The 57,406-nt window shown below is 59.6% G+C and carries 47 protein-coding genes, 1 tRNA gene, 1 pseudogene and 1 riboswitch (2 of these 50 cut by a window edge); of the genes and pseudogenes, 30 read left to right on the top strand and 19 right to left on the bottom strand.

Annotated features, from left to right (window positions below; genetic code table 11):
* From AB5Y71_RS13890 to AB5Y71_RS13870, 5 genes and pseudogenes are all read left to right on the top strand, one after another.
* Nucleotides 1-162: the 3' end of a transcriptional regulator gene (locus AB5Y71_RS13890; RefSeq protein WP_005334376.1), read on the top strand. 492 nt of this gene lie to the left of the window's left edge; 162 of the gene's 654 nt are visible here — the last part of the coding sequence; its start codon lies beyond the left edge, outside the window; it ends in the stop codon at nt 160-162.
* 154 nt (nt 163-316) lie between these two features.
* Nucleotides 317-893: pseudogene (locus AB5Y71_RS13885) on the top strand (histidine phosphatase family protein).
* Nucleotides 894-1,216: 323 nt separating this feature from the next.
* Nucleotides 1,217-2,842 carry a methyl-accepting chemotaxis protein gene (locus tag AB5Y71_RS13880; protein ID WP_368171820.1) on the top strand — a complete coding sequence of 542 codons (1,626 nt, stop codon included), beginning with the start codon at nt 1,217-1,219 and terminating at the stop codon, nt 2,840-2,842.
* 287 nt (nt 2,843-3,129) lie between these two features.
* On the top strand, nt 3,130-4,323 hold the full coding sequence (gene fabV, locus AB5Y71_RS13875; RefSeq protein ID WP_368171819.1) for an enoyl-ACP reductase FabV: 1,194 nt from the start codon (nt 3,130-3,132) through the stop codon (nt 4,321-4,323).
* Nucleotides 4,324-4,485: 162 nt separating this feature from the next.
* Nucleotides 4,486-5,961: a YfcC family protein gene (locus tag AB5Y71_RS13870; protein WP_005334369.1), complete on the top strand. Its 1,476-nt coding sequence runs from the start codon at nt 4,486-4,488 to the stop codon at nt 5,959-5,961.
* A 63-nt stretch (nt 5,962-6,024) separates the two neighbouring features.
* Here AB5Y71_RS13870 and AB5Y71_RS13865 read toward each other — a convergent pair whose 3' ends face one another.
* On the bottom strand, nt 6,025-7,239 hold the full coding sequence (locus AB5Y71_RS13865) for a pyridoxal phosphate-dependent aminotransferase (RefSeq protein ID WP_005334367.1): 1,215 nt from the start codon (nt 7,237-7,239) through the stop codon (nt 6,025-6,027).
* Between the two features lie 381 nt (nt 7,240-7,620).
* On the opposite strand from AB5Y71_RS13865, the gene AB5Y71_RS13860 reads away from it, so the two are divergent.
* A complete protein-coding gene (locus AB5Y71_RS13860) occupies nt 7,621-7,833 on the top strand; it encodes a DUF1653 domain-containing protein (RefSeq protein WP_005334366.1) in 213 nt (70 codons plus the stop codon).
* 270 nt (nt 7,834-8,103) lie between these two features.
* On the top strand, nt 8,104-8,793 hold the full coding sequence (gene aqpZ, locus AB5Y71_RS13855; protein ID WP_005361747.1) for an aquaporin Z: 690 nt from the start codon (nt 8,104-8,106) through the stop codon (nt 8,791-8,793).
* A gap of 92 nt (nt 8,794-8,885) precedes the next feature.
* Here aqpZ and AB5Y71_RS13850 read toward each other — a convergent pair whose 3' ends face one another.
* Nucleotides 8,886-9,623 (bottom strand): lytic transglycosylase domain-containing protein, encoded by a 738-nt coding sequence (locus AB5Y71_RS13850; RefSeq protein WP_058055841.1) that lies wholly within the window; start codon nt 9,621-9,623, stop codon nt 8,886-8,888.
* Nucleotides 9,624-9,963: 340 nt separating this feature from the next.
* On the opposite strand from AB5Y71_RS13850, the gene AB5Y71_RS13845 reads away from it, so the two are divergent.
* Nucleotides 9,964-10,404, top strand: coding sequence for a GNAT family N-acetyltransferase (locus tag AB5Y71_RS13845; RefSeq protein WP_041980377.1), 441 nt, complete (start codon nt 9,964-9,966; stop codon nt 10,402-10,404).
* Between the two features lie 5 nt (nt 10,405-10,409).
* Here the strand turns inward: AB5Y71_RS13845 and AB5Y71_RS13840 are convergent, their stop codons facing one another.
* Entirely contained in the window at nt 10,410-10,952 is a 543-nt protein-coding gene (locus AB5Y71_RS13840; protein WP_181363571.1) for a DUF1439 domain-containing protein, read from the bottom strand.
* A 97-nt stretch (nt 10,953-11,049) separates the two neighbouring features.
* Between AB5Y71_RS13840 and cls the strand changes: the two genes are divergently transcribed.
* Both cls and AB5Y71_RS13830 read left to right on the top strand, forming a co-directional pair.
* Nucleotides 11,050-12,531 (top strand): cardiolipin synthase, encoded by a 1,482-nt coding sequence (cls, locus tag AB5Y71_RS13835; protein ID WP_236316189.1) that lies wholly within the window; start codon nt 11,050-11,052, stop codon nt 12,529-12,531.
* Between the two features lie 107 nt (nt 12,532-12,638).
* The gene (locus AB5Y71_RS13830; RefSeq protein WP_368171818.1) at nt 12,639-13,901 is read left to right on the top strand and encodes a DUF945 family protein; all 1,263 of its coding nucleotides are present in this window, start codon (nt 12,639-12,641) and stop codon (nt 13,899-13,901) included.
* Between the two features lie 79 nt (nt 13,902-13,980).
* On the opposite strand, the gene purU is transcribed toward AB5Y71_RS13830, so the two are convergent.
* Nucleotides 13,981-14,817: a formyltetrahydrofolate deformylase gene (purU, locus tag AB5Y71_RS13825; protein WP_368171817.1), complete on the bottom strand. Its 837-nt coding sequence runs from the start codon at nt 14,815-14,817 to the stop codon at nt 13,981-13,983.
* 259 nt (nt 14,818-15,076) lie between these two features.
* Nucleotides 15,077-15,233: riboswitch (FMN riboswitch) on the top strand.
* A 104-nt stretch (nt 15,234-15,337) separates the two neighbouring features.
* On the opposite strand from purU, the gene ribB reads away from it, so the two are divergent.
* Both ribB and AB5Y71_RS13815 read left to right on the top strand, forming a co-directional pair.
* Nucleotides 15,338-15,991: a 3,4-dihydroxy-2-butanone-4-phosphate synthase gene (ribB, locus tag AB5Y71_RS13820; protein WP_064339774.1), complete on the top strand. Its 654-nt coding sequence runs from the start codon at nt 15,338-15,340 to the stop codon at nt 15,989-15,991.
* Between the two features lie 225 nt (nt 15,992-16,216).
* Nucleotides 16,217-16,459 carry an Lpp/OprI family alanine-zipper lipoprotein gene (locus tag AB5Y71_RS13815; protein WP_005334342.1) on the top strand — a complete coding sequence of 81 codons (243 nt, stop codon included), beginning with the start codon at nt 16,217-16,219 and terminating at the stop codon, nt 16,457-16,459.
* A gap of 172 nt (nt 16,460-16,631) precedes the next feature.
* On the opposite strand, the gene AB5Y71_RS13810 is transcribed toward AB5Y71_RS13815, so the two are convergent.
* On the bottom strand, nt 16,632-17,480 hold the full coding sequence (locus tag AB5Y71_RS13810; protein ID WP_368171816.1) for a tetratricopeptide repeat protein: 849 nt from the start codon (nt 17,478-17,480) through the stop codon (nt 16,632-16,634).
* A complete protein-coding gene (locus tag AB5Y71_RS13805; protein WP_368171815.1) occupies nt 17,477-18,199 on the bottom strand; it encodes a 4'-phosphopantetheinyl transferase superfamily protein in 723 nt (240 codons plus the stop codon). Before AB5Y71_RS13805 ends, AB5Y71_RS13810 begins: the two co-directional genes overlap by 4 nt.
* Before the next feature lie 275 nt (nt 18,200-18,474).
* On the opposite strand from AB5Y71_RS13805, the gene AB5Y71_RS13800 reads away from it, so the two are divergent.
* The 4 genes from AB5Y71_RS13800 (at nt 18,475) to AB5Y71_RS13785 (ending at nt 22,715) form a co-directional block, all read left to right on the top strand.
* On the top strand, nt 18,475-18,963 hold the full coding sequence (locus AB5Y71_RS13800; protein WP_005334331.1) for a C40 family peptidase: 489 nt from the start codon (nt 18,475-18,477) through the stop codon (nt 18,961-18,963).
* Nucleotides 18,964-19,111: 148 nt separating this feature from the next.
* Nucleotides 19,112-20,083 carry a 23S rRNA (adenine(1618)-N(6))-methyltransferase RlmF gene (rlmF, locus tag AB5Y71_RS13795; RefSeq protein ID WP_257696107.1) on the top strand — a complete coding sequence of 324 codons (972 nt, stop codon included), beginning with the start codon at nt 19,112-19,114 and terminating at the stop codon, nt 20,081-20,083.
* 245 nt (nt 20,084-20,328) lie between these two features.
* A complete protein-coding gene (locus AB5Y71_RS13790; RefSeq protein WP_076495094.1) occupies nt 20,329-21,054 on the top strand; it encodes a MaoC family dehydratase in 726 nt (241 codons plus the stop codon).
* A gap of 245 nt (nt 21,055-21,299) precedes the next feature.
* Nucleotides 21,300-22,715: a DASS family sodium-coupled anion symporter gene (locus AB5Y71_RS13785; protein ID WP_005334328.1), complete on the top strand. Its 1,416-nt coding sequence runs from the start codon at nt 21,300-21,302 to the stop codon at nt 22,713-22,715.
* A 115-nt stretch (nt 22,716-22,830) separates the two neighbouring features.
* On the opposite strand, the gene AB5Y71_RS13780 is transcribed toward AB5Y71_RS13785, so the two are convergent.
* Nucleotides 22,831-23,817 carry a DUF481 domain-containing protein gene (locus tag AB5Y71_RS13780; protein ID WP_368171814.1) on the bottom strand — a complete coding sequence of 329 codons (987 nt, stop codon included), beginning with the start codon at nt 23,815-23,817 and terminating at the stop codon, nt 22,831-22,833.
* 39 nt (nt 23,818-23,856) lie between these two features.
* Nucleotides 23,857-24,765, bottom strand: a complete 909-nt coding sequence (locus tag AB5Y71_RS13775; RefSeq protein ID WP_216949325.1) for a L,D-transpeptidase family protein — start codon at nt 24,763-24,765, stop codon at nt 23,857-23,859.
* Between the two features lie 439 nt (nt 24,766-25,204).
* Between AB5Y71_RS13775 and AB5Y71_RS13770 the strand changes: the two genes are divergently transcribed.
* Nucleotides 25,205-25,294 (top strand) — tRNA-Ser (locus AB5Y71_RS13770).
* A gap of 86 nt (nt 25,295-25,380) precedes the next feature.
* On the opposite strand, the gene AB5Y71_RS13765 is transcribed toward AB5Y71_RS13770, so the two are convergent.
* Together AB5Y71_RS13765 and AB5Y71_RS13760 are read right to left on the bottom strand one after the other, a co-directional pair.
* Nucleotides 25,381-28,515, bottom strand: coding sequence for a multidrug efflux RND transporter permease subunit (locus AB5Y71_RS13765; protein WP_368171813.1), 3,135 nt, complete (start codon nt 28,513-28,515; stop codon nt 25,381-25,383).
* Nucleotides 28,516-28,530: 15 nt separating this feature from the next.
* Nucleotides 28,531-29,688 carry an efflux RND transporter periplasmic adaptor subunit gene (locus tag AB5Y71_RS13760; protein WP_368171812.1) on the bottom strand — a complete coding sequence of 386 codons (1,158 nt, stop codon included), beginning with the start codon at nt 29,686-29,688 and terminating at the stop codon, nt 28,531-28,533.
* Between the two features lie 157 nt (nt 29,689-29,845).
* Here AB5Y71_RS13760 and AB5Y71_RS13755 point away from each other — a divergent pair, with 157 nt between their 5' ends.
* The 3 genes from AB5Y71_RS13755 to AB5Y71_RS13745 all read left to right on the top strand — a co-directional run bounded on the left by AB5Y71_RS13755 (nt 29,846) and on the right by AB5Y71_RS13745 (nt 35,955).
* Nucleotides 29,846-30,574 carry a response regulator gene (locus AB5Y71_RS13755; protein WP_106842632.1) on the top strand — a complete coding sequence of 243 codons (729 nt, stop codon included), beginning with the start codon at nt 29,846-29,848 and terminating at the stop codon, nt 30,572-30,574.
* Nucleotides 30,571-31,656, top strand: coding sequence for an ATP-binding protein (locus tag AB5Y71_RS13750; protein WP_368171811.1), 1,086 nt, complete (start codon nt 30,571-30,573; stop codon nt 31,654-31,656). Before AB5Y71_RS13755 ends, AB5Y71_RS13750 begins: the two co-directional genes overlap by 4 nt.
* 423 nt (nt 31,657-32,079) lie before the next feature.
* Nucleotides 32,080-35,955, top strand: coding sequence for an SNF2-related protein (locus tag AB5Y71_RS13745; protein WP_368171810.1), 3,876 nt, complete (start codon nt 32,080-32,082; stop codon nt 35,953-35,955).
* A gap of 141 nt (nt 35,956-36,096) precedes the next feature.
* Here AB5Y71_RS13745 and AB5Y71_RS13740 read toward each other — a convergent pair whose 3' ends face one another.
* On the bottom strand, nt 36,097-36,990 hold the full coding sequence (locus tag AB5Y71_RS13740) for a DNA replication terminus site-binding protein (protein WP_368171809.1): 894 nt from the start codon (nt 36,988-36,990) through the stop codon (nt 36,097-36,099).
* 522 nt (nt 36,991-37,512) lie between these two features.
* Between AB5Y71_RS13740 and AB5Y71_RS13735 the strand changes: the two genes are divergently transcribed.
* Nucleotides 37,513-37,722, top strand: coding sequence for a DUF1127 domain-containing protein (locus AB5Y71_RS13735; RefSeq protein WP_042083987.1), 210 nt, complete (start codon nt 37,513-37,515; stop codon nt 37,720-37,722).
* A gap of 293 nt (nt 37,723-38,015) precedes the next feature.
* Nucleotides 38,016-39,041 carry a succinylglutamate desuccinylase gene (astE, locus tag AB5Y71_RS13730; RefSeq protein WP_069556542.1) on the top strand — a complete coding sequence of 342 codons (1,026 nt, stop codon included), beginning with the start codon at nt 38,016-38,018 and terminating at the stop codon, nt 39,039-39,041.
* 160 nt (nt 39,042-39,201) lie between these two features.
* Here the strand turns inward: astE and AB5Y71_RS13725 are convergent, their stop codons facing one another.
* Both AB5Y71_RS13725 and gloB read right to left on the bottom strand, forming a co-directional pair.
* Nucleotides 39,202-40,755, bottom strand: a complete 1,554-nt coding sequence (locus AB5Y71_RS13725; RefSeq protein WP_368171808.1) for a LysM peptidoglycan-binding domain-containing protein — start codon at nt 40,753-40,755, stop codon at nt 39,202-39,204.
* 70 nt (nt 40,756-40,825) lie between these two features.
* A complete protein-coding gene (gene gloB, locus AB5Y71_RS13720) occupies nt 40,826-41,590 on the bottom strand; it encodes a hydroxyacylglutathione hydrolase (protein ID WP_167558144.1) in 765 nt (254 codons plus the stop codon).
* A gap of 72 nt (nt 41,591-41,662) precedes the next feature.
* Between gloB and AB5Y71_RS13715 the strand changes: the two genes are divergently transcribed.
* Nucleotides 41,663-42,385, top strand: coding sequence for a methyltransferase domain-containing protein (locus AB5Y71_RS13715; RefSeq protein WP_005361718.1), 723 nt, complete (start codon nt 41,663-41,665; stop codon nt 42,383-42,385).
* Here AB5Y71_RS13715 and rnhA read toward each other — a convergent pair.
* Complete coding sequence (gene rnhA / locus AB5Y71_RS13710) at nt 42,373-42,837, bottom strand: ribonuclease HI (RefSeq protein ID WP_368171807.1); 465 nt, start codon at nt 42,835-42,837, stop codon at nt 42,373-42,375. The genes AB5Y71_RS13715 and rnhA overlap by 13 nt on opposite strands.
* A 79-nt stretch (nt 42,838-42,916) precedes the next feature.
* On the opposite strand from rnhA, the gene dnaQ reads away from it, so the two are divergent.
* Together dnaQ and AB5Y71_RS13700 are read left to right on the top strand one after the other, a co-directional pair.
* Nucleotides 42,917-43,651: a DNA polymerase III subunit epsilon gene (gene dnaQ / locus AB5Y71_RS13705; protein ID WP_047439188.1), complete on the top strand. Its 735-nt coding sequence runs from the start codon at nt 42,917-42,919 to the stop codon at nt 43,649-43,651.
* Entirely contained in the window at nt 43,648-44,919 is a 1,272-nt protein-coding gene (locus AB5Y71_RS13700) for a TIGR03503 family protein (protein WP_368171843.1), read from the top strand. The genes dnaQ and AB5Y71_RS13700 overlap by 4 nt, the downstream gene beginning before the upstream one ends.
* Before the next feature lie 92 nt (nt 44,920-45,011).
* On the opposite strand, the gene AB5Y71_RS13695 is transcribed toward AB5Y71_RS13700, so the two are convergent.
* Nucleotides 45,012-46,529 (bottom strand): HD domain-containing phosphohydrolase, encoded by a 1,518-nt coding sequence (locus AB5Y71_RS13695; RefSeq protein ID WP_040067946.1) that lies wholly within the window; start codon nt 46,527-46,529, stop codon nt 45,012-45,014.
* Between the two features lie 324 nt (nt 46,530-46,853).
* Here AB5Y71_RS13695 and AB5Y71_RS13690 point away from each other — a divergent pair, with 324 nt between their 5' ends.
* The 5 genes from AB5Y71_RS13690 (at nt 46,854) to AB5Y71_RS13670 (ending at nt 51,699) form a co-directional block, all read left to right on the top strand.
* Entirely contained in the window at nt 46,854-47,657 is an 804-nt protein-coding gene (locus AB5Y71_RS13690; RefSeq protein ID WP_201912288.1) for a siderophore-interacting protein, read from the top strand.
* 176 nt (nt 47,658-47,833) lie between these two features.
* A complete protein-coding gene (locus AB5Y71_RS13685; protein WP_368171806.1) occupies nt 47,834-48,850 on the top strand; it encodes a FecCD family ABC transporter permease in 1,017 nt (338 codons plus the stop codon).
* A 7-nt stretch (nt 48,851-48,857) separates the two neighbouring features.
* Nucleotides 48,858-49,895: a FecCD family ABC transporter permease gene (locus AB5Y71_RS13680; protein WP_368171805.1), complete on the top strand. Its 1,038-nt coding sequence runs from the start codon at nt 48,858-48,860 to the stop codon at nt 49,893-49,895.
* Nucleotides 49,895-50,698: an ABC transporter ATP-binding protein gene (locus AB5Y71_RS13675; protein ID WP_368171804.1), complete on the top strand. Its 804-nt coding sequence runs from the start codon at nt 49,895-49,897 to the stop codon at nt 50,696-50,698. Before AB5Y71_RS13680 ends, AB5Y71_RS13675 begins: the two co-directional genes overlap by 1 nt.
* Nucleotides 50,699-50,781: 83 nt before the next feature.
* On the top strand, nt 50,782-51,699 hold the full coding sequence (locus AB5Y71_RS13670; protein ID WP_201991973.1) for an iron-siderophore ABC transporter substrate-binding protein: 918 nt from the start codon (nt 50,782-50,784) through the stop codon (nt 51,697-51,699).
* Nucleotides 51,700-51,816: 117 nt separating this feature from the next.
* Here the strand turns inward: AB5Y71_RS13670 and AB5Y71_RS13665 are convergent, their stop codons facing one another.
* The 4 genes from AB5Y71_RS13665 to AB5Y71_RS13650 form a co-directional block, all read right to left on the bottom strand.
* Nucleotides 51,817-52,170, bottom strand: coding sequence for a copper-binding protein (locus AB5Y71_RS13665; protein ID WP_139460317.1), 354 nt, complete (start codon nt 52,168-52,170; stop codon nt 51,817-51,819).
* A gap of 44 nt (nt 52,171-52,214) precedes the next feature.
* A complete protein-coding gene (locus AB5Y71_RS13660) occupies nt 52,215-55,343 on the bottom strand; it encodes an efflux RND transporter permease subunit (RefSeq protein ID WP_368171803.1) in 3,129 nt (1,042 codons plus the stop codon).
* A 73-nt stretch (nt 55,344-55,416) separates the two neighbouring features.
* Nucleotides 55,417-56,949: an efflux RND transporter periplasmic adaptor subunit gene (locus tag AB5Y71_RS13655; RefSeq protein ID WP_368171802.1), complete on the bottom strand. Its 1,533-nt coding sequence runs from the start codon at nt 56,947-56,949 to the stop codon at nt 55,417-55,419.
* Nucleotides 56,950-57,245: 296 nt separating this feature from the next.
* Nucleotides 57,246-57,406: the final stretch of a hypothetical protein gene (locus tag AB5Y71_RS13650; RefSeq protein ID WP_368171801.1), read on the bottom strand. 340 nt of this gene lie beyond the right edge of the window; only the last 161 of its 501 coding nucleotides appear in the window; the start codon falls outside the window, past its right edge — the gene reads right to left on this strand; the stop codon is at nt 57,246-57,248.

The raw sequence follows: 57,406 nt of genomic DNA, 5'->3' as shown, positions 1-57,406 counted from the left end.
AACGAGGCTGTGCCCCCGTCCCAGAAGACACGGGTCATCGTCAACCAGCTGCACGATATGGGGATCTTCGAGTTAAAAGACAGTGCCCAGATTGCGGCGCGCCAGCTCGGCATCTCGGTCCACTCCATCTACCGTTATCTGCGGGAGATCAAGAAGGGCTGAGCCGATACACTCTGGCCAAATTGGCAGCAAACGGGTCAGCCTTGACCCGTTTTTTACGCCCGCTTTAGCCTCTCTGTTTGGGCCATCCTTCGGGCTCATCTGCTATCATCTTCCCCCTCTATTTTTCTATCTCTCTGAACGTACTGGAGAAATCATGTCTCGACTCATCTATCTGCTGCGCCATGGCCAGACCCGCTTCAATGCCGAGCAGCGTCTGCAGGGGCGTTGCAACTCCGATCTGACCGACAAGGGTGAGGCGCAAGCCATCGCCATGGGGCGGCGCCTTGCCGGATCCCGCCCGCTGGACCGTCTATGCTAGCCCGCTCGGTCGCGCCCGTCAGACTGCACTGCTGGTGTGCGAGCAGTTGGGGCTGTCAGCTGATCGCATCATCTGGGACGACCGGTTAATGGAGCTCGGCATGGGGGAGTGGGAGAGTTGCCAGATACCGGTGCTGCTGCTCGCTCATCCCGAGCTCGATACCGGCAAGGGGGACTGGTATCTGCAGGCACCGGGGGCCGAGAGCTTCGAGAGCATTCAGCGCCGGGCACACCAGTGGTTGCAGGATCCCGCCATCGCCGAGCGGGCCATCGTCATCTCCCACGGTCTGCTCGGCGCCATGCTGCGTGGCGTCTATGCCGATCTCGACTATAAGGCGACCTGGTCACAGGAGTTGCCGCAAGATGCCTTCTATAAGCTGCAGGATGGCCACATCACTCGCATTGCTTGCTAGTTTCGTGGACGTTGCCGCCATCAGTGCATGGACGATGCAGGCTGCAACACGCTACGGATTTTGCTTTGCGAAGATTAGACATCAACGAAATGATGAATAGACTCAAAAAGCGCATTATCAATAAGGGCATTAGCCCTTCTTCTGCGGTGATGTGTTTAAGGTCTGGTTTTGCGAACAGGTTGCAACTTGCATTGCACTATGGTGCACAGACCGCGCTTTTTAATGAGGTAAGCGGGAGATTGTATTGAAATGAGTGGTCGCGTGATGCTTGGTGTATCAATTGCATATTAAACGACCAGTGGCCTGAGTATGAGGACGACACCATGAAAGGGATCTCGGTTCGTAGCAAATTATTGATGCTGGTTGTGGTACCGCTGTTTTGTATGATTTTGCTGTGCACTCTCTCCCTTTGGGGGATGCGCCTGATGAATCAGGCTGCCCATCAGGTGAATGAAGAGGAGGTGCAGCAGTTATCCGAACTGAAGCTGATTTCAGACTTGTATGCGGTCAGTGTCGTTGATGCGATCAATAAAGCGCATGTTGGATTAATCACTCGTGAAGAGGCAAAACGTTCCGTTACTGAAGCGCAGTTAAAAGCAGCAACGGAATGGAAGCGTTACATGGCCCAGAAGATGTCTGCGGAAGAGCGGGCGATTGCGGAGTCTGCCCAAGTATTGATGAACAAAGCCGACATTACACTGGATGGTATTAAGAGTGACCTTTCATCAAAAGCTCCTCTTGATAAGGCAATTCATCAGTTATACAGCACGGTTGATCCTTTTAATGAGGAGCTGGGCAAGCTGGTTGAACTCCAGCTGAGATTTGCAGATGAGCATGTTGGTACCCTGGAAAGTCTGGCCGTTGATTTTTCATTTGCCTTCCTCTCCATTACCGGGATTGCCCTGTTCGCTTTATCCGTGCTGGGGATCTGGATTTTTCGCGGGATCAGTCAACCGCTCACCGCTTTGCGCAGAGCACTTTACAAATTGCAGCATGAGCAGGATTTGACCGTCACCGTCCCCGTCATTCGGGAAGATGAATTGGGGCAAGTCGCACGGGCGCTGAATGATATGGTTAGCCATTTCCGCAGATTGATTGGCGAAATGGATGACGTGGCCGAACAGTTATCGACAGGCGCCGATGCACTGAACGAGCTGGGGCTAACCAGTGCAGAGCAAATGGCCCAGCAGCGTCTGGAGACAGATCAGAGCGCTGCGGCAATGAATGAGATGAGCGCAACGGTTAACGAAATCGCCCAGAATACAAATAGTGCTGCAATTGCCGCCCGTCAGGCTGAAAACAAGGCCGAAGAGGGGCAAGCGGTTGTCAAGGAGACCATTGGGAATATGGCTCTGCTCTCTGGTCAATTGCAAAATACATCCACTGTGCTGCAAAACCTGGCTATCGAAAGCAATAACATTACCCAGGTGATGGGGGTTATTCGCTCGATTGCCGAACAAACCAATTTACTGGCACTGAATGCGGCAATTGAAGCCGCCAGAGCTGGTGAGCAGGGGCGCGGTTTCGCGGTGGTGGCTGATGAAGTCCGGGTACTTGCTCAGCGCACCCAAAATTCTACCGGAGAAATCCAGAATACCGTCAATCGCCTGCAACAGAATGCAACTATGGCTGTTGATAGTATGAATATCGGATTATCTGAAGTGGAGAAGACGAATACCCTGATGCTGACCTGCGGCATCTCTTTGGAAGAAATTGTGAGTGCGGTGGATGATCTGAATAATCTCAATGTGCAGGTCGCCGCTGCAGCCGAAGAGCAAAGCAAAGTCACCGAAGAGATGACGCGCAGCATGGTCAATATTGCCGATATCGCAGTACATACCTCGGACTCGGCAGCCCATGTATCGGCCAAGTGTCAGCGTCTTGATGAGATGGCCAAGTCAATGAGAACACAGATTAATCATTTTAAATGGCGCTCACATGCCGCTTGATATAGTTCGATGACGTTACCCCCAGGCCCCGAGAGTTCGGGGCCTTTTTGTATCATGTTGGTCGTACTGCACCTGTGTTGAAACATGTCATCGGTTTCCATGGATATGGGGAGATTCAGTACCGGACTGATTAAGTGACGCTTTCCGAAAAATTGTGCATTTTTGACGGCAGCCGTCACCCTGAATGGCCATTTTTGCCGCAGTTCAACACATCAGAGCACCTTATCGCGGCAAGATGAGGTATCTTATGCCCCGATTTCATCCATTAAACGGATCCGAGACCCCATATGATCATCAAACCCAAGGTTCGCGGCTTTATCTGCACCACCACTCATCCGGTCGGTTGTGAAGCCAATGTTCGTCGCCAGATTGCTTATACCAAAGCCAAGGGCACCATCGAGAATGGTCCCAAGAAGGTGCTGGTGATCGGCGCTTCCACCGGTTATGGCCTGGCCTCCCGGATTGCGGCTGCCTTCGGTAGCGGCGCCGCCACCCTCGGCGTCTTCTTTGAAAAAGCGGGCACCGAGTCCAAGACCGGTACCGCTGGCTGGTACAACTCCGCCGCCTTCGACAAGGCCGCCAAAGAGGCAGGCCTGTATGCGAAAAGCGTCAACGGCGATGCCTTCTCCAACGAATGCCGCGCCAAGGTGATCGAGCTCATCAAGCAGGATCTGGGTCAGATTGATCTGGTGGTCTACTCCCTGGCCTCGCCGGTGCGCAAGATGCCGGAAATCGGTGAAGTGGTACGCTCCGCCCTCAAACCCATCGGCGAGGTCTACACCACCACCGCCATCGACACCAACAAGGATCAGATCATCACCGCCACCGTCGAGCCGGCGAACGAGGAAGAGATCCAGAACACCATCACCGTCATGGGCGGTCAGGACTGGGAGCTGTGGATGGCCGCCCTGCGCGATGCTGGCGTGCTGGCCGACGGCGCCAAGTCCGTGGCCTACTCCTACATCGGTACCGATCTGACCTGGCCCATCTACTGGCATGGCACCCTGGGCCGCGCCAAGGAAGATCTGGACCGCGCCGCTGCAGCCATCCGTGGCGATCTGGCTGCCAAGGGCGGCACCGCTCACGTGGCTGTGCTGAAATCCGTGGTGACTCAAGCCTCCTCTGCCATTCCGGTGATGCCGCTCTATATCTCCATGGCCTTCAAGATCATGAAGGAGAAGGGCATTCACGAGGGCTGCATGGAGCAGGTGGACCGCATGATGCGCACCCGTCTCTACGCGTCCGACATGGCGCTGGACGAGCAGGCTCGCATCCGCATGGATGACTGGGAACTGCGCGAAGATGTGCAGCAGACCTGCCGTGATCTGTGGCCATCCATCACCAGCGAAAACCTCTCCGAATTGACTGATTACACCGGCTACAAGCAGGAGTTCCTGCGCCTGTTCGGTTTCGGTCTGGACGAGGTCGATTACGATGCGGATGTAAATCCGGACGTGAAATTCGACGTGGTCGAGCTCTGAGTCTGACTCAAGTGAAAACAGGGCCCCGCGGGGCCCTGTTTTTTTGGCAAACATTCCGCTAATTTGCGGAATTTTATTATCAGCGATCACCTTTTTCCCATATCAAACCCGCTAGTCTTGCGCTGATCGGATCACAGACGGCATTGCCGAGGTACGGAAGCTATGACCACTCCAAACGAGGCGCCCAAGAAGCGCCAACTCCCTACTGTCTATACCCTGCTTTTTATCATCATCGCCCTGATGGCCGCCCTCACTTGGGTGCTGCCAGCGGGCAAATATGACTATGTCACCGCCAAGACCCAGCAGCCGGTGGCGGCAGCGGCCGTGGCCGATTACAGCGGCGACGAGCGGCTGTTGCCAGTGCCTGGCAGCTACACCGAGTTACCCGCCCACCCGCAAGGAGTGTTCGAGGTGCTCAAGGCCCCCATTCAGGGCTTTCACAAGGCGGCCGACGTGGCGCTGTTTGTGCTCATCATCGGTGGTTTTCTTGCGGTGACCATGCAGAGCGGGGCGCTGGATGCCGGGGTGGGGGCCATTGTGCGCGGCTTTGCCGGGCGTGAGCGACTGCTGATCCCGGTGCTGATCGCCCTGTTTGCCCTCGGCGGCTCCACCTTTGGCATGGCGGAGGAGACGGTGGCCTTCTGGGCACTCATTGTGCCGGTGATGATGGCGGCGGGCTTTGATCGCATGGTGGCGGCGGGGATTATCCTGCTTGGCTCCGGGGTCGGGGTACTCGCCTCCACCGTCAACCCGTTTGCCACCGGTATTGCCTCCGGTTTTGCCGGTATCCCCATCGGTGAGGGGATCGGTTTGCGGGTCATCCAGTGGCTGCTGCTGGTGATCTTCGCCTCCTGGTTCGTGATGCGTTATGCCAAGCAGGTGCAGCAGGACAAGTCCCGCTCCGTGCTGGCCGATATCGTCTATGACGACGAGTTCTCCCAGATGAAGAGCGGCAACCTCGCCTTCACCGGCAAGCAGAAGCTCACCATGCTGGTCTTCTTCGGCACCTTCCTGCTGATGATCTATGCGGTGGTGCCCTGGTCGGATTTGGGGATCGACGTGCTGCCCACCTTTGGCTGGTGGTTTGACGAGCTCTCCACCCTGTTCTTCAGCGCCTCCATTCTGATCGCGCTGATCAACCGGATGCCGGAGTCCAACTATGTGGCGACCTTCCTGAGCGGCGCTCGGGATCTGATCGGGGTAGCGCTGGTGGTGGCGGTGGCGCGCGGCATCTATGTGGTGATGGAGCAGGGCGTCATCATCGACACCATTTTGCATTGGGCTGAAGGGCTGGTGACTGGACTCTCCTCATCGGTCTTCATCCTGATGGCCTATCTGGTACACATTATCCTGAGTTTCTTCATCCCCTCCACCTCGGGACTGGCGACCGTCTCCATGCCGCTGATGGGGCCGCTGGCGGACTTCTCCGGCATCTCCCGGGATCTGGTGATCACTGCCTATCAGTCCGCCTCCGGTTGGATCAACCTGTTTGCCCCCACCGCCGCCCATCTGGTGGCTGGTCTGGCGCTGGCCAAGATCCCCTACGACCGCTTCGTGCGCTGGGTGCTGCCCTTCATCATCGGGGTGGCTCTCATCACCATGGCGGTGCTGGTGGCCGGTGCCCTGCTGCACGGCTGATGGCACGGATAAAACCACAGATAACAAAAAGGCTCCCGCGGGAGCCTTTTTCATGAGCCTTGCTTACTGCTTGTAGCCCTTGAGGAAGCGGGCGAGGCGGCCGATGGCATCCTCCAGCTCCTCTTCGCGGGGCAGGAACACCAGCCGGAAGTGATCCGGCGCCGGCCAGTTGAAGCCTGTGCCCTGCACCAGCAGCAGCTTCTCCTGCTGCAGCAGGTCGAACACCATCTTCTGGTCATCGCGGATGTCATACACCTTGGGGTCGAGGCGCGGGAACATGTAGAGCGCTCCCTTGGGTTTGACGCAGGAAACCCCGGGGATCTCGTTCAAGAGCTCCCACGCCTTGTCCCGCTGCTTGCGCAGGCGGCCGCCCGGCAGGATCAGCTCGTTGATGCTCTGGTAGCCGCCAAGCGCAGTCTGGATGGCGTGCTGCATCGGCACGTTGGCGCACAGTCGCATGGAGGCCAGCATCTCCAGCCCTTCAATGTAACCGCGGGCACGGCCTTTTGGACCGGTGATGACCATCCAGCCCTGACGGAAGCCGCAGGCACGGTAGGCCTTGGAGAGGCCGTTGAAGGTCACCACCATCACATCGTCACACAGGGTGCAGACGCTGGTGTGGGAGATATCGTCGTAGAGGATCTTGTCGTAGATCTCGTCGGCGAAGATGATGAGGTTGTGCTGGCGGGCAATCTCGATCACTTCCAGCAGGAACTCGCTGCCGTAGACGGCGCCGGTCGGGTTGTTGGGGTTGATCAGCACCAGGCCGCGGGTGCGCGGGGTAATGCGGGCGCGGATATCGTCGAGATCCGGATACCAGTCAGCCCCTTCGTCGCAGCGGTAGTGCACCGCATGGCCACCGGAGAGAGTGACGGCCGCGGTCCAGAGCGGATAGTCAGGGGAGGGCACCAGCATCTCGTCGCCATTGTTGAGCAGCGCCTGCATCGCCATCACGATCAGCTCGCTGGCGCCATTGCCGATGTAGATGTCGTCGATATCGACCTTGCGCATCCCTTTTTGCTGGTAGTACTGCATCACCGCTTTACGGGCAGAGAAGAGCCCCTTAGAGTCGCAGTAGCCCTGGCTCAGCGGCATGTTGAGGATCACATCCTTGATGATCTCTTCCGGCGCATCAAAGCCGAACGGGGCCGGGTTGCCGATGTTGAGCTTGAGAATGCGGTGGCCTTCGTCTTCGAGACGGCGAGCCTCTTTATGCACCGGGCCGCGGATGTCATAGCAGACATCGTCGAGCTTGTGCGACTTGTCGATTGTGAACATGGTGAGTGTGATTCCTTCCCCACAGGGACGCGTTGGCGAAAAAGGCGATTTTTAGTATCAAATTTCTTTTCCCCTATTCTTCACAGAATTGAATGCTAGAACAATCCTCTTTTTAGAAGAATTCCCTGATTTTTAGCCCTAAAACAGGGTTGCTAGAACGTTAAATTCAGCACGATCTTTGGTGCTAACCAAGGTTAACTAGTGAAACATGGGGAACGAATTAACAAAGCTGCCTGACTGTGTTGCAATATCCGGATCCTGTGGCACGATTGGCTTGTGTAAAAAATCGTCTTCGTCACCCTTTTCGATGAGTTGACTGGCACTCATGGTGTCATCTTTATGTGGTTCGCTCATCGGTGTTCACTTCTGCGAGGTTTTCCCATGCAAGCACCCGTTCCAGGCCGCTATCGCCACTTCAAGGGGGGTTACTATCAAGTGCTTGCCCTGGCTTTGCATACCGAAACCCAGGAGCAGCTGGTCATTTATCAATCCGAGCAGGATGGTCAGGTCTATGCCCGTCCCGTCGCCATGTTTATGGAGTGGATTGAGCATCAGGGGCAGGTTGTCAGCCGTTTTGCCCCTGCAGGAGACTGACCACGCCTCCGTTTTTATCGTTCAAGGGATGAGCACTCGAGCTAAACGGTGTCACAAGTTGTCGCATGACGCCCTTGGGTATGAGATGTGCAGCCGGCTGTCTTAATGATAAATCCCTTATCTAATCAACTAATTGTGACGAACATCACATTCAATGAGCTCTGCCTGCCGGGTTCGCAATCTGGACTCACACTCCCATAATGCTGCGCTTGTTCAAGCATGGGCCCTTCTCGGGTCTTGTTCGGTGTTATCTCAAATGGGAGAAATAATGTGAAACCTGTTGCTGCTGAGTTTATGGGCACTTTCTGGCTGGTATTGGGCGGTTGCGGCAGTGCCGTGCTGGCTGCTGCCTTCCCTCACGTCGGGATTGGTCTGCTGGGGGTCTCGCTGGCTTTCGGTCTGACCGTGCTGACCATGGCGTTTGCCATCGGCCATATCTCCGGTTGCCACCTCAATCCGGCCGTGACCGTTGGTCTGTGGGCGGGTGGTCGTTTTCCGGCATCCGGTGTACTGCCTTATATCGTGGCGCAAGTGTTGGGTGGCATTGCCGCCGCTGCCGTGCTTTACGTGATTGCCAGCGGTCAGGCCGGGTTTGATCTCTCTGCCGGTTTTGCTTCCAACGGCTACGGTGAGCACTCTCCGGGTGGTTACAGTCTGACTGCCGCACTGGTGTGTGAAGTGGTGATGACCGGTTTCTTCCTGTTCGTCATCATGGGGGCTACCGATAGCCGTGCGCCTGCCGGTTTCGCGCCGATCGCTATCGGTCTGTGCCTGACCCTGATCCACCTCGTCAGCATTCCGGTGACCAATACCTCGGTCAACCCGGCCCGCAGTACCGGTGTTGCGCTGTTTGTCGGTGACTGGGCTATCAGCCAGCTGTGGCTGTTCTGGGTTGCCCCGATTGTCGGTGCCATTCTGGGTGCGCTGGCTTATCGCCTGGTGGCGACTGAGCAGAAGTAATCATTTGCGAAACAAAGTGTGGTATCGACACGCCTGCGGGCGTGTTTTTTGTTTCTGGAGGGGCGAGAAAAGAGCATTAACCGAGGCTAACCTCAGAGCCCTTTGGCCTGCAGCATCTCTTTGTAGCGCAGGTGGAGGAGCTGGACACGCTCCACATAGGCACGGGTTTCCGCATAGGGCGGGATACCGCCATGTTTTTGTACGGCGCCCGCGCCTGCGTTGTAGGCCGCGGTCGCCAGCGCCACGTTGCCGTCATACTGCTTGAGCAGTCCCGCCAGGTATTTCACCCCGCCGAAGATATTCTGCTCCGCCAGCAAGGCATTGCCGACCCCCAACTCCCGCGCCGTGGCGGGCATCAGCTGGGTCAGCCCCATCGCCCCCTTGCGGGAGACCGCCAGCGGATTGAAAGCGGATTCCGCATGGATCAGCGCCCGGATCAGCGCCGGCTCAACCTGATAGGTTTTGGCGGCCGCCTTGATGGTGCTGGCATAGTCATAGAGAAACAGCCCTGTGGTCTGCCAGTTGACACTGGATTTGGGATCGCAGGCGAAGCAGTCGTTGAACAGCAGCAGCTCGTAATGGCCCTGTTCGGGCGCCATGTCGGAGTAGCGAACCACCCCATTCTGTTGCACCGATTTATAGACCTGGATCTGCTTCTTGCCGTTGGTGGCGACTGCCGCTGTTTGAGCGGTGTCGGGTTGTGAGGCGGGAGTGGCATCTTTGCTCGGACGCAAGGGGGAGGGAGCTGCGGTCAGGAAGATCACCTCCGCGGGGGGGGGAGTCTGGCTCCATCCGCTCAGGGGGATCAACAACATATGGCCTGCCAGCATCCATGCTTTCAACCCTGATACTCCTTCTTGTGATGACCATGTTGAGTAAAGCATCATGACGAGGGCAGAACAAGCGGCCAACAGGGGGCAAATGATCCGATTCGGTGACCGGGATCAAAGTATCCGCCGCAATAAAGGATTGTCATCATAAAGCACGGTTTTGGCCATCAGGCGGTGGGTAATGGCCTCTTCCACCGGGTAAGCAAGCAGCCTACGACGTCCGCTTTTTTGTTGACGAAAGGCATGCTATCGTGCTGGCGTCATGTGGTCGGATTAGCGCACCGTATCTGGCACTAATAACTGATTATCAAAGGATTTGTCTGTGACAAGCAAGCTGGCGATGGAACTCACTTTCGAAGAGTACTGCGACGCCGACCTCTCCCTTATCAGGGACTATTACGAGACGACGTTTTCCCACTATGTGCCGGATCTGGCCGAGCGGATCTTTGTCGTGCGTGATGCTCACTGGCTGGTGGGGGCGGTACGGCTGCGGGACGAGGAGGAGTTTTACCATCTGTGCGGCTTTCGCCTGTTGCCCCATTACCAGTCGCTGGGATTGGGGTCTCGGCTGTTGCAGCACGCCTGCCACGGTCTGTTGGACAAACCTGTGGTCTGTCAGGCGCTGCCCTTCGAGAAGCCTTTCTATCTCAAGGCCGGGTTTGCCGATATGCCCCTCAATCAATTGAGCGGGTCGCTTTTCTCCCTCTACGAGCGGCAGCAGCAGCAGGGTTATCAGGTGGAGCTGCTGGTACGGGATACCACCCAGCCCCTCCTGAATTGAGCGGTTTAGCGGGGTTTGGTCAGCAGGTGGATCTTGCCCGGTGACAGCTCCAGCCCCAGCAGATTCTCCTTCAGCCACGCCTGATCCGGATCCTTGTCATTGAGTTTGTAGACCGGTTTGGTCTCGAGCCGCTTCTCCATGCTCTGCAGCAGCATGTTGAGCATCAGCCCGAACTTCTTCTCGGCCGCCTCCGGCTCCAGCTTGTACTCCACCAGCTTCATGTTATCGAGAAACAGGGCGCTCTGGCTCTTGTCATAGCGAGGCCTCGCTTCATAGGCCATCTGCAGGCGGGCGTCATATTCGGTATTGTCTGGCAGGGCGATTTTGAGCTTGCCCTTGCCATAGACCCGGGCGGTATCGGGGCGTTGGCGACCGATCTGGACGTCGCTCTGCTCAAGCGTCACATGGGCCTTGATGATGCCCGGCAGCTCCAGCTGTTTGTCGACTTGCACCTGAGATTGCAGGTACTGGTTTATCTGTTGCTCATTGATGTCATATGAGCCTTGGCCTAGCATGGCCAGGCTGAGCAGCATAGATTGCAGGATCATGCGTGCGACCTGATAGAATGGATTTGCCTTACAGCATACCATCCCGGCCGGTTGGGGTCTGCCCACCGCGCTGTTTGTCGATTAGAAGGAGTCCCCGTTGTTTAACGGTCTGGAACACGATCTTCAACTGCTGTTTTCCCGTTTTCTGGGTTGGCTGCTACTGCTTTTTCATACCGTGATTGTCACCGGTGTGTCGTTTCGGGTGGTGATGAAACGCCGTCCCATCGGGGTGTCGCTGGCCTGGCTGGCGCTGATCTATGCCATTCCGTTTGCCGGGGTGGGCTTCTATGTGCTGTTTGGTGAAATAAAGCTGGGGCGCCGCCGTGCCGAGCGCGCCCAGGCCATGTATCGCCCTTATGCCATCTGGATCCGCCAACTGGCCCGTCTGTTCCCGCAGCACTGCTGCGAAGTGGGCGCAAAGGCACAGCCGCTGCACGATCTCATCCAGGGACGGCTCGCCATGCCGATGCTCTCCGGCAACCGCATGACCTTGCTCAACAAGCCGGACTGGATCTTGCGCGAGATTGCCCAGGATATCCGTCGCTCGACGCTCTCCTGTTATCTGGAGTTCTATATCTGGCATCCGGGCGGCGATGCCGACGAGGTGTGCGATGCGCTGATTGAAGTGGCGCAACGCGGCGTGGATTGTCGCTTGCTGCTCGATTCGGTGGGCAGCAAGCAGTTCTTCCGCTCCCACTGGCCCAAAAAGCTGCGCAAGGCGGGGGTCAAGCTGGTGGAGGTGCTGCCGGTCGGCGCCTGGCGCATTCTGTTCCAGCGTCAGGATCTGCGGATGCACCGCAAGCTGGTGGTGATCGATGACAGGGTGGGTTACACCGGCTCCATGAACATGGTGGATCCCCGTTTCTTCAAGCAGGATGCAGGGGTCGGCCAGTGGGTCGACATCATGATCCGGGTGCAGGGGCCCATGGTGCCGCTGATGTGGTCGATCTTCGTCTGGGATTGGGAGATGGAGACCGGCGAGCGGCTGCTCGACAGTCTGCAGCATGAGCCGGAGGCCTGGCCCCAGACCAACTACCGCGCCCAGCTGATCCCGTCCGGCCCCTTCGTCGGCGGTGACTGCATCCAGCAGAGCCTGCTGCTGGCCATCTATCAGGCGCGCAGCCATCTGGTGCTGACGACCCCTTACTTTGTACCCGACGATCCGCTGGCAGCCGCACTCAGTTCGGCAGCGGCGCGCGGAGTGCAGGTGCAGCTGGTGTTACCGGCACGCAACGACTCCATCATGGCCAATTACGCCTGCAACGCCTTTATGGAGGAGCTGCTGGCGGCCGGGGTGGAGATCTACCGCTACGATGCCGGTCTGCTCCATACCAAGAGCGTGCTGGTGGATGATGACTTCGCTCTGGTGGGGACGGTCAATCTGGATCGGCGCAGCCTCTGGCTCAACTTCGAGGTGACCCTGTTGGTGGACAACCCCTCGTTCGTGGCCCAGATGACCCGGCTGGTACAGGGCTATATGGCGGAAGCCACCCCGATGACCCTGGCCCAATGGCAGGCCCGCCCCTGGTACAAGAAGGCGATGGAGAACATCTTCTATCTCTTCAGCCCCTTGCTGTGATGTTGTGGCGAGCCGCAAGAAAGTGGACTCGCCATCTGATTGGACTTGCCTAGCCCCGAGTCCGCCCCGTAGAGTGCAGTGACAACTCCCTGGAGACACATGGATATATGAAAAAGATAGTGGCCCTCGCCGTGGGTGCGGCACTGGTAGGTGGTGGTCTGGCTGCGTGCTGGTACACGGGCAACAGCTTCGACAACATCATGGCGGAACAGATCGCCAAGGTGGAGAAAGAGAGCGGGCTCGACATGCAGTGGCTGCCGGGCAGCAGCAACCTCCTCACCCGTGACGGGATCCTGAAGGTCGTGGTGACGCCTGAGGAGCTGGCTGCCATCGACAGCGAGCTAGAGGGCAGTCAGCCCATCGAGCTGCAACTGGTGGTCAAGAGCCAGATCCTGCCGCTCTACATCAAGAGCCACTTCCTGCTCGATACCCATAATGGCACTCTGGCGCCGGTTTTCACCGCACTGGGCATGGAGCAGTGGGAACTCGGTCTGGAGTCGGTCACCAGTCTCTGGACCCAGGGTAACAGCAGCCGTTTCTGGGCCAATGAATTCAAGATCAAACAGGGGCTGGACGAGTTCAGCTTCCTGCCCCTGAGCGGCGAGTTCCACGGCAATCTGGAGGGGAATGGTCACCTCACCATGACCTGGCAGGGGATGACGGTCCATGAAGAGCAGAGCAAGATGGACTTGGTGCTGGCCGATCTGAAAGGGAGTGCCGACATTGCCGAGATCAGCGGTGTGCTCCTCTCGCCCCAGAGCGAGATGACCCTCTCGGCCCTCACGGTACAACTGCCTGACAGCGTCAAGGTTGCCCTGCAGGGGATGACTACCGAGACTCAGCTGACCGGTGATGATGCCCAGACCCTCTCCAGCAGCTATCAGATGAAAATTGCCAAGCTGGATCTGGAGAACGAGACCGACACCCTGGCGGTGACCGACAGCAAGTTGGCGCTCAACCTCAACGGTCTGGATCTGGAAGGGTATCAGGGGCTGCAGGCCGCCGGTGGCAAGGGAGTTGAAGATGCCGCTATCCAGCAGGCGCTGGACAAGATGCTCAAACGTGGCGCGACCCTTGAACTGGCCGATCTCAGCGCCAAGCTCAACGGTGAGGCGGTGACCATGAAGGGGGACGTGAAGCTGGGCTCCACCTCGCTGGAGCAGCTGTTCAACAGCGACGCGGGAATGCAGGCCCTCTCCGGCGTGCTGAATGCCAGCCTCAGCGACAAGCTGGGCAAGGCGGTGCCGCAACTGGCCCCCATGCTCGATCAGCTGACCCTGATGGGTTATCTGAAGGCCGACAAGCAAGCGCTGACCTCCGAGCTGAAGCTGGAGAAGGGCGCGGTGACGGTAAACGATCTGCCGCTCTGACACTCGGCGCAGAAACAACAACGGCTCCCGCGGGAGCCGTTGTTGTTTCTGGCGTTTGCATACGGGCCGTGTGGGCGAATTACTTGAAGACCACCGTCTTGTTGCCGTAGACGAACACCCGCTCGTTCAGTACCAGCTCCAGCGCGCGGCTCAGCACCGATTTCTCCACATCCCGACCCGCCTTGGCCATGTCCTCCGCACTGAAGGCGTGACCGACGTGGATCACGTCCTGTTCGACGATGGGGCCTTCATCCAGATCGTCGGTCACGAAGTGGGCGGTGGCGCCGATCAGCTTGACGCCGCGATCAAACGCCTGCCGGTAGGGGCGGGCACCGATGAAGGCGGGCAGGAAGGAGTGGTGGATGTTGAGGATCTTGCGCGGGTAGGCCTCGACGAAGCTCGGGGTCAGCACCCGCATGTACTTGGCCAGGATCACATAGTCAGGCTCATAGCTGTCGATGATGGCGCGAACCTGCTCCTCATGCTCTGTCCGGCTCAGACCCTCGTGACTGACGGTGTGGAACGGGATATCGAACTTGCCGGTGAGCTCGGCCAGGGTGTCGTAGTTGCCGATCACCGCGACGATATCCATATCCAGCGCGCCCGCGTAGTTCTTCATCAGAATATCGCCGAGGCAGTGGGTCTCCTTGGTGACCAGAATGACGATGCGCTTCTTGCCCGCCTTGACCAGACGGCGCTGGGCCCCGGTGGGCACGGCATCATCGAGGTCGGCCAGCAGGGTCTCGTCGTTGAAGCGCCCCTCCAGCTCGGTACGCATGAAGAAGCGGCCATTCTCGTGATCCACAAACTCATCGTTCTTGATGATGTTGAGCTGGTGCTTGTAGCAGATGTTGGTGATCTTGGCGATGAGCCCTTTGGCATCCGGGCAATCCGTGAGCAGTATTTTCTTTTCCATCTCTGTCATTTTCCGTTTGTGGTGTTGGCGCTGCTGTCTGCGCCGGCTGCGTTGTTCAGGCTCTCTTTTCGGGCCCTGTTTTTTTGTTTCGGGAACTATGCCATAAACCGATCCGCGCCATAAAGAAATTCGCCAGTCATAGCCTCGCACGCTGGCGAGCAGGCCGCAGAGCGGGATCCCGTGCGCAATGTTGAAACGCTTTTCAGCCTGCGGGGGATTTTGGCTGGTATCTGCAACCGTTTTTCTTTAGGCTGTCTGCGCTTATTCTCAGGGCGGGGTGCAATTCCCCACCGGCGGTATCCCGATTGACTCGGGGAGCCCGCGAGCGCCCGACTTGGCTGATTGCCAGGTCGGGGTCAGCAGATCCGGTGAGATGCCGGAGCCGACGGTCATAGTCCGGATGAAAGAGGATAAGACAGACCTTGCCGTTTTGGCCCTTGTGGGCTGGCCGCTGCATGCCCGTCTCTGTCTGCCTTTCCATGCCCTGATTCTGGTCCTTGTCTTGTTTAGGAGTTTTACCATGAATCAGTCTCTACTCAGTGAATTCGGTGATCCCGTTGCCCGTGTCGAAGCGGCGCTGTCTGCCTTGCGTGCCGGATGCGGCGTGCTGGTGGCCGACGATGAAGATCGGGAGAACGAGGGCGACCTCATTTTCGCCGCTGAATCCATGACCAATGAACAGATGGCGCTGATGATCCGCGAGTGCTCCGGCATCGTCTGCCTCTGCCTGCCCGACGAGCGGGTTCGCCAGCTGGAACTGCCAATGATGGTGGAGGCCAACTCCAGTCACTACCAGACCGCCTTTACCGTGACCATCGAAGCGGCGCAGGGGGTCACGACCGGTGTCTCGGCGGCTGATCGCATCACCACCATCCGTGCAGCCATCGCAGACGGCGCCAAACCGGGCGATCTGCACCGCCCGGGTCATGTTTTCCCGCTGCGGGCGCGAACCGGTGGGGTGCTTACCCGCCGGGGTCATACCGAAGCGACGGTCGATCTGATGCAGCTGGCTGGTCTCAAACCGTTTGGTGTGTTGTGTGAATTGACCAAAGAAGATGGCTCGATGGCGCGTCTGCCAGACCTAGTTGCGTTCGGTCGCAAGCACCAGATGCCGGTGCTGACCATCGAGGATCTGGTGCAATATCGTCAATTGTTGTCAGAACGTACAGCCTGAGCCTCATACGAAATTGTAATAAGGCAAAAATTTGGTTAACCTTTGTCCGTGCCCCCACCACACGGCACTCATTTTTTAGACGAATCTGGACAAAAACTGTTCATTCAAAAAAAAATGAGGGTTTTAATGCATTTATCTGTGGTGGGGACTATGCAAAGTAGGATTTTTTTGTGCCATAATCACGCCGCTTGCTAAACGTCTGGCGAGTTCAAGGGAGCTTTAAAAATGAAAAAATTGTTGTTGGTAGGTGTTGTTGGTCTGTCCGCTCTGCTGGGCGGTTGTGCAAACACCAGCGAACTGGAAACTTCCGTTCAGAATCTGTCTAACAAAGTTGACCAACTGGCTCAAGATGTTAGCGCAGTTCGTGCTGATCAGTCCAAAATCGCTGCTGATGTTGCCGAAGCCAAGCAAGAAGCTATGCGTGCTAACCAGCGCATCGACAACATGGCTACTTCCTACAAGAAGTAATCCATGCGAAAAAAATGGCGCAGTTTTGCGCCATTTTTTTTTGCCTGAAATTCACCGTATCTCCACTATTCCCACAGCACCTTATTCCCACAATACCTTCTTCGTACTTGACCCATGAGGTCATGCCGGTCTCCCGGCACTCCCCCATCATTACCAGCCAGTACGATTCCGATCAGTAGAGCAGACTATAGAGTTTGCGACGGTAGCTCTGCGCCGCCGGTGTGCTGCCCATGGTCGCCAGAATATCGAGATAGGTCTTTCTGGCATCGCCGAATGCCAAATCCCGCTTGAGGATCTCCAGCAGCAGTCCCAACGCCTCTTCCTGACGGCCTGCCTGGTTGTATTGCACTGCCAGCTCCTGAGCCAGGGCAAAATCATCAGGCTGTTCTGCATGACGGGCTTCCAGCGCGCGCAGTTCCGGGCTGTCTGCCGCTTGCAGGGCGAGCGCCAGTCGTGAGCTCAGGGTATGGAAGTGACCATCCTGCGCCGCCATCGGGATGGTGCCGAGGCGCTCCTGCGCTTCATCCAGCAGGTTGAGGTCGAGCGCAGCTTGAATGAGCCACAGGCTGATGTCGTGGCGTTCAGGGGCCAGCTGGTGTGCCTTGGTCAGATGGGCATAGGCGATGCTGGGCTGCCCGTCAGCCAGTGCTTGTTGCCCCTTGGCCAGCAACTCTTCCTCTTCTTTGGGGGCGAAGGCGGCGAAATACTGGCGCAGGGTGGCTTCATCCTGCGGTCCTTCGATGATCCCCTGTTCGTCAGGGCGACCCTGATGGAACAGCACCAATGCGGGCAGGGCGCGCAGGCCGAGCTGGCTGGCCAGCGGTTGCAGTTGGGGATCGTTCATATCCACCTTGGCCAGGGTGACCTGCTCATTGGCGGGCCCAACCAGTGATTCGATCAGCGGTGTCATCCCCTGGCACTCCGGCATCTGCGGAGCATGGAAATAGATGACGACCGGCTTCTTCATGGACGCATCGATAAGTTCAGCGTGAAAATTCTGGGGAGTAATGTCGACGATCATGAGTTGGACTCTTCAGAAAGGGTGTTGAGTAACATGGGGTTAAGCGAGTGGCAATTCAAGCGCTCATCCAGCCGGTAAAAGGCCACGGGGGTTGCCGTCGCCGCGAGACTGAGCCAGCCGCTGGCAAAGGGCCAATCCTGTACCTGATAAGGGGTGTCATCGAGTCGGTTGTCGAGTCGCCATCCTTCCTCCGGGAGAAACCGCACCTTCTCCAGTCCCGCCGCTATGCCGCCACCGTGGGCTTTCAGTACCGCCTCCTTGCGTGACCAGAGCCGGTAGAAGGCACTCTCCTGCTCTTGGGCAGGCAGTGCGCAGAGCCACTCATATTCACTCTGTGCATAAAACCGGCGGGCCAGGGGGAGGGGATGATGCCGCCGTTTGCCCAGTTCGATATCCACCCCAAGCGGCCCATGCGGGCAGAGCGCCAACACCAGCCAGCTGCCACTGTGGCTCAGATTGAACTGCCAAGCATCATCATGCAGTCGGGGCTTGCCGTGGGGGGCGTTGCAAAATTGCAGACTGGCGGCGGGTTGTTGCAGCCGCTCGGCCAATAGCTGGCGCAGCAGGGCGCGGCTCACCAGATATTCCTGACGCCGTTCAGGATGGGTCATGGCTTGCCAGATATGCTGCTCATCGGTTGACAGCCATTCAGGCAATTGAGCAAGCAGTTCCTGGCATACCTTGGCCGGTTTTAACAAAAAAAGATCGGTTTCGATCATGATTTTTCACTTTAAAAAGGTGCTGAAGCAGGGATAAAAGCCAGTTATCTATGAGGCCCAAGGCTCTTTTTGCGATTGTATATTGTTTGGGCATGATCACATTAATTATGAAAAATCGTGCATTTCCTTGCAAAAATGTGAGCTTGATAGGGATTTTCACTTGCCTCGATAGAATTCTTGGATATAGTCGGGTGCTGTTGCCTTATAAATTGCCCTTTGGGGCCGTATTTTAACAAGATTTACTATTTAGCGGGGATAAAGGATTGCGCCACCTGATGCTACTGCTGGTCGCGCTCGGAATGGTGGGTTGTGCCTCGGCACCCCAACCCGAGGTCGCGAGTAAGATCGAAGTTTCCATGGTTGAACCTGTCATCGAACCGGAAGCTTCCCAGACACCCGATGTGAATGAAATCCTGACTGTATATAAAGAGTGGCGTGGTGTTCCGTACCGGATGGGTGGCAGCAGCCAGCGCGGTATCGACTGTTCCGCCTTTGCCCGTGAAGTGTTCCGCAATGCCGTCGGTATCGAATTACCCCGCGATACCCGCTCCCAAGTCCATGAAGGGACGCGCGTTTCCAAGCAGGATCTGGTCGAGGGTGACCTGGTCTTCTTCAAAATCAATCGTCGTCTCAACCACGTTGGTATCTATGTCGGCAATGGCGAATTCATCCACGCCTCGACTCGAGCCGGTGTGACGCGCTCCAAGCTGGATAGCCAATACTGGCGCAACAAGTTCTGGCAAGCTCGCCGGATCGATATCTGAGTCAGGCTGGACAAACGGCTCGCAGTACGGACTGTTTTTCCAACCTCACTTGAACCGGGCTCGACAGCCCGGTTTTTTATTGCCGTCGTTTAGACTTTCCCGAGTCAAATCACTATAGTGTGGGCCCGTTTTCTTCGGCAGGCTCAGCATGAAACCCCGCATCCCATCAGCCGGTGGCCCCAAGTCGGGCGACCGCACATCCGGACTCCACTCCCGTAATCGCCATCAGGCGGGTTACGACTTTGAGGCGCTCTGCCTGCGAACTCCCGAGTTGGCTGCCCACGTCTTTATCAATGACTACGGCACCCGCACCATCGATTTTGCCGATCCCGATGCAGTGAAGACCCTCAATCGCGCCCTGCTGGCCCATCACTACGGGATTGCCCACTGGGACTTGCCTGCCGGTTACCTCTGCCCACCCATCCCGGGACGGGTGGACTACCTGCACTGGGCGGCCGACCTGTTGGCCGAGAGCGCAGGCCAGCTCCCTACCGGCAAGGGGGTGAGGGTGCTGGATATCGGGGTGGGGGCAAACTGCATCTATCCGTTGCTGGGTGCCCGCGAATATGGCTGGCGTTTTGTTGGATCGGATATCGATCCGGTCTCGGTCAAGGCGGCCACCCTGCTAGCCAAGAGCAACGGACTCGGCAACCAGATTGAGTGTCGTTTGCAGGGTAACCCCAACCATGTGTTTCGCGGCATCATAGGGCCGAAGGAGCGCTTCGCTCTGACGCTGTGCAATCCGCCGTTCCATGCGTCGCTGGAAGAGGCGAGCAAGGGGACGGAGCGCAAGCTGCGCAATCTGGGCAAGGAGGTGACAGGCGCTCCTGTGCTCAACTTCGGCGGCCAGAAGGCCGAGCTCTGGTGCGAAGGGGGCGAGGCGGCGTTTCTGGCCAACATGATTGCCCAGAGCAAGGAGTTTGCCACTCAGTGCCTCTGGTTCAGCTCGCTGGTGTCGAAAAAAGAGAACCTGCCGGGGGCAAAAAAGGCGTTGAGCCGGGTGGGGGCGCGTCAGGTACGGGTGATCGACATGGCACAGGGCAACAAGGTGAGCCGGATCCTCACCTGGTCCTTTCTGGATGAAGAGGGATTGCGTAGCGGCTGGTCGAGCGCGCGCTGAGTCCCCACCACAAGGCCCGATGAGGGCCTTTTTCCATGATGAGCACCGCGAATTTCCCCTGCTGGCGGCATCTTTGGCAATCGATTTCCTCATTGGCAGATCGTGCTGGTTTGCATGGTGTAAGTAGTTACTTCCGCCTTGGTACAGGTGTACGCCGAGATTTTTTTGCACTTACAGCTGAAACTTTAATAAAATAGGACTGGTTAGACCTCTTTACAGGCATTGAATCAAATAGGGATCGGTAGATGAAAGTTGTCGATTTTCTGAAGCGCAAGCGCGAAATTCTGGCGCAGCACCCCTTTGAGCTCAAGGATTGGCTCTCTCCGGCGATCCGCGACTACTGGCGTGAGTTTCAGCAAAAGGCACATCTTCATCCTTTGCTGGGGCGTGTGCTGGACTTGCAAGCCGAGTCCCAGAGCGAGCAGCAACAGGATGCAGCAACCGTGGCACAAGTAGCCAACGGTCAGCCTGCCGTCGCTCAGGAACCCGCAGTTGAGCTGGCGGCCGAGGCGGCCGAGCTCTATGCCGCCCTGCAAGCCCGCATTGGTGAAGAGACCCATGTCGGCGAGTGGCTGCACGTCAGCCAGCAGATGATAGATCAGTTTGCTGCCGTGACCGGGGATCATCAGTGGATCCACACCGATCCTGAGCGCGCGGCCGCCGAGTCGCCCTTCAAGACCACCATCGCCCACGGCTTCCTGACCCTGGCGCTGCTGCCGCAGTTGACCGGCTCGGTCGATGAGGCCACCCCCGAGTTCCCGACTGCCCGCATGGTGGTGAACTTCGGGCTGGATCAGGTACGTTTCCCGTACCCCATCAAGGTGGACAGCAACATCCGCGCCCGCACCAAGCTGGCCCGGGTCACCCCCATCAAGGGTGGGCTGGAGTTGCTCAAAGAGATCAAGGTTGAGATCGAAGGGATCCGCCGCCCGGGTTGCGTCATCGAGTCGGTGACCCGCATCTACTTCTGAGCTCCCTCATCGGCATGAATGGTGAAACGGGCCCGCTGTCGTGTGCAACGAACAGCGGGCCCGTTTTTTTGCCTGTTTGTTGCAAGGGCTGAGGCGTCAGCCATAGCGCGCCGACCCCAGCTTGATATGACTCACAAAACGGTGCGCCGTGCAGTTAGCCAGCTCTCATTTTGGCGAGTTGGCCGCGTGAGGCGATAGCATGTTATGCCACTATTGGCTTCTTACTCCCGATCCTGGAGACAATAGTGCCCATCAATAACAAGATTATTCTGCCACTGCTGCTGAGCCTCACCATCCTGCTGATCCCGACCCACTGGATCCCGTTGGAGGGGATCACCGTCATCGAGCAGCGGGTCGTGGCCATTTTCGTGCTGGCCGCCCTCTGCTGGATCCTGGAGCCCATCCCTATCTTCGCCACCTCGGTGCTGATCATCGTGCTGGAGCTGCTGCTGCTCTCCGACAAGGGGCTCTGGTTCATGACTGCCGACAAGGCAGAGCCGGGCTTTGGTGAGCTGCTCAAGTCCACCGAGGTGATGGCGACCTTTGCCTCGCCGGTCATCATGCTGTTTCTCGGCGGTTTTTTCCTCGCTATTGCGGCGACCAAATACCATCTGGACGTCAATCTGGCGCGGGTGCTGCTGCGCCCGTTCGGTCAGGATCCCCGGATCGTCATGCTGGGGCTGATGTTGATCACCGCCACCTTCTCCATGTTTATGAGCAATACCGCCACCACCGCCATGATGCTGGCCATCCTTACCCCGGTGCTGGCGGCGTTTCCCGACAAGGACCCGGCCAAAATCGGCTTTGTGCTGGCCATTCCGCTGGCGGCCAACCTCGGCGGGATCGGCACTCCCATCGGTACTCCGCCCAACGCGGTGGCCCTCAAATACCTGACCGGCGAGCATGCCATCTCGTTCGGCCAGTGGATGGGATTTGCGGTGCCCTTTGTGGTGCTGCTGTTGCTGCTCGGCTGGTTCCTGCTGGGGCGTTTCTTCCCGAGCACCCTCAAGCGGATGGATCTCAAGATTGAGGGGCGCTTTATGCAGACCCCTCGCGCCTGGGTGGTCTACCTCACCTTTATCACCACCATAGTGCTCTGGCTACTGGGGGATCTGCATGGCATGAGCTCCTACGTGGTCGCCATGATCCCGGTGGCGGTGTTCCTGACCACCGGCATCATCACCAAGGACGATCTGCACAAGATCTCCCTCGATGTGCTCTGGCTGGTCTCGGGCGGTATTGCGCTGGGGCTGGCGCTGGAGGATTCCGGGTTGGCCGAGCGGCTCATCACCCATATTCCGTTCCACGAGTACTCCACGCTGGCGGTGCTGATCGGCGCCTGTCTGCTGGCAGTGGTGATGGCCAACTTTATGTCCAACACCGCGACCGCCAACCTGTTGTTGCCACTGGTGGCGGCACTGGCGGTCAGCATGCCGGAGCTGGCCGAGTGGGGAGGCAGTCACACCCTGATCCTGGCGGTCACCATTTCGGTTTCGCTTGGGATGTCGCTGCCCATCAGTACCCCGCCCAATGCGCTGGCCCACGCCACCGGTCTGGTGGAGAGTCACCAGATGGTGCGCATCGGCGTCATCATGGGGTTGGTCGGCACCCTGCTGGCGATGGTATGGATCTACCAGATTGCCGCCTGGGGACTGATCTGAGAGTACGACCGGTTTCTCATCTGTGCCTGCTCCATCATCGGAAAAGTGCCATGGCAGGTGATGACCAAAACAGAATGAGGAGCCAACTTGGCTCCTCTTTCTGTTTGCAGTTGACTCAGAAACTGGCGCCCAGATTGAGCAGGTGCCTGAATTCGGTCTCTTTGTACTTTTGCTCGAGACCGACGAAATGCACTTCGCCATCTTCCCACTCCACCTCGCTCGACCAGGAGAGGCGCAGGTGGTCGTTGAAGTAGTAGCGCAGGCCCACGCTGCCGGTCACATCTCGATTCAGAGTGATATAGGGTGAGGGTTGATCCAGATAGAGCAGATAGCGCCCCTGACTGAACAGCTCCAGTTTTTCCCGCCATATCGGGATGGGTTGGCGATAATCCCAGTTCATGCTGGCAAAGGGGTAGTCGATGATCCGGTTGCCTTTGAAGAGCAACCCAATCCCGCTCTCTTCTCTGAAGTAGGCCTTGCGCAGACCCCCTTGCGCCACGAACTCCAGCCGACGGCGCTTCTCGTTCCAGAAGCGGTAACCCGGCCCGGTACCATAGTCGAGGCTGAGGTAGTTGCTTTCCAGCATGTCATATTCGGCATTGAGCGAGCTTCGCACAAACCACTGCTGATCGAAAAAGTAGTCAATGGTCGGGTTCAGTTTGTAGTCGTGGTTATCGGTGACGCTGTCAGACGTTTCGTAGGAGTACTCTCCGGAGAAGCTGTAGCGCCAGTCCAGATTGGCCAACTCGGTCTTGCCCTTGAAGTTGACGTTGTTGGTGTGCTTGTCCTTGTGTTTGAGCTTGATGTTGAGATCGCCACTACCGGTCCAGAGCCAGGCCTTGCGTTCATCCTGCTCATCCTTGAACAGGGTGAATCCACCTTTGGCGGTCGCCTTGGGTTTATCCTGATGCTCTAGTCGCCAGCGCTTGATGGCATCCCGCTTGACGGTAACGGCACCGGTATAGGGCAAAGAGATGCGTACCGACTCTTCGCCAATCTCTTCGATGGTACCGGTCAGACGATCGCCATTGTTCATCCAGAGAATGTCCTTGGCCCACAAGGAATGACAGGCCAACAGGAGTAGGAGGGGAAGGAATTTCATGAGGTAAGGTGACTCCGGTGCGACTCGGGCGCTGGTGACTTAGCCACTGACAAGTTGGCTGCTGATGGGGCGGGGCAGGCCGTTTTTGCTCTCCAGCGCCGCCGTCACCTCATCCTGCATCACGTCAGGTGCGCTGATAAAGCTCTCTATGGCCGGTGATAACATCAGCGGGGCGCCATTTTCAAGCTCCTCTTCGGTGCGAGAGAGCGGGGAGTGTACCTCCAGCCAGCGCCGACCATCCGGTTCGATGGCTACCTTGACCGGTTGATTGATGACCCGCACCGGTGTGCCGATCGGCACAATCTTGAACAGGGCCTCGATATCGTCAGGTCGCAGCCGGATGCAGCCTGCACTTACCCGCAGGCCAACGCCAAAATCCTTGTTGGTGCCGTGGATCAGGTAGTCGCGTTTGCCATAACCAAGGCGCATGGCGAACTTGCCAAGGGGATTCTCCGGGCCGGGGGGCACCACGGCGGGCAGGGTGATCCCTTTTTGCTCCAGCCAGGATTTGCGCACCATGGGGCCGGGCACCCAGGTCGGGTTGGGATTCTTCTCGATGACGGTGGTGGTCATCTCCGGAGTCTCGCGGCCGATATCGCCAATTCCGATGGGCAGCACGATGACCTCGCTCTTCCCTTTGGGAAAGTAGTAGAGACGCAGTTCGGGCAGATTGATGACGATCCCCTCGCGCGGCACATCAGGCAACAGCATCTGGGTGGGCAGCGTCAAGCGGGTTCCCGGCTTGGGTAAATAGGGGTCTACACCCGGATTTGCTTCAAGCAGCGCCAAAAATCCAATTTGCGTATTTTTTCCAACCAGTTCCAGATGTTCATTCTGCTGGATGATGTAATCCTCCAGCTCACCGATGAGGCGACTCCCGGCAGCTGGCAACGGGTAGCGTTTGGCCTCTGCCGGCGCGGCGCAGAGCAGGATGGCTGCCAGCAGCATGGAAAGGGCGGGCGTTAAGGGTAGGGGCTTGAGTTTCGGCAATCGCATAAGAAGATCCATCAGTTCAATCGGGGCGGGACATCATCCACATAGCCGCTAGGATGGCGCGATTGTTCCTCAATCAGCCCATGATTACCAGCTTGCCGCGCACCCACAATGATGTAGGGATACATAGGAAACCTGCAAAAATAGGCATCACCCATAAATTTGAGCGCTAAGTAGGAAAAAGAGACGCCTCATAGCAATGGGGGAATATTACGATATGGATAATGGCCGGGTGTGCGAGCGGGTTAATGTCGGGTGGATGCAGGGTGGCCTGGCAACGCGAACAGTACGCGCCGCATTGTGAGCCTGCTCCCAGATAGCTGATTCAGCCATTTGATATCTAAGAAATTTTTGTTGCATCCTCGGCCCTGCTTGGGTAAAGATCTCTCCCCACGGAGAGATGCCGGAGTGGCCGAACGGGATTGACTCGAAATCAATTGTGGCAGCAATGCCACCCAGGGTTCGAATCCCTGTCTCTCCGCCACATACCAAGCCCAACCTGTTTAGCAGGTTGGGCTTTTTCTTTTGGTGATGTGCTGAGGGACTATCCGGCCGCCTGTGTATCTGTGGTCATCGGCCCGGATGAATGCCGTTGGCTGCTCGTCGTGCCTGCCAGGAGTGCAGGCGCTGCTGCGCTCCGATGACGAAGACAAAAAAGACCGGTACGAAGAATATGGCCAGCATGGTGCCGCTGATCATGCCGCCGAACACGCCGGTGCCGATGGCATGCTGGGTCTCCGCGCTGGCGCCACTGGCGAACATCAAGGGCACTACCCCGAGGGTGAAGGCCAGCGACGTCATCAGAATGGGGCGCAGGCGCAGGCGGGCAGCAGTGACAGCCGCATCAAGCAGTGAGCGCCCTTCGCTGTGCAACTGGCGCGCAAACTCCACGATGAGGATGGCGTTCTTGGCCGACAGACCGATGATGGTGATCATGCCCACCTTGAAGAAGACGTCGTTGGGCATACCGCGCAGCATCACGGCTGCCACGGCGCCGAGCAGGCCCAGCGGCACCACCAGCATCACGGAGAGCGGGATCGACCAGCTTTCATAGAGTGCTGCCAGCACCAGGAAGACCACCAGCGCCGACAACAGCATCAGCAGCGGGGCCTGCTCGGCCGACTGGCGCTCTTGCAACGACTGTCCCGTCCAGGCCAATGCGAAGCCTGGCGGCAATTGCGCCACCAGACGCTCCATCTCCGCCATCGCCGCTCCGCTGGAGATGCCGGGCGCTGCCCCCCCGGCAATACGCACGGCAGGGAAGCCATCGAAGCGCATCATCTGTTGCGGCGATTCGCGCCATTCCGGTGTCACCACCTCCCGCAGGGGGACCATGCCGCCGCTGGCATTGCGTACCCGCAGGCCGAGCACATCATCGAGCTGCATGCGCGCCGACGCGTCGGCCTGCAGAATGACCTGCTGCATGTGCCCGCCGTTGGGGAAGTCGTTGACGTAGAGCGACCCCATTGCGGCCGACAGGGTACTGCTCACGCTGGCGAACGAGAGTCCCATGGCTTCGGCCTTTTGTCGGTTGATCTCGAGGTGAATGCTCTCGCCGGGAGGCAGATTGTCGGGATACACATCACTGACTACCTGGCTTTTGGCGGCCAGTTCCAGCAGTTGGGCCTGAGCGGCCAGCAGCGCGGCGTCCCCCCGGTTGGCTCCGTCTTGCAGGAACAGGGTGAAGCCGGAGGCGGTGCCCAGCTCGTCGATAGCAGGCGGCAGCAGGCTTATTACCGTGCCTTCAGGAATATTTGCCATGGCTGCTTGTGCCAGATCTGCCTCTTCGGCTGCCGTGGCGCCATGACGCTGATCCCAATCTTTGAGCATGGTGAAGGCCATGGCGGCATTGGGGCCAGCGCCGGAGAAGCTGAAGCCCTGCACCACCAGATTGGTGTCTAGCGTCTCGCGAGAGGCGACGTGAGCCTCGAAGGCCTTGACCACCTCAAGAGTACGCTCGCTGGTGGCGCCGGTTGGCAGCTGGATGGAGGTCATGAAGTAACCCTGATCCTCGTCCGGCAGGAAAGAGGAGGGCAGCTGGGCGGCAGCGAGGGCCAGCACTGCGCAGAGGGCGGCAAAGGTTGCCATCATCCGTCCACTGCGCCCGACCAGCCGGGTTACCCGCGCACCGTAGCCTGCCGTGAACCGCTCGAAACCCCGGTTGAAGGCACCGAAGAAGCCGCGCTTCTCATGATGACTCGGACTGACCGGACGCAGCAAGGTGGCGCAGAGCGCAGGCGTCAGGGTCAGGGCGAGGAAGGCCGAAATGAGGATCGACACCGCCATCGACAGGGTGAACTGCTGGTAGATGACCCCCACCGAGCCGCTGCCAAACGCCATGGGGAGGAACACCGCCGTGAGCACCAAGGTGATGCCGATCACCGCTCCGGTGATCTCCTTCATGGCCTGCGAGGTCGCCTCACGGGGCGACAGCCCCCGGGTGGCCATCAGGCGCTCGACATTCTCCACTACTACGATGGCGTCGTCGACTATGATGCCGATGGCCAGCACCATGCCGAACATGGTGAGGGAGTTGATCGAAAAACCGGCCAGCAGCATCACCGCGAAGGTGCCAAGCAGAGCGATGGGGGCGACGATGGCCGGGATCAGGGTGTAGCGCAGGTTCTGCAGGAAGAGAAACATCACCAGAAACACCAGCACCATGGCTTCCAGCAAGGTGTGGATCACCTTTTCGATGGAGACCTTGACGAAGGGGGCCGAGTCAAACGGGATCGAATAGGCCATGCCCGCCGGCAGCGTGGGGGCGAGCTGGGCGAGACGGGTGCGCACCGCATCTGCGGTACGCACGGCGTTGGCGCCGGGGGAGAGCTGGATGGCGGCGCTGGTGGCGGCCACGCCGTTCTCCCGGTTGGAAAAGGCGTAAGATTGCGCCCCCAGCTCGACCCGGGCGACATCACCCAGCACCAGCTTGGCGCCATCGCCACCGGCTCGCAGCACGATGGCGGCGAATGCCTCGGGGGTCGTCAGTTGGCCTTGAACCGTGAGGGGAACCGTCAGGCGCTGCCCCGGCAGGGCGGGTTCATCACCGAGGCGTCCCGGTGCAATTTGGATGTTCTGCTGCTCGATGGCCTGTGCCACCTCGCTGATGGTCAGCCCGTAGGCGGCGAGTTTGGCCGGATCTACCCAGATGCGCATGGCCTGCTCGGCGCCGAACAGCTGCACTCGTCCCACCCCGTCGATGCGGCGCAGCTCCTGCACAATATTGCGTGCCATGTAGTCGTTGAGGGCAACCTCATCGAAGCGGCTATCCGGTGAGGTCATGCCGACCATCATCAGAAAGCCGGATGAGGCGGACTCCACCTGCAGGCCGGTTTGCCGCACCGCTTGTGGCAAGCGAGGTTCGACCGCCTTGATGCGGTTTTGCACGTCCATCTGGGCCAGCTCCGGATCGGTGCCCGGCTTGAAGGTGGCAGTGATCTGCGCGCTGCCCGAGGCGTCCACAGAGGACTCGAAGTAGAGCAGGTTCTTCACTCCCGACAGCTCGCGCTCGATAAGGCTCACCACCGCATCGTTCAGGGTCTGCGGCGTGGCGCCCGGATAGGTGGCATAGAGGGTCACCGACACCGGCGCCACCGAGGGATAGCGGGAGATGGGGAGCTTGGGTATGGCGATGACCCCTGCCAGCACGATGAACAGGGCGATCACCCAGGCAAACACCGGGCGATGGATAAAAAACTGCGGCATGGATAACTCTCCGATTCAGCGAATGCCACCGTCAGCCGGTTGGCTGAAAGCAGGTGGTTGCCAGGGGGAGGCAATGACCTGAATCCCCGGGGTCAGACGGTCGAGCCCTTCGATCACCACCTGTTGCCCGGCACTGAGCCCGGACGCGATGCGGTACTGGCTATTCACCAGTTCAGCGGTGTTGACCGGAACCAGCTGTGCCTGCCCCTGGCCATCCACCACCCACACGCTGGTCTGACCCGATGTGCGAACTACCGCCTGCTGGGGCACGGTCAGGGCGTTGGCATAGCGGGCCCGGGGAATGCGCGCCTGTACGTAGAGGCCGGGCAAGAGCCGCCGCTCCGGGTTGTCCACCAGTACCCGCAGCAGTACGTCACCGGTTCCGGCATCGACCTCTATGCCGGAGAAGAGGATGCGCCCCTGCATTCCCAGCGGTGTGCCATTGCTACCGAGGATCTCCACCGCCAGTTCCGGTGCCGTTGAGCCAGCCTGCTGGCGCAGGGATTCCAGCACCGAGGCCGGTTGGCGCACATCGACGTAGACCTGATCAATCTGCTGGATCCTGGCCATGGGGGTGGCATCGGTGGGCGACACCAGGGCCCCTTCACTCACCAGCGCCTGATCGATGCGTCCGGCGATGGGGGCCTCCACGCTGGCAAATTGCAGGTTCAGTTGGTGCCGGGCCAGAGTCGCCCTGGCCTGGGCCACATCGGCGGCCGCCTGATCCCGTTGGGAGACCGCATCGTCATAGGTCTGGCGGCTGATGGCGTCGGTGCGCAGCAGCGGCTTCAGGCGGTCAATCTGGATGCGGGCGCGGGCCAGCACGGCCTCGGCCCGTTGCAATGCGGCGGCGGCGCTGTCGACATCGGCCTTGAAGGGGGCCGGGTTTATCTGGAACAGCATTGTGCCTGCGCTGATCTCGGCGCCCTGCTCGAACAGGCGGCGCTGTACGATGCCGCTGATCTGGGCGCGAATGTCGGCGCTGCGCAGTGCCGCCACCCGGGCGGGCAGATCCTCGCTGATGACAAGCTCCCGACCAGTCAGAGTCAGCACCGATACCTGAGGAAGGGTGGGGGCCTCCTGCTCTTGCGGCGCGGCATCGCAACCCGCCAACCCGAATGCGGCAATGACGGCGAGCAGGGCGCCCGCATACCGCTGTTTTACAAACATCATCCACTCACCTCGTTAAACCGTCTCTCCGGTGTGATGTGACCGGAAAGTGCATCGAGCGGCCATTATGGCGAGGGGCTATTGCGAATGATTCGAGGCTTTGTGGAGAATCCATGGAGGCGATGATAAAGTTCAACGCCACCTTTTTTCGAGTCCGACTATGTCCCATCTCAATGCTTCCGCCAGCCCGGCGGGCCAGTCACTGGTACTGATTGCAGAGGATGAAGCCGAGATCGCCGACATCCTCGCCGCTTACCTGCAACGTCATGGGTTGCGCTCCCTGCACGCCGCCGATGGCCGTGAAGCGCTGGCCATGCATCAGGCATTCAAACCCGATCTCCTGCTGCTGGATGTGCAGATGCCGCAACTGGATGGCTGGCAGGTGCTCAGCGAGATCCGGGCGCGCGGTGATACGCCGGTGATCATGTTGACCGCCCTCGATCAGGATCTCGACAAGCTGATGGGGCTGCGCATGGGGGCGGATGACTATGTGGTCAAACCCTTCAATCCGGCCGAAGTGGTGGCGCGAGTGCAGGCCGTGCTCAGACGCACCCGGGCCGTAAAGTCAGCCACGGCGAATGTGTTGCGGGTCGGCCAGTTTCAGATCGATCTGGAGAGCCACGAGGCCAGCATTTTCCGCGATGACCAGCAGCAGGTGCTGGAGCTGACCCTGACCGAGTTCAAGTTGCTCGCCTCTTTGATGCGGGCGCCGAAACGGGTGTTCAGTCGCGCCGAACTGCTGACTCACTGCCTGCCGGAGGGGGATACCCAGGAGCGTACGGTGGATAGCCACATCAGCAAGTTGCGCAAAAAACTGGAGACACACGGCATTCAGGGGGTCCCCGCCAGTGTCTGGGGCGTTGGCTATCGCTTCGGGGGCGATGCATGAAATCGGCGCCCGGCCTTCGCAGGCAGATCATCCGCTCTCTGGGCTTGATGACGCTTGGTATCATCTCCCTCGCGGTGATCGGCACCTATGTGTTTTATGGCATCGCCGTGGCGTTTGTGCCGGGCAGCATCTCCGAGACCTGGGTGCCCTCCAGAGTCGAGATGTTATGGATCGGCTCCACCATTCTCATTGCATTGGGGATGGCGCTGTACGTGGCGGTTCGCCTCTCTCGCCGCATCCTGACTCCGCTCAACTCGGTGGCAACCAGTCTGCGCGAGGTGGCCGAGGGCAAACTCGATGCCCGTGTGCCGGAGGATGAGCAGGCGATCGGGGAGACGGCGCAACTGGTGCGCGACTTCAACGCCATGGCCGAGCGGCTGCAGAGCATGACCCGCGAGCGGGAGTTCTGGAATGCCGCCATCGCCCACGAATTGCGCACTCCGGTGACCATTTTGCGCGGCCGTTTGCAGGGGCTGGCCGAAGGGGTATTTCCGCCAGAGCGTGAGCTCTTCGAGGGGTTGTTACGTCAGGTGGAGGGATTGACTCACCTGATCGAGGATTTGCGGGTATTGAGCCTCAACGACAGCGGTCATCTGGAGTTGCAGCGGACCGATGTCAGGCTGGCCGACGAGCTTTCCGTGGTGCTTGAGGCGTTTGCCAACCCTCTGGCGGCGAGCGGATTTGTGTTGCAGCGGGAGCTCGATAGCGAACTTCATGTTTGCTGCGATCTGTTTCGTATCCGTCAGGCTCTGATGGCGCTGTTGGAAAATGCCCAGAAGCACGCGCTGCCGGGCCTGCTGACCGTGCGGCTGCATCGCTTGGAGAGTGTATGCGTCCTGAGTGTGGAAGATGAGGGACCTGGCATTAGCGAGGAGGTCGCCGCCTGTATCTTCGATGCGTTTCGTCGCGGAGATCCGTCACGCTCGCGCAAGAGCGGCGGCAGCGGACTTGGACTCGCCGTGGTCAAGGCGATTGCAGAGGCCCACGGCGGCAGCGCGGTGTGCCAATCTACCGGACGGGGAGGGAGCCGATTCGTGCTCTCCTGGTCCATCTCGGCCATGTCCGGTTGCCCTGAAACCTAGCCTGCGGGCGGCGGGTTATGGTGAAGCTATACAGCTGCCCGCACAGGGGGGCGACAAGCGACCGTCATAGGGTTTTCACCGCTTGTGCCGGGTGAGCAGGAGGGGTTTGGACATGGCTCATTTGGCGCGAAATCATGGTTTTTTGCCGCTAAAAATTGAAACCGTTTTCAGAAATCCTTTTCAACTGTGATCCGCTTCAAAGCTTTTTCGGGCGCCAACCTCTAGCATTGGCTCCACGAATTAGGGGCTAGCGCTCCCGATTTTCCCGCTGTGGGAGGTAACCGGATGATCCGGCTATTTCCTTCGTTACTTTCGACGGTCATCATGGGTGGCCGTTTTTTTTTGAGTTATTTCACGGTAAAGGGTCGAGCCGCTGGCGCTTTACCGTTAAAATTCCGCTTTTGCACTTGCCCGTGAGTCTTGATGTCTGCGTCCACCCTCTCTTCGGATAGTTATGCCCTGCTCGCCACCCTGCAATTGCAGCGCGTTGCCAGTACCCGTTTGCTGCAAGAACAACTGGCGATAGGCCATGCCCTGATCGATAAACTGACCCGATTGCAGGATGCGGGGCTGGTCAGATTGCGCGGGGAGCAGCAGTGGAGCCTGACCGCCGAGGGGACGCTGGCGCTGATCCTGGGGGTGCGTGCCGGCCTCTGCCCGGCGCCGGACTGGAGCCGGGTGCCCTCATTGACCGGGCAGGATCTTACCCATGCGGTGGTGCGCGAGCTCTGTCGCGGCAAAGCGGGGGAGATCCCGACCTATTTCTCGGCCAGCGATCTGCTCACCCTGCTCGATACCCCGGACGCTCACCAGTTGCTGGCGGGCTCCAGCCCCGCCTGGCAGCAAATGTTGCTGGAGCACTTCTCGCTGCAACTCTTGCTCGATGCCCCCTATGAAGAGCGCTGGCCGCTGGCCAATGCGCTGGTGCGCGGTGCCCCCGAGGTGCAGGTCAGGGCCAAAGCGTTCGAGGCGGAGTGGCGCTGGCTCTGCGGGGATGGTGAGTGCACATCGCCAACCGGCGAGGACAAGGATGCCGCCCCCGGCTGGCCGGCCCTGCAGGCGCTGGCCCAGCAGAGCCAGAGCGGCCCGCTTGGCGAGCGACTGCTCACCGCGCTGGGCCAGTGGCAGGCAACCGATGAGGGTGAGGCGGGCCAGTGGCCCCGTTCGTTCAGCGCCCTGCTCTGGCTTGGCTGGTTGCAGCAGGCCGATCCCGTCATCGCCAGCGAACAGCGCAAGAAGTGGCAGCGCAGTCTGACTGGCCAGTTCCCCCTGCTTGCCGACTTGCTCAGCCAGTGGGCGGGCGATCGCCACGGTCAGGCGGTCGGCCTGTTCGATACCCTGCAACTGCCGGTGGAGGAGCTCCACTGGGGCTATCTCTGGCTCGATCTCTGTGCGCTGGCCCGTCACGGTGCCCAGAGCCCGCAGGTGGCCATGTTGCACAAGTGGGATCTCTCCCATCTGCTCGATGCCGAACCCCATCATCGCCTGATGGCCTTTTGTCAGGATCTGCTGCGCATCTTGTTGGGCGAGGGGGCCAAAGGGGCACCCCTGTGCCAACTGCGCGGTAGTGAGGAGAGTGCGCAAGAGGGCAGTGACGAGCAGGATGATGACGGGGACGAGGACAAAACCGCGGCCTCTGCCAGCTGGCTCAACTGGTTGCAGGGGCTGGGACGCTCCAGTGGCGTACGCAAGCCGCAAGAGCGGTTGGTGTGGCTGCTCCATGCCGACGGCCCCGAGCTGGAGTGCAAGATCCAGAAGCTGAGTACCAAGGAGGAGTGGACCGCCGGTCGCCGGGTCGATCCGGCCCTGCTCTCTACCCAGTATGCCGCCATGCTCGATGAGCACGACTGGGCACTGGTTCGCACCCTGCCACGGGTGATGGGACGACTGCCGCGGGATGTCTGGGCGCCGCTGGCCGATCACCCCCGCTTGTTCAACGCCAAGGGGCAAAAGCTGCAACTGGCCATCAGCGCCCCCCTGCTGCAGGTGGTGGCCACCGAACAGGGGATGAGCGCGCAGCTCTGCCCCGATGCGGCCGCCCGCGGGGCCCATATCATGCCGCTGGCGCAGGATCTGTGGCAGCTGATCCTCACCCCGCAGCCGCTGCTCGACCGCTTGCCTGCGCTCGAATCCATCCCGCTGCTGCCCGCCGAGGGGCTGGCTGAGTTGCAACGCACCCTGGACGCCATACCCGAGCTGCCCTGGCACAGTCAGGTTGCGGGGCTTAGCGGCAATGCCGAATTGGCTCCCTGGCCGGGCATTCCTTCGGTGCAACTGGATTGGCAGGATGGCCAGCTGTCGGTCAAGCTGGTCACTCGCTTTGAGGATCTGCCACCCCAGCCCCTTGGCAAGGGGGAGGCGATCGTGCGACAGGGGATCAAGGCGTACCACTACTGGCAACGGGATCTCGGGGCCGAGAAGCTGCAGGCCCAGTTGCTGCGCAATCAATTGCCCATCGGCCTGCCCGGCAGCGAGTGGCTGCTACAGGGGGAACAGGCGCTGGCGCTGGTCAATGCCCTGCCCGAGCTGGTGGATGCCGGTGTGGTCATTCACTGGCATCAGGACAGCGCTCGCCTCAAGAGCCTTGATGAAGCGGCTCTGAGTCTGCGCATCGAGCGGCGGCAGGACTGGTTCCAGGTCGAAGGGGCACTGGCGCTTGATGAGCACCAGATCCTCGACCTGCGCCTTATTTTGCGCCAGATGACACCGGGGCAGCGCACCGTTCAGCTCGATGAGAAGACCAGCCTGATGCTGAGCGACAAGCTGGTGGAACGGCTCACCATGCTGGGGGCCATGCTCGATGAAGAGCAGCGCATCAACAACAAACTGGCCTATCCGCTCACTCGCCTGCTCTCGGTCATTACCACCGAAGGGGATGCGGCGTGGCAATCCCTGCAGCAGGAGTGGCAGCAGGAGGTCGATTGCCCGGACGAGCTGCTTACCTCCCTGCGGGACTATCAGAAAGAGGGGGTGCGCTGGATGGCGACCCTGGCCCATCACGGTTTTGGTGCCTGTCTGGCCGATGACATGGGTCTGGGCAAGACACTGCAGGCGCTTATCGTGCTGCGGATGCGCCAGCACCTTGGCCCTGCGCTGGTGGTGGTGCCCAAGTCAGTGGTCACCAACTGGCAGGAGGAGGTGGCCCGTTTCGCCCCCGAGCTGGATGTGGTGGTGTTCGAGAACCCGGCCGAGCGGGAGGGGATGATTCGCGAGGCCAAGGCCGGTCAGGTGATCCTCATCAACTACGGCATGCTCGGCAGCTTGGCGGAGGCGCTCAAGTCCCGCCGCTGGTCTTCCATGGTGCTTGATGAGGCCCAGCAGATCAAAAACGCCGGCACCCAGCGCGCCAAGCTGCTGTTCCAGCTCGACGGCGATTTTCGCCTCGCCCTCTCCGGCACCCCCATCGAAAACCATCTGGGGGAGCTGTGGAGTCTCTTCACCTTTATCAACCCGGGGCTGCTCGGCAGCCTTGGCGAGTTCAAGCGTCGCTTTGGCAAAGCGGTCAAGGATCCCCAGCACATGGCGCTGCTGCGGGCGGTGATCAGCCCCTTCATCCTGCGCCGTCTCAAGCAGCAGGTGCTGACCGAGCTGCCGGACAAGACCGAGATCATCCACCACATCAGCCTCTCCCCCGAAGAGCGCCAGCTCTACGAGGCGACCCGGCGGGAAGTGGTGCAGCAGGTGCAAAGCGCCGATGGCCGCGCTCTGATGCATGTGCTGAGCGGCCTGACCCGACTGCGCCGCCTCTGCTGTTCGCCGGAGCTGGTGATGCCAGAATGGTCGCAAACCAGCAGCAAGTTGGACGAGGCGATGGCCCTGCTGGAAGAGGCGATCGACGGCGGTCATCGGGTGCTGGTGTTCAGCCAGTTTGTCGATCTGCTGAGTCTGTTGCGGGCCCGCATCGAGCAGAAATCCTGGGATTACTGCTATCTGGATGGCGGCTGCTCCGCCAAGTCCCGTCAGGACTCCATCCTGCGTTTTCGTCATGAGGAGGTGCCGCTGTTCCTCATCAGCCTCAAGGCGGGGGGGACCGGCCTCAACCTCACCCAGGCCGATACCGTGCTGCACCTCGATCCCTGGTGGAACCCGGCGGTGGAAGATCAGGCGAGCGATCGGGCTCACCGGATGGGCCAGACCCAGCCGGTGACCGTGTACCGGCTGGTGTGCGAGCAGACGGTGGAGGAGAAGATTGTCGCCCTGCACGACGAGAAGCGGGCGCTGGCCGATGGCCTGCTGAGCGGCCAGTCCGAGGTGCGCGGGCTGGATGTGGAGAGCCTGCGGGCCCTGCTGATGGGCTGATTGGCGACGCCGCCTTTCATACCGCCTATCGATACAGAAAAGGGGAGAACATCCAGAGATGTTCTCCCCTTTCTTATTTGGGGTGCTGATGCGGGATACTTCGTTTATCGCGGCAAGGCGGCCCAGCTATTCCTGATCCAGTCACCCCTGATAGAGATAGAGGTGCAGCCGCTCGATGATGGGCTCACCGCCAATCTTGCGATCTCGCCGCGCCTCCCGACTCTTGGGGGGATAGTTGCCCAGATTGGTGACCGCGGGGGGGGTATCGGAGCAGAGCAGCAGAGGCAGGCTCGCCTTGATCTGCTGCTTGCGCGGGGTGCGCTCCAGCCAGAGTAGGTTGATCATCGGGTGGGTCTTGACCGGGCGGCGGATCCGCAGCTCGGCATCGGCGGGCAGACGGCGAATGTCGTAGACCTCCTGATCCACCATCTTGCTCCACTCCTCGTTGTTGGAGAGGGCCGGTATATAGCGGCGGCTGCGCTCCAGCATCTCCAGCACCTGCTCGCGGCTGAGACGATTGATGGTCTGCTTGTCAGCCCAGGTAAAGCCGAGGGATTGCAGCTCTCCCGTCAGCAGGGTCAGCTTGCGGTAGACCTGCAGGGTGATCACGCCGGGCAGGGCAGTATGTACCAGCTCGAACTTCTCGTCCCGTCCCCCCGCCTGCTGCACCAGCGCCTTGAAATCGAGTTTGTGCTGGTTGATTTGGTCGATCAGCGGTTGCAGCAAGGGAGCTGCGGCGGCAGGAAAGCGCAACCAGCCGGGCAGCCGATGAGTTGCCTTGGTGGAGCAGCCGGGGCGGGCGCTGTGGTCCCGATAGGCGGCGAGGGTGGCCGCCAGCGCGGCTTCACCGTTGAGATAGCCCACCTCAATTTGCTCGATCGGGTCGTGCTCTTCCCCCTGTGCAACCGGGGGGAGGGGATAGACATGGGCCTCCTGCAGATCGAGTTGGCCAAGCAGATCGGCCAGCTGGTTGAGAGAGGCTTCAATGGCGGCCATCTGTTGACGCAGGGCGGCGGTCGGGGTAAAGGTATCCATCGATGATCCTGTGGTTTCATCCGCCGCTGACGGCATAAACGATGGCGTCAGGGCAGGGGAATAAACTACTGTATAAATAACCATACCAGTATGCCGGTTGCTCGCCAAGAGGGGCGTTTTCGGGTCTTCATCAAGGGAGTGGCGAGGGAGGAAAGGTAAGTTTTTTTATGTTTCATGGTGTTAATTTAAGATCACAACGAGATCACTGAATTAACAATTGAATGTAATGACGGGGTTGCCACCAATGGCGCATCCATTGGCGAGTGCATAGGCAATACGGTAAATTGCATATGTAAGGTGGTGCCATGCAGCACAATATGCTGCGGGCCGTTGATGGTCGAATAGTGACTTAATTATTCTTTATAAATCAAAGTATTAAAATTGTATCAGTCAGCTTTTTACTATTAGTTTTCCTAATGTAACGTATCAAAATTCGTCAATTGAGTCGGCCCTGCTCCCTGACTAAGCTTTGCGCATCAAATAAAGCCCAGTGCGTAAACAAATATTCAGAGGAGCCACATCATGGCCAACATGACTTATACCGAAACCGGTTACCAGCATTCCAGCCAACTGAATCTGGCTGCTCGCGTAAAAATGACCGTTCTGACTTGGCTGGAGCGCAGCCGCAGCCGTCGCCAGCTCTCCGAGCTGCCCGAGTACCTGCTCAAAGACATCGGCCTGAACGAAGCTGACCGTTATCAAGAGACCACCAAGCCGTTCTGGCGTGGTTGATCTGCCGGGCATGGATGCCTTGTTTTTCTGCTGAGTCGTTTGCTGTTCTGCCCCTGTGGGGACCAGTCGCCAGGTCTGCCATTGTCTGTTTTATATCCCCCGTTTTCCCCCTGTTATTTGTTGGTCCTTTTTCCTCTCCTGTTTATTCCACATCGCTACTGTCATTGCTGTCATCGTTCGATTGTTATCACACTTGTATCGTTAATGTTTGAATTTGTTTAAAAAACGATTTTAAGCCGCGATGCCTTGCGTATAATCCGGCCATAGTGTTCCAGCGCAAGAGGGTGAGACGGATGATTCCCCAGCACGATTTTTTGGCCTTGACCCGCAGCCATGAGTGGCAGCTTGAGCCCTTTGAATTTGCCCTGCCCGATGGTGCGCGGGTCAGCGTCTGGGATACGGGCGTGCTCTGTCTGGAGCCTGCCAGCGGCGCGGGCGACCAGCCGGGAGGACGCAAGGATATCGTCCTCTCCTGCGGCATCCACGGCAACGAAACTGCCCCCATCGAGATCTGCAACCAGCTGCTGAGCCGTCTGCTCTCTGGCGAGCTGAGCGCCCGCCATCGGGTGCTGTTCCTGTTTGGCAATCCGGCGGCGATGAATCTGGGGCTGCGGGAGGTGGAGGAGAACATGAACCGGCTATTCTCCGGAGCCCACAGCAAGGGAGAGGGGCTCTGCAATCGGGAGCGGATCCGCGCCATGCGCCTCGAGCAGTATGTGAGCCGCTTCTTTGCCGATCCGGCTCGTCCCCGCTACCACTACGATCTGCACACCGCCATTCGCGGCTCGCGCCACGAGAAGTTTGCCGTCTACCCCTTTCCCCATGAGCGGCCCCACTGCCGCGAGCAGGTGCAGTTCCTCGGTGCCTGCGGGGTGCGCACCATACTGCTCTCCGCCAGCCCGACCACGACCTTCAGCTACTACAGCTCCCGCCAGCATGGCGCCCATGCCTTCACGGTGGAGCTGGGCAAGGTGCGGCCATTTGGCGAGAACGATATGACCCGCTTTATCGAAACCCGCCAAGCGCTGCAGGAGCTGGTCACTCAGGATGAGGTGGCGCTGGAGCCGTGGCGGGCGGATGATTTCACCCTGTTTGCCATCGATCGGGTGATCACCAAAAAATCGGAGCAGTTTCGCTTTCTATTCGCCAGCGATGTGGACAACTTCACCGAATTCCCCCAAGGATTCGTGCTGGCCGAGGATGGTGAGCTGCGTTACACAGTCGAGAAGCCGCGTGAGGCGGTGGTCTTCCCCAATGCCAATGTGGCGATTGGTCAGCGCACCGTGCTGATGGTGGTGCCGACAAGGCTCTGGGAATAGCGGTGATAGTTTTGCCTGCAGAGCGGTGATGCATCCGCAGGCGGCGCCAAGCCATTGTTTTAGTCGGTGGCTCAGACACAGCAGCGGTTAGCCGCAGTAATAAAAAACGGGGCCAGTCAGATGACTGGCCCCGTTTTTTATCGGGTTCAAGCGGTGAGGCTTAGCTGTTGTTCTTCACAAACAGGGTCAGCTCCTGGCCGGGCTTGAGGTAATCCCCTTTATCCAGCTGGTTCCAGCGCATCACATCATTGATGGCCACCTGGAAGCGAGCCGCGATGGAGGAGATGGAGTCGCCACGGCGAACCTGATACACCATCGATTTGTCGCTCTTCTTCCCTTGCTTGGGATAGACCACCAGCTTCATGCCTGGTTTGAGCGCCGACTTGGCATTCAGACCATTCCACCTGGCGAGCTCTTCGTGGGAGACGCCGTGTGCCTGGCTGATGCTCCACAGGTTGTCACCCGAGCGCACCTTGTAACTGACTTTGGCCTTCTGGCTGCTGCCACGGCTTGCCAGCTGTTGCGGTTTGCTGGCGGAGCTGGCCTTGTTGCTGACCTGACCGTGGGTCGGGATCACCAGTTGCTGACCGCGACGCAGGTTGTTGCTGCGCAGATTGTTGGCCAGCTTCAGCTCGTTCACGCTGACGCCATGATTCTGGGCGATGCGCGACAGGGTATCGCCACTGGTGACCTGATAGGAGCGGGTACGAATACGCTCGCTCTTGGGCAGATCGGCCAGTGCCAGCTCCAAGGTATCGGCATACTCTACCGGTACCAGCAGGCGGTAAGGGCCACGGGGCGACATCACGCCACGGCTCAGGGCCGGATTGACCTCCTTGAGCTGTGACGTGCGCAGACCGGCCAGTTGGGCGGCCACATTCAGATCGATCTGGCTGCCGGTCTCCACCACTCGCAGCTTCGGCTCGTTGGCGAGCACCGGCAACTGGATATTGTACTTGTCCGCATTGCTGATCATGTCAGCCATGGCGAGGATCTTGGGCACATACATCCGGGTTTCGCGCGGCAGATCGAGCGACCAGTAGTCGGTCGGCTTGCCCGCGCGCTGGTTACGCTGGATGGCGTTGCGCACCCGTCCTTCACCGGCATTGTAGGCGGCCAGCGTTTGCAGCCAGTCACCGTCAAAGAAGCGGTTCAGGTACTCCAGATAGTCGAGCGCCGCATTGGTGGAGGCCAGCACATCGCGCCGTCCGTCATACCAGTTGTCGTGGCGCAGACCGAAGTTTCTGCCTGTCGCCGGCACAAACTGCCACAGACCGACGGCATTGCTGCGGGATCGGGCATGGGGATCAAACATGCTCTCGATCATCGGGACAGTAATAAGCTCCATTGGCAGCTCACGCCGTTCAATCTCCTCTACCATCAGATAGAGGTAGGGTTCAGCCCGGCTGGCAATGGTCGCCAGATGCTTATCATTGCGCAACAGCCACTCACGTTGCTGGCGGATGCGCGGGTTGTCCGGAGTTTCCAGTTGCATATCATCGCTGATACGCACCCACAGATTGTCCGTATCTTCCATTTCGTCCAGCTGTTCATCGCCAAACAGGAAATGGGAAGAGTGTTTTTTATGCGCTTTTTTCTTGACCTGGGGGGACTTGATCGGCTCGATTGCCGTTAGCGCCCGGTCATCCTGATGGCTCAGGTTTTGGCAGCCGCTGAGCAACAGCGCTGCCAATAAGGCCGTTCGTACCTTCATCTCGTTCCGGTCATTTTTAGGAAAAACAGCTCGCATCATAAGGGGCAATGGCCCCCTGATCAAGGTTTGTTCAAAAAACGTCCTTCCACTGACGCAGGATGGCGAAGGTATCTACCGGATTTTCCACGCATTTTAGCCCATGTTTTTCAGCAGAAAATTTCACTGAATCCTGTTCGCATCGCAGAAAAATGTTGAAAGTGCGTTCGTCACCCAGCCGGGTTGGCAGACTTGGCAGCCCTTGTTGCCGCAGTTTGCTGATCAGCCCGATCTGGCGGCGGATCGCCGGGTTGTCCGGTTCGACCGCATAGGCAAAACGCAGGTTGGAGAGGGTGTACTCGTGGGCACAATAAATGAGTGTCTCATCGGGCAGGGCGGCGAGTCGTTGCAGCGAGTGGTACATCTGCTCCGGCGTCCCTTCAAACAGGCGGCCACAACCGGCCGAGAAGAGGGTATCGCCACAAAACAGCATGCCGTTGCCGTGGTAGGCGATGTGGCCGCGAGTGTGCCCGGGCACATGGATCACCTCGAGGGCGAGGCCGTGCCAGTTGATCTGATCGCCATCTTCCAGCCACTGACCGTGGTGATCCGGCATCGGGTCAAGTTTGGGGCCATAGAGCCGGGCGTGGGGGAAGTGGGCAAGCAGGTTGGTGACGCCCCCCACATGGTCGTGATGGTGATGGGTCAGCAGGATGGCATCGAGCACCAGCCCCAATGCCTCAAGCCGCTCCAGCACGGGTGCGGCATCGCCCGGATCGACCACCAGACAGTGATTTTCGTGGCGGATCAACCAGATGTAGTTGTCATTAAAGGCTGGAACTGTGATCACTGGATACATGAGTCTGCTTCTCTTTAGGGAGGGTATCTTATATAACAGGATGGCGTTCGAAACCCCGAGTTGAGCCCTATTATGCAGGTGGCACGTACCGAACAACAAATCGAGATCCCGACCAGCTGGTCTGCATTGCCTATGGGGGACTGGGTGGCGGCCGAGATCCAGGATCGGCTCGACAACTGGTGTCCCAATCTGTTTGGGTATCATCTGCTGAAAATTGGCGCCCTGAGCGCTGAACTCTCCTGCAAACGCTCCTCCATTCGTCACCAGATCGGTGTCGCCCCCGGCGGGCGGCTGCTCGACATGTATGGCGATCCCCTCGATCTGCCGGTGCGGACCGGTAGCGTTGATGCCTGTCTACTGGCTCACTGCCTCGATTTCTCCGCCGATCCCCACCAAGTGTTGCGCGAAGCCGAAAGAGTGTTGACCGACGATGGCTGGCTGATCATCAGTGGTTATAACCCCATGAGTCTGGTCGGGATCGGTCATTGTGTGCCGTTCTTGCGGCGCAGAATGCCTTGGTCAGCACGGATGTTCACCCCGGGGCGGGTGACGGACTGGCTGCATCTGCTGGGATGTGAGGTGATGTTCGACGAGCGTTTCGGTTACTCGTTTATGGGTAAACAGAGCTGGCACAGTTGGTGGCGGGAGAGTATCGGGCGGGATTATTGCAGGGCATTTGCATCGGTATACGTGATTGCGGCCCGTAAAAGGCGCTTTCCACTGATCCCGGTGCGGCGGCGCTGGCAACTGCCAAAATCCCTCGCCACACCGGGAATGGCCCGTCAGGGCTGGTAGCCGGTATCCTCGGCCAGATCCTTGCCGCAGGCGGCCTCTCTGGCCAGCTCGTCGCACCGTTCGTTCTCCGGGTGGCCGGAGTGACCCTTCACCCAGAGCCACTCAATCTGGTGGCGACCCACTTCCGCATCCAGCGCCTTCCAGAGATCGACGTTTTTGACCGGTTGCCGGTTGGCGGTCATCCACCCTTTCTTCTTCCAGCCGATGATCCACTGGGTGATCCCCTGGCGGACATACTGGCTGTCGGTGGTGAGGCGTACCTTGCACGGTTCGTTGAGGGTGCGCAGCCCCATGATGGCGGCCATCAGCTCCATCCGGTTATTGGTGGTCAACTTGAATCCGGCGGAAATCTCTTTGCGGTGCTTGCCGTAGACCATGACGGCCCCGTAACCACCCGGGCCCGGATTGCCGAGGCAGGAGCCGTCGGTATAGACATCAATCTGTTTTAACATGAGCAATCAATCTGTTTTAACATGAGGCTTGGGGTAAACTAGCGAGTAAGTAAAGCCGAAGTTTGACATAGATTGGATCATGAACACACCCCAACTGAATCGCCAGATCATTCTGGATACTGAAACCACAGGTATGAATACGGCGGGCGGCCCTGTCTATCTGGGGCACCGCATTATCGAAATCGGCTGTGTGGAGGTGATCAACCGCAAGCTGACCGGTAACCACTATCACGTCTATATCAAGCCTGATCGTCTGGTTGACCCGGAAGCGATCCAGGTACACGGTATCACCGACGAGTTTCTGCGTGACAAACCGTCGTTCAGCCAGATCGCCGACGAATTCCTCGAGTTCATCCGCGGCGCCGAATTGATCGCTCACAACGCACCGTTTGACGTGAGCTTCATGGACTACGAGTTCAGCAAGCTCGGACTCAACTTCAAGACGGCGGATATCTGCACCATCACAGATACCCTGGCGATGGCGCGGGATCTCTTCCCCGGCAAGCGCAACAACCTGGATGTGCTGTGCGATCGTTACGGTATAGACAACTCCCACCGTACCCTGCACGGGGCTCTGCTCGATGCGGAGATCCTGGCGGACGTCTACCTGCTGATGACCGGCGGCCAGACCAAACTCAATCTGGCTACCGAGAGCAACGAAAACGAAAGCAATCAGGACACCAGCATTCGCCGGTTGGAGAGCAACCGACCCGCCCTCAAGGTGGTGCGTGCTAGTGCCGAGGTTCAGGCCCTGCACGAGGCGAGACTGGATCTGGTACAGAAAAAGGGAGGAAGTTGTCTGTGGCGGCAATGAGCAAGTGGTGTGCCGGTCTGCTGTTGTTGCTCTCGCTGGGGGCGATGGCGACCGAGGTATTTGCCCCTTCCGATATTCCGCTGCTGGATAACCGCTTTCGCATCGATTACGGCGTGAAGGAGATCACCTTCATCATCAAGCGCAAGCCGGGCACCCCGTCCGTGATCCTGGTTCGCCCCGATGGCAGCAAGCTTTACGTGGGCAAGGTCAAACCCGCAGATGTGGGTTGGCTGGCGCTGCCGGAGCATGATCTCATTACCCTGCGCAATCCCATGCCGGGCCCCTGGCAGGCGATTGGCGAGGTGGATCCCGACAACCGGGTGCGCATTCTCTCCGATATCCGGCTCGATATCGCCGCCCTGCCGATGCAGCTCTATCAGGGGGAGGTGGTCAAGCTCAAGGCGTGGTTGCTGATCAATGGTCAGCCGCCGAAAGATAAATACTATCTCTCTGATCTTGGCATGACCGTCAAGCTGCAATCGTTCAGCGATGCCGATAAGAAAGAGGTCGTGCTGGATCAAGTACTTGGCCACTATCGCGATGATGGCAAGGGGCTCGACGAAGTGCCGGGCGATGGCATCATGACGGCGGAAGTGACGCTGCAGGATATTCCCGGTGGCAAGTACCGCGCCATGTTCAGCACGGGCAATCAGGTGTTTGTCCGTGCCCGTTATCAGGATGTGCTGCTTTACCCCTATCCGTTCAGTTATAACCTGGCGCCGCCTTCGGATGAGCTGGGTGCCAAGCTCTCACTGCTAATCGACCGTGATGAGCTGGATCCCGCTTCCGTGGTGGTCAAGGGGAGTGTGACCAGTAATGTGGGCGGCCTCTACGAGTTCAGCGAGACCGCCAGCGACCCCAAGCTTGATATCGATCTCTCCAACATCAAGGAGGTCGGTCAGCATGAGGTGAAAGCAACCCTCTACGGCACCACTCGCCTCGGCCGTGAGCTGAAAATCGAGTTGCCGGTGAAAACCTTCAATGTCTTCCCGCCACCGCCACCGCCACCTCCTGTAGAGGTGGTGTCGGCCGCCGCACCGGCCTCCAGTGCCGAGGCGACCCATGAAGCCCCGGCAGAGGAGGAAATGGGCTGGCTGATCTGGGCATTGGCTGGTGGTGGTGTGCTGCTGGCGGTATTGGGTGGGGTCGGGTTCGTGGTGATACAAAAACGGCGTGCCCTGAAGCGTGCTCTGGCCGCTGCGCAGGCCGAGAATCAGCAAGCCGGACAACCTGCTGCCAAGCTGGATCTCAATCTGCCAGAGCAGTAACCCTCGTACTGAAGTGGCGTGATGCCAGAGATAAAAAACCGCCCTGATAAGCAGGGCGGTTTTTTGAGTTCATAAACAGAACAAGCTGGCTATCAGTGTTCGCCGATATAGACATCCTTGTTCTGCTCGCGGATCTCGAGGAACTTGTCCAGATTGGCCATCATCAGCTCGACCAGCTGGGGGTCGAAATGCTGCCCCTTCTCCTCTTCAATCAGGGCCAGCACCTTGTCCAGCGGCCACGCTTTCTTGTAGCAGCGATCCGAACCCAGGGCATCGAACACGTCAGCCAGCGCCACAATCCGCCCCTCCAGCGGAATATCGGCCCCCTTCAAACCGCGGGGATAGCCACTCCCATTCCACTTCTCATGGTGATTGCCAGCGATGGTGGCTCCAATCTGAAACAGCGCCAGATCGCTGCCGGAGAGCATATCCTGCCCAAGCTGGGCGTGGGTTTTCATGATCTCCCACTCTTCCGGCGTCAGCTTGCCCGGCTTGTGCAAGATGGCATCGGGAATTCCCACCTTGCCAATGTCATGAAGCGGCGAGGCACGTTTCACCAGCTCGCTCTGCTCTTCGCTCATGCCCATCAGGTGGCAGAACTGTTCGGTATAGAGCGCGACCCGTTTGACGTGCAGCCCTGACTCTTTTGAACGGGTTTCAACCAGTTCGCCGATGCGATAGATGATCTCCCGCTGGTTGTCGGCGATCACCTCATTGAGCCGGATATTCTCCAGTGCCACTATGATGTTTTCGGTAAACAGGGTCAGCAGACTGGTATCGATCTGGCTGAGCTGGCGGGTGGTCTCGATGTGGAACAGCAGGTGGTGGCGCGGATTCTGGCAGTAGAGCACCATCTGGGTGGCGTTATAGACGTTGCTGCGCTTGCTCATGGCCTGGCGCAGGATCTCCGGCGCGTCCGTGAGGAGCATGGCGGGATGGCCGGGGAGCAGGGGCTCCAATACTTGATCCTTCACCTCATAGGCGTATTGCTTGACGTCGTATATCTGGGTTTCCCCCAGATGGAGCAAGGCGCTGAGTTGCTCCTGGGCGCCTTCGACAAACTGGCGCAACGCCCGTTTCTCAAAGATCCCCTTGGAGGCGTCGATGACTTTTTCCAGCCCCTGGCGGTTACTCTCCAGGGTGCGAATATCCCGATATGAGCGCAGGCTGGCCCGCAGCAGGGTGCGCAGCTTCTGGGAGGTGAGCTCGGTTTTATCCTTGTAGTCGTTGATGTCGTAGTTGGTGACTACGTCATCTTCCGGCGCCTGGCCGGGTTGGCCGGTACGCAACACGATGCGTACCATCTTGTTTTGCAGATCTTCACGGACGTATTTGACGACATCAAGGCCGGCGTGGTCGACCTCCATCACCACGTCCAGCAGCAACAGAGCAACGTCCGGGGTGGTGGCCAGCAACTCCTTGGCCTGTGCCGCGGAATAGGCATGCAGAAAATCGATGGGGCGATTGTCAAACTCGAATTTGTTCAAGGTGATTTTGGTGATGCGATGCACTTCAGGCTCATCGTCAACAATCATCACCTTCCAGCCCGCTTGCTGTGCGTCGGGGAGGGAGAGATCGTCATCATCAATAATCAGGATTTGGTCATCCATCATACAATCCTGTTTGGCATCCTGTGCTTACATTAACTGCTTCACTAAGGATAGGAAACTTATTGGGAAATAAAATTTGATCTCGAAAAACTATGGTCGAAATAAGCAAATGGAACCCTTTGTGACTGTGGCGTTGTCGGGTTGCTTTCTTTGCCCAATCATGGAGCTAGCGTGCATAAAGCCTATGTCTGGATTGGGGTGTGGACGCGAGTGGTTGGGGATGTTTGAATCCAGCTTGTAGCTATTAGACGAGAAACTATCTTATTTGATAGTGATTCCTATTTGCGTGTAGCATGGGCGACACACTCAACGAGGAGCCCCATCGTGTCCCCATCTCTGCCTCCCAATCGCCCCCGTCTGCTGGCTGTCAAAGCCATTACCCAGATCACCCCCCATTTGCGTCGCATCACCTTTGGTGGCAGCGAGTTGGCTGACTATCCCTTTACTTGCGGTGGAGCCCATATCAAGGTGATGCTGGCCCAGCCCCATCAGGTAGAGCCGGTGCTGCCTGCCATGACCCCGAGCGGCCCGCGCTGGAGTGACCCGGCAGACAAGCCGGTGATCCGCACCTACACCATCCGAGCGTTTCGCCGTGATGAGCAGGAAATTGATATCGACTTCGTGCTGCACGGTGACGGCGGGCCCGCCAGCGCCTTTGCTACCCATGCCAAGCCGGGAGAGAAGGTAATCCTCTCCGGGCCGGGTGGCCCCAACCCCATGCTGCAACCGGCCGAGCATTACTGCCTGGTAGGGGATCTCACCGCCTTGCCCGCCATCATGGCGATGTGTGAGGTGATGCCTGCCGATGCCAGAGGGGAAATTGCGATTCTGGTGCCGGATCAGGCCGATGCTCAGCCGTTGACGCTGCCGGTCGGGTTGCGCTGTCACTGGTTTGTCGGCGAGCCCGAGTCCAGTGGCCTGCTGGAGCATGTGATTGCTCTGCCGCTGGTGCGCGATGGTGGCTTCTTCTGGCTGGGTGGGGAAGAGGCGCTGGTGCTGCCGCTGCGCCGCCATTTTCGTTCAGTGCTTGAGGTGGATCGCCAGTCGCTCTACGCCGTGCCGTACTGGCGTCGGGGCAAGAGTGAAGAGGCCTATCACCAGACCCGTCACGATGTGATGGATAATTAAGCGGATACGAAAGAATACCTGATTCACCCTTGCAAATAAAAATGATTTGCATTTAGTATTGCGCCGTTCGGGTATTTGTCCGGGCGGCGTTTTTATTTCCGTTGACACAAGAGCGCCCTGTTTTCACGTCGGTTTGGCTGCATGTTGTCAGACCCCAACGCAAGGAGTCGTAAAGGGTGGTTAAGTACCAGACCCGTCTGTTCTGGCTGGCATTGTTCCTTCTCTGCACGCTGTTTTGCCTCTCGCTGGCCACCGGGGCCGGCGTCTATGGTGCCCGCGATGTATTCGGGTATCTGACGCACAATCCCCTGTGGGTCAGTGACGAGAAGCTCGCCATGGTGCTCAATACCTTGCGGATCCCGCGCACCCTCTGTGCCATGGTGGTCGGCGCCTCTTTATCTCTGGCGGCCTCCTTGTTGCAGAGCGCGACCCGCAATCCGCTGGCGGAGCCCGGTCTGCTCGGGGTCAACGCCGGGGCCGTCTTTGCGCTGGTGGTGGGGCTCACCTGGTTCGGGGTGGAGTCCGCCTACGGCTATCTGCTCTGGGCAGGACTAGGCGCGCTGCTTGGTAACGTTATTGTGCTGGGGCTCGGCATGATGATTGGCCGCTCCAACCCCCTCAAGCTCATTCTGGTCGGGGTGGCGCTCTCCGCCACCTTCGGCGGTCTCTCCAGCTTTTTGCTGCTCTCCAACAAGATGGTGCTGGAGCAGTACCGCTTCTGGAACCTCGGCTCCCTGTCGGCGGCCAATCTCGATGCCATCATTGCCGTACTGCCCTTCGTGCTGGCGGCGTTTGTCATCACCTTGCTGCTCTGTCGCCAGCTGACCCTGATGCAGATGGGGGATAGTCAGGCACAGGCGCTGGGGATCCACCCCAACCGGGTGCGGATTGGCGTGCTGCTGGCCGCCACCCTGTTTACCGCCAGTGCCATCGCCATCGCCGGCCCCATCGGCTTTGTCGGCTTTCTGGCTGCCTACTGTGGCCGACTGGTGGAACCGGTAAAGCTGTCGGTGCAGGTCTGTTTCTCCGCCCTGTTCGGCATGCTGTTTCTGCTGTTGGCCGACATTCTGGCGCGCTGGCTGATCCAGCCGTTCGAGCTGCCAAACGGCGTCATTCTGGCCCTGATCGGTGCGCCTGTGCTGATCGCCATCGTTCATCGCGGGGGCTTTCGTACCCTGCTGACCGTCAAGTGAGGGGCTGATGCGTACACCTACCGATATGCTCTGCCTGCGGGCCGGCAACCGCTCTTTGCTGATCCATCTGCCAAGCTGGCGCTGGCTGGCTCTGCTTGCCGTGGCGCTGCTGGCGCTGGCTCTGCTGGCCTTGAGTGTTGGCGGCGGCAAACTCGGCTTTGCCGGGGTGGTCAACACCCTGTTGGGGGAGGGGACGCGGCTTGAGCTGCTCACCCTGTTCAAGATCCGGCTGCCGCGCATCCTTGGGGTGGTGGTGGCGGGGGCGGCCATGGGGCTCTCCGGCTGCCTGGTGCAGACGCTGGTTCGCAACCGGCTGGCCACACCCGACATGGTGGGGGTCAACAACGGCGCCTCTCTGGCCATCATCGTCTTCTCCCTCTACCTGACGGTAGGCAGCTGGCCCTGGTGGGCGGCTCCCATCGGCGCCATCTTCGCGGCGCTGGTGCTTTATGCCCTCTGCCGTAAACCGGGTGAGCAGGGCTATCTGTTCGTGGTGATCGGCATCGGCCTCTCCGAATTGTTCGAGGCGCTCGGCCAGTTTGTGATGTCCACCCAGGCCCTACTGCACCTGAGCTCCCTCTATTTGTGGAATATGGGCAGCTTTATCGCCGTGGGTTACAGCACCATTACCCCTATCGCCATCCTGTTGCTGGTGCTCTGCCCGTGGATTGTTTATCTCTCCCGCTCGCTGGCGGTGCTGCGCTTTGGCCCCGAGATGGCCAGAGGGCTTGGCGTCAACGGCGATCGGGTGCAGTTGGGCATTCTGGCCCAGGCCATTCTGGTGGCGGCGCTCGGCACCGCCATCGGCGGTCCCGTGGTCTTTATCGCCATGGCGGCCCCCATTCTTGCCTCCTGGCTGGTGAAAGACCGGGTGGTGCCGCTCTGGCTGGCGGCGCTTAGCGGCGCCCTGTTGCTGCTTGCCAGCGATACCCTGGTCCGGGTGCTGGCCAGCCCCCACGAGGTGGCGACCGGTATCATGACCCGCATTCTCGGCGGCCTGTTGCTGCTGTTTCTTCTTGTTAACGATCGCCAGAGGGCTGACTGATGACGCTCACCGTAAATCGCCTCCATTTCGCCTATCAGCAGACCCCCATTTTGCGGGACATCTCTTTCAGCGTGCCGAGGGGCAAGCTGGTGGGGATCGTCGGCCCCAACGGTTGCGGCAAATCGACCCTGCTCAAGCTGCTCTCCGGCCAGATGAAAGCCCAACGCGGCGAGATCCTGCTCAAGGGCAAGCCGCTTGCCAGCTACCCCATGAAGGGGCTGGCGCGGGAGCTCGCCTATCTGCCCCAGCGGCCGACCCTGCCTGCCGGCATTCTGGTGGAGCAGTTGGTGCAGTATGGCCGCCACCCTCATCAGGGCTGGTTCAATCAGTGGGGTGAGGAAGATGCCCGCATGGTGCGTATTGCCTGCGAGCGTATGCAGCTTGAAAGCATCTGGCAGCAGAGCGCAGCGTCTCTCTCCGGCGGGCAGGCACAGCGGGCCTGGCTTGCGATGATCCTGGCGCAGGACAGCGACATGGTGCTGCTCGACGAGCCCACCAGCGCCCTCGATATCGGCCACCAGACCGAGGTGATGGAGTCAATCCACCGCATCACTGCCGAAGGCAAAACCGTGCTGCTGGTGATCCACGATCTGGCGATGGCGGCCCGCTACTGTGATGAGTTGATCGCCATCGGCGAGGGGACCATTGCCGCCATGGGCCCGGCCCGGGAGGTGGTGACCAAGGATCTAATCGACCGGCTCTACCACACCAGTGTCGACATTCTGCATGCCCCCGGCGACGGGGCGCCCATTATCGTGCCCCGTCGTCACGAACATGGCCGCGCCCTGCGTTCGGCGAGTTGAGTCATATGGGCCTGCTCTGTGGGCCCACCGATTGTATTCACGCGGCCGATTATCCGGGCCGTGCAACGAGAAGGAGTGAGATGATGAAGCGTTTTGCCGCCCTGGCAGCAGCCATCCTGATGCTGGCCGCGCCGCTGGTTCAGGCACAGGAGATGCGTGAAGTGACCGATGCGTTTGGCCAGAAGGTGCAGGTGCCAGCCCAGCCAACGCGGGTGGTGGTGCTGAGCGAGCTCGAACTCGACAGCACCCTGACCCTGGGGCTGACCCCCATCGGCGCCGTCAATGGCCGTGGTCAACCCACCTTGCCCCGCTATTTACTGAACAAGGCGGGCATGGGTATCCAGGTGATCGGCGATCTCGACAGCCCCAATCTGGAGTCGCTGATTGCGCTGGAGCCCGACCTTATCCTGACCGGCCAGACCCGTCCCGAGCTGCTGACCTTGCTGGGGGAGATCGCGCCGACCGTGGTGACCAGCAAGTGGGGTGAACCGTGGCAGGATAGCTTCCGCCGCACCGCTCACACCCTCAACCGCGACCAGCAAGGGGATACTTTCTTGCTGCAGTATGCCGAGCGGCTGACTCAGGCTCGCAGCAAGCTGGCCAAGCATCAGGGGGAGAGCATCAGCATAGTGCGCTGGAATCCCAAGGGGCCGAGCTTTATGTATCAGGGCACCTTTGCCAGCAGCGTAGTGGAGTCGATGGGACTGGTACGCCCAAGCAAGCAGCAGGGTACTGGCGCACCCCACTCACCGGCGCTCAGTCTGGAGTCCCTCAATCTGCTGGATGCTGACTGGCTGGTGGTCGGTACCCTGAGCGCCACCGGTGATGCGGTGGATGCCATGCGTCAGGCGGAGCAGACCCCGGCGTTCCAGCAGCTGCCGGTGATCAAGGCCAAGCGCTTTGGCGCCGTGGACGGGTCGCTTTGGACCTCCAGCGGCGGCCCGCAGGCGGCCCTCAAGGTGATCGAGGATGTGGAGCAGTTGCTGGCAACCCGCAGCTGAGTACCATGAGCGCCAGAGGTTGACCCAACGAACAGGTTGACCAAAGAAGAGGGAGGCTGATGCCTCCCTCTTGCGTTGTCACTGTCTATCGTGACCTCTTCGGCGAGACAGAGCCGTTTATTGCGGTTGGATGGCTGTCACAGTGAGCTTGCCGCTCTGGCTTTCGGCATGAAAGTGGATGGCATCCCCCACCTTGAGCCCCTTGAGCTGGGCCGGGTCGGCCACTCGAAAGACCATGGTCATGGCGGGCATCTTGAGGTTCTCGATCGCCTCGTGCTTGATGCCGACCTTGCCGCTCCCCTCATCGAGGCGGGTAATGACCCCCTTGGTCATCACCATTGCGCCCTGTTCGCTCATCTCACCCGTCTGACTCATCTCGTGCCCTTCATGGTGCATCATCTCTTCGGCCTGCAGGTTGGTCTGGGTGGCAAGGCCAAGCAGCAATGTCAGGGTCAGCGTCTTGTAGTTCATGATGGTTTCCTCATCGTTCAGTCAATATGGATCGTGAAATCGGGTTATTCGGATTGCGGGTTCGCGCTCTTGCCAAGGCTGCGACTGCGCCACAGGTAGTAGGCCGCAGGCAGCACCAGCAGGGTCAGTACCAGCGCGCTCACCATGCCGCCGATCATGGGGGCGGCGATGCGCTGCATCACCTCGGATCCGGTGCCGTGGCTCCACATGATGGGCAAGAGGCCGGCGATAATGGTCACCACCGTCATCATCTTGGGACGCAGGCGCAGGGCGGCGCCGTGGATCACCGCCCGGTGCAGGCCCGCCTTGTCCGGCTTGCCGCTGGCCACCAGGTCATCCCAGGCGTGGTTGAGGTAGACCAGCATCAAGACGCCAGTCTCCACCGCCACCCCCGCCAGAGCGATAAAGCCCACCCCGACCGCCACCGAGAGGTTGAAGTCGAGCAGCCAGAGGGTCCAGATCCCGCCCACCACCGCCAGCGGCAAGGTGGTGAGAATGAGCAGCACCTCCTGAACGCGGCGAAACGCCAGATAGAGCAGCAGCACGATAATGGCGACGGTGAGCGGCACCACGTAGGCGAGGCGCGCCTTGGCCCGCTCCATGTACTCGTATTGGCCGGACCAGGTGAGGGAATAGCCCGCCGGCAGCACCAGCTGCTTGCCCACCTCGGCTTTGGCCTCATCGACGAACGAGCCGATATCGCGGCTGCGAATATCGACGTAGACCCAGCCGTTCAGGCGCGCGTTTTCACTGCGCAGCATGGGGGCCTCGTCGCTGATGTAGACCCGGGCCACATCCGCCAGTGCGATACGCGCGCTGCTCGGGGTGACCAGCGGCAGCAGCTCGAGGCTCGCCACCGAGTCACGATAGCTCTGGGGATAGCGCAGGTTGATGGGATAGCGCTCGCGCCCCTCGATGGTTTGGCCCACCTCCATGCCGCCCACTGCGGTGGCGAGCACCGCCTGCACATCGGCGATGTTGAGGCCATAACGGGCTGCTTTGAGCCGGTCGATATCTACCTTCACATAGCGGCCACCGGCCACCCGCTCGGCGTAGACCGATGAGGCACCCTCCACCTTGCCAACGATCTGTTCGAGCTGTTGGCCGAGTTGCTGGAGCACCTTGAGATCCGGCCCCGCTATCTTGATGCCGACCGGGGTCTTGATACCGGTGGCCAGCATGTCGATGCGGGTCTTGATGGGGGGCACCCAGGCGTTGGTGAGGCCAGGGAAGCGGATGAGGGAGTCGAGCTCCTCTTTGAGCTTCTCCGGGGTCATGCCGGGGCGCCATTGATCGCGGGGCTTGAGCTGGATGCTGGTCTCCATCATCACCAGGTCGGCGGGGTCGGTGGCCGATTCGGCGCGCCCCGCCTTGCCGAACACGTTCTGCACCTCGGGCACGGTGCGAATGAGCTTGTCGGTCTGCTGCAAAATCTCCCGCGCCTTGCCCACCGAGATATTGGCTGCGGTGGTGGGCATATACATGATGTCCCCCTCATCGAGCGGCGGTATGAACTCGGAGCCCAGGTACTTGAGCGGCCCGAAGCCCGCCACCGTCACCACGGCGGCGACAGCCAGAGTGGTTTTCGGGCGGGCCAGCACGGCTTTGAGCAGCGGCACATAGCCCTGGCTTAGCCAGCGGTTCAGCGGGTTGGCCTGCTCCGCCAGCACCTTGCCACGGATGAAGTAACCCATGATCACCGGCACCAGCGTGATAGCGAGCGCGGCAGCGGCGGCCATGGCGTAGGTCTTGGTGAAGGCGAGGGGGTGGAACATCCGCCCCTCCTGTGCCTCCAGCGCAAATACCGGCAGGAAGCTGATGGTGATGATCAGCAGGGAGAAGAAGATGGCAGGCCCCACCTCGATGCTCGCCTCGGTGATGATGCGCCAGCGGTTCTTGTCGGTGAGCGCCTCCCGCTCCATGTGTTTGTGGACGTTCTCGATCATCACGATGGCGCCATCCACCATGGCGCCGATGGCGATGGCGATGCCCCCCAGCGACATGATGTTGGCGTTGATCCCCTGCAGATGCATCACGATAAAGGCCACCAGAATGGCGATGGGCAGGGTGATGACCACCACCAGCGACGAGCGCAGGTGGAACAGGAAGGCGAGGCAGACCAGCACCACCACGGCGAACTCCTCCAGCAGCTTGCCGGAGAGGTTGTCGATGGCGCGCTGGATAAGGTCGGAGCGATCATAGACGGTGACGATCTCTACTCCTTCCGGCAGGCTGCTCTTCAGCTCTGCCAGCCGTGCCTTGACTCCGTCTATGGTGTGCTGGGCATTCTCGCCGTAGCGCATGACGATGATGCCGCCCACCACTTCCCCTTCGCCGTTGAGCTCGGCAATGCCGCGCCGGCTCTGGGGACCGGTGACCACATCTGCCACATCCCCCAGCAGCAGCGGGGCGCCGCGCACAGTGGTGCCGAGCGGGATCTGTTTTAAGTCCTCCACGCTTTTCAGATAGCCATTGGAGCGCACCATGTACTCCGCTTCCGCCATCTCGATGACGGAAGCGCCTGTCTCCTGATTGCCCTGTTTGATGGCGGTCTCGATAAGGGAGAGCGGAATGCCGTAGGCGCGCAGCTTGTCCGGATCGACCCGCACCTGATATTGGCGCACCATGCCACCGACTGTAGCGACCTCGGAGACCCCCTCAACCGTCTGCAACTCGTACTTGAGGAACCAGTTCTGCAGCGAGGTGAGCTCGCTGAGGTCATGCTTGCCGGTTTTGTCTACCAGCGCGTACTGATAGACCCAGCCCACCCCGGTGGCATCGGGGCCGAGCTGGGGACGGGCGGAGGCGGGCAGATTGGGCGCAACCTGGCTTAGGTACTCCAGCACCCGGGCGCGGGCCCAGTAGAGATCTGTGTTGTCGTCAAACAGCACATAGACGAAGGAGTCGCCGAAGAAGGAGTAGCCGCGCACCGTGGTGGCCCCCGGTACCGCCAGCATGGCGGTGGTGAGCGGGTAAGTCACCTGATCCTCCACCACCTGGGGCGCCTGGCCCGGATAGGAGGTCTTGATGATCACCTGCACATCGGAGAGATCCGGCAGGGCGTCCACCGGGGTCTGTTTGACCGACCAGAGCCCCCAGGCGGTGAGCATGAGGGTCAACAGCAGCACCAGAAAGCGGTTGCCGATTGACCAGCGAATAATCGACGGGATCATGATTGAACTCCTTTCTCACCAAGTACAGAGAGCGGATAGCGGTTGCCTGCCAGGCAGCGAATGATGGCAGGGATCATGACTTCTTCTCCATCTCGGGCATCGCCATCTGATGCTGGCTATGGTCCATGCCTTCCATCTTCTGCATCTCATCCGTTGCTGGCTTGGCTGTGTCGCCGCTTGCCGGCGTTTGCTCCTGATGGATGGTGGTGATGCGGTACTCCTCCCCCTCCTGCATTACCTGCAGGTGCAGGGTCTGCCCCTCGACCAGCTTGCTGATGTCGACTCCTTCGTCGACGGTGAACTCCATCTCCATGGCGGGCCACTGCCACTCGGGGATGGGCTGGTGGGAGACCATCAGGGTGCGGTTGGCCAGATCGATGCTTTCAACCTCGCCCTGAGTCCACACTTGGGCTGGGCGTACAGCCGTCATGCGCTGGAAGTCCGAATCGATGGCCGACTCGGAGTCGAGCAGGAACTGGGCAGAGCTGACGATGTTATCCCCAGCCTCTACCCCTGCCTTGATGGCAACCTTGTCGCCAAACTGGGGGCCGAGAGTGACGGCGACCGACTTGAAGTTGCCATCCCCCAGCGCCAGCACCAGCCGATCCTGACTGCCGGTGCGGATCACCGCTTCGCTCGGCACCACCAATTGCGGCTCTCCCTGCCCGGTGCGAATGCTCACCTTGGCAAACATATTGGGTTTCAAAAACTCGTCCGGGTTGTCAAAGCGCAGCCGCACCTTGAGGGTGCGGGTAGCTGCGTCCAGTGTCGGGTAGAGGTAATCCACCTTACCTTGCCAACTGCGGCCGGGGGCATAGTCGAGAGTCATGGTGACCGGATCCCCCACTTTCAGCTGGGCGGCTTGACGCTCGAACACCTCGGCACTGACCCACACCTGCTTGAGGGTGCTGATGTTAAAGAGCGCCGCAGCGGGCTCAACATACTGGCCCTCGCGCACCTTGAGCTCGGAGACATAACCGCTGCTGGGGGCGTAAATGCTGATGGTTTCGCGCACCTGACGGCTGCGCTTGAGGGCTGAGATTTGATCCGCCGGCACCTGCAGGGACTTGAGCTTGCCCTCGGCGGCGCGCAGCAGCAGGGGGTTGGCGGTGTTGAGGGCCAGCAGGTACTCGTGCTGGGCGTTGACCAGATCAGGGGCGTAGATCTCGTAGAGCAGGGAGCCTTTGGCCACCCTCTGTCCCTCGCTCTTGATGGCGAGGGTGCGGATCCAGCCCGCCATGCGGGCGTTGACTGCCTCCAGCCTGTCCTCGTCATACCCGACATAGCCCACCGTCTCGATCTGCTGGTGGATAGGCAGTCGCTCGACCTTAGCCAGTCGCACCCCCAGGTTCTGCTGGATCTCGGGGCTGATGGTGACGGTGCCCGGCGAGCCGCCCTGTTTTTCCTCATAGACGGGGATAAAGTCCATCCCCATGTTGTCCTTGGCCGGGCCGTCACGCTTGTCGCGGGGATCCATGGGGTTGACCCAGTAAAGTGGGGTCTTTGCTTTGGCGCTGGCGCCATCGGAGGTCTGTTTGGCGGCCCAGTAGCCGCCACCGGCGCCAAGGGCGAGCAGCAGGGCCGACATCAGGATGGTCTTGTTCATGACTGGCCTCCGGCGCGGGTCTGCATGCAGAAAGTGCAGGAGGATAAGGCGCCCGCGAAGGCAGCAACCTTGGACGGTGAAAAGTGGGCTGGTGACATAATACGTCTTCTCTTGTGCAGGCCGCCGGTCGGGAGATGGACAAGGCATCACCCAAGGGATTGGCGGCAAACGGGGCGCAGCTGTATCAGCGCGCACGGCTCCCTGTGAGCGGACCGGTTTGGCCGGGGCACAGGGTCAGGCAAGGCGGCAGAGAACGGGCAAGTTGAAGCTTGCCTGTGCCGCAAGAGAAGGACTTTCTAGTGGCGTAACACCGACAGCATCAGATGTCGGCGCGGCCAGGAGGGAGGGTGAGTACCGCGGGAGCGCAGGAAGGGATCCCGCAACCAGTTATCAAGCAGTGACGCTGCGACGTTGTTGCCAAGTAGCAAGGGAAAGAGCAGCAGAGCGACCAGTACCC

Source organism: Aeromonas sp. R9-2 (assembly GCF_040908025.1).
GTDB classification, from domain to species: Bacteria; Pseudomonadota; Gammaproteobacteria; order Enterobacterales; family Aeromonadaceae; genus Aeromonas; species Aeromonas veronii.
This window is presented reverse-complemented; position numbering and strand designations above follow the sequence as displayed.

Excerpts from the sequence above, each read along its gene's own strand:
- AB5Y71_RS13880 (WP_368171820.1), top strand. The coding sequence starts at position 1,217 with ATGAAAGGGATCTCGGTTCGTAGCAAATTATTGATGCTGGTTGTGGTA.
- fabV (WP_368171819.1), top strand. The coding sequence starts at position 3,130 with ATGATCATCAAACCCAAGGTTCGCGGCTTTATCTGCACCACCACTCAT.
- AB5Y71_RS13870 (WP_005334369.1), top strand. The coding sequence starts at position 4,486 with ATGACCACTCCAAACGAGGCGCCCAAGAAGCGCCAACTCCCTACTGTC.
- AB5Y71_RS13865 (WP_005334367.1), bottom strand. The coding sequence starts at position 7,239 with ATGTTCACAATCGACAAGTCGCACAAGCTCGACGATGTCTGCTATGAC.
- AB5Y71_RS13860 (WP_005334366.1), top strand. The coding sequence starts at position 7,621 with ATGCAAGCACCCGTTCCAGGCCGCTATCGCCACTTCAAGGGGGGTTAC.
- AB5Y71_RS13850 (WP_058055841.1), bottom strand. The coding sequence starts at position 9,623 with ATGCTGGCAGGCCATATGTTGTTGATCCCCCTGAGCGGATGGAGCCAG.
- AB5Y71_RS13845 (WP_041980377.1), top strand. The coding sequence starts at position 9,964 with ATGGAACTCACTTTCGAAGAGTACTGCGACGCCGACCTCTCCCTTATC.
- AB5Y71_RS13840 (WP_181363571.1), bottom strand. The coding sequence starts at position 10,952 with ATGATCCTGCAATCTATGCTGCTCAGCCTGGCCATGCTAGGCCAAGGC.
- AB5Y71_RS13830 (WP_368171818.1), top strand. The coding sequence starts at position 12,639 with ATGAAAAAGATAGTGGCCCTCGCCGTGGGTGCGGCACTGGTAGGTGGT.
- purU (WP_368171817.1), bottom strand. The coding sequence starts at position 14,817 with ATGGAAAAGAAAATACTGCTCACGGATTGCCCGGATGCCAAAGGGCTC.
- ribB (WP_064339774.1), top strand. The coding sequence starts at position 15,338 with ATGAATCAGTCTCTACTCAGTGAATTCGGTGATCCCGTTGCCCGTGTC.
- AB5Y71_RS13815 (WP_005334342.1), top strand. The coding sequence starts at position 16,217 with ATGAAAAAATTGTTGTTGGTAGGTGTTGTTGGTCTGTCCGCTCTGCTG.
- AB5Y71_RS13810 (WP_368171816.1), bottom strand. The coding sequence starts at position 17,480 with ATGATCGTCGACATTACTCCCCAGAATTTTCACGCTGAACTTATCGAT.
- AB5Y71_RS13805 (WP_368171815.1), bottom strand. The coding sequence starts at position 18,199 with ATGATCGAAACCGATCTTTTTTTGTTAAAACCGGCCAAGGTATGCCAG.
- AB5Y71_RS13800 (WP_005334331.1), top strand. The coding sequence starts at position 18,475 with ATGCTACTGCTGGTCGCGCTCGGAATGGTGGGTTGTGCCTCGGCACCC.
- rlmF (WP_257696107.1), top strand. The coding sequence starts at position 19,112 with ATGAAACCCCGCATCCCATCAGCCGGTGGCCCCAAGTCGGGCGACCGC.
- AB5Y71_RS13790 (WP_076495094.1), top strand. The coding sequence starts at position 20,329 with ATGAAAGTTGTCGATTTTCTGAAGCGCAAGCGCGAAATTCTGGCGCAG.
- AB5Y71_RS13780 (WP_368171814.1), bottom strand. The coding sequence starts at position 23,817 with ATGAAATTCCTTCCCCTCCTACTCCTGTTGGCCTGTCATTCCTTGTGG.
- AB5Y71_RS13775 (WP_216949325.1), bottom strand. The coding sequence starts at position 24,765 with ATGCTGCTGGCAGCCATCCTGCTCTGCGCCGCGCCGGCAGAGGCCAAA.
- AB5Y71_RS13765 (WP_368171813.1), bottom strand. The coding sequence starts at position 28,515 with ATGCCGCAGTTTTTTATCCATCGCCCGGTGTTTGCCTGGGTGATCGCC.
- AB5Y71_RS13760 (WP_368171812.1), bottom strand. The coding sequence starts at position 29,688 with ATGATGTTTGTAAAACAGCGGTATGCGGGCGCCCTGCTCGCCGTCATT.
- AB5Y71_RS13755 (WP_106842632.1), top strand. The coding sequence starts at position 29,846 with ATGTCCCATCTCAATGCTTCCGCCAGCCCGGCGGGCCAGTCACTGGTA.
- AB5Y71_RS13750 (WP_368171811.1), top strand. The coding sequence starts at position 30,571 with ATGAAATCGGCGCCCGGCCTTCGCAGGCAGATCATCCGCTCTCTGGGC.
- AB5Y71_RS13745 (WP_368171810.1), top strand. The coding sequence starts at position 32,080 with ATGTCTGCGTCCACCCTCTCTTCGGATAGTTATGCCCTGCTCGCCACC.
- AB5Y71_RS13740 (WP_368171809.1), bottom strand. The coding sequence starts at position 36,990 with ATGGATACCTTTACCCCGACCGCCGCCCTGCGTCAACAGATGGCCGCC.
- AB5Y71_RS13735 (WP_042083987.1), top strand. The coding sequence starts at position 37,513 with ATGGCCAACATGACTTATACCGAAACCGGTTACCAGCATTCCAGCCAA.
- astE (WP_069556542.1), top strand. The coding sequence starts at position 38,016 with ATGATTCCCCAGCACGATTTTTTGGCCTTGACCCGCAGCCATGAGTGG.
- AB5Y71_RS13725 (WP_368171808.1), bottom strand. The coding sequence starts at position 40,755 with ATGAAGGTACGAACGGCCTTATTGGCAGCGCTGTTGCTCAGCGGCTGC.
- gloB (WP_167558144.1), bottom strand. The coding sequence starts at position 41,590 with ATGTATCCAGTGATCACAGTTCCAGCCTTTAATGACAACTACATCTGG.
- AB5Y71_RS13715 (WP_005361718.1), top strand. The coding sequence starts at position 41,663 with ATGCAGGTGGCACGTACCGAACAACAAATCGAGATCCCGACCAGCTGG.
- rnhA (WP_368171807.1), bottom strand. The coding sequence starts at position 42,837 with ATGTTAAAACAGATTGATGTCTATACCGACGGCTCCTGCCTCGGCAAT.
- dnaQ (WP_047439188.1), top strand. The coding sequence starts at position 42,917 with ATGAACACACCCCAACTGAATCGCCAGATCATTCTGGATACTGAAACC.
- AB5Y71_RS13700 (WP_368171843.1), top strand. The coding sequence starts at position 43,648 with ATGAGCAAGTGGTGTGCCGGTCTGCTGTTGTTGCTCTCGCTGGGGGCG.
- AB5Y71_RS13695 (WP_040067946.1), bottom strand. The coding sequence starts at position 46,529 with ATGGATGACCAAATCCTGATTATTGATGATGACGATCTCTCCCTCCCC.
- AB5Y71_RS13680 (WP_368171805.1), top strand. The coding sequence starts at position 48,858 with ATGCGTACACCTACCGATATGCTCTGCCTGCGGGCCGGCAACCGCTCT.
- AB5Y71_RS13675 (WP_368171804.1), top strand. The coding sequence starts at position 49,895 with ATGACGCTCACCGTAAATCGCCTCCATTTCGCCTATCAGCAGACCCCC.
- AB5Y71_RS13670 (WP_201991973.1), top strand. The coding sequence starts at position 50,782 with ATGAAGCGTTTTGCCGCCCTGGCAGCAGCCATCCTGATGCTGGCCGCG.
- AB5Y71_RS13665 (WP_139460317.1), bottom strand. The coding sequence starts at position 52,170 with ATGAACTACAAGACGCTGACCCTGACATTGCTGCTTGGCCTTGCCACC.
- AB5Y71_RS13660 (WP_368171803.1), bottom strand. The coding sequence starts at position 55,343 with ATGATCCCGTCGATTATTCGCTGGTCAATCGGCAACCGCTTTCTGGTG.
- AB5Y71_RS13655 (WP_368171802.1), bottom strand. The coding sequence starts at position 56,949 with ATGAACAAGACCATCCTGATGTCGGCCCTGCTGCTCGCCCTTGGCGCC.